A 57671-nucleotide genomic window follows, 5' to 3' on the forward strand; every position below is an offset into this window, starting at 1 on the left:
CTGAAAACTTGAAGCACGCAACACACGAAGTACTAGCAGGCTTAACTGCCCGTGAAGCCAAAGTATTGCGTATGCGCTTCGGTATCGACATGAATACTGACCACACGTTAGAAGAAGTTGGTAAGCAGTTTGATGTTACGCGTGAGCGTATTCGTCAAATCGAAGCAAAAGCGCTTCGCAAGCTTCGCCACCCTTCTCGTTCAGAGCAGCTTAAGAGCTTCTTAGACGGCGAGTAATTGGTCAGCAATGAGTTACACTCATTGAATTCCTAATATAAAAAATCCAGCCTAGTGCTGGATTTTTTATACCTTTTCACTTTCACTTTAACCTTTTACTTTTAACCTTTCAGTAAAACGCAATGGCAAGTAAAACAAGGCTTTCACTTAACCTGCTGCTAATTTATCTACTTCTGATGTCGTATCATCAGCATCTTTTTTAACTCTCGGTGCGGTTGAATATACAAAAACTAACATTGGCTTCTCACACTCTTCCTGCAGCAGCTTTAACGTTTCTAGATTCGCTTCTGTCAGCACTGAATGCTGTGTTAACAAACACTGCTCTAGACGGTCAAATACGTCTTGAGCAAGCACTTGCCCAGCTCTTAATTGGCTAATAGTACGTGGAAGTTCATACTGACAGTCAGGTAATGGCTGGCAAAGTAGCTTCTCGGCTTTGAGAATAAGTTTGCCGTTAAAGTATTTTTTCATCACGGGTTTAAGAGTTTTAAAAGCCGCAACGGGTTGATGTAACTCGCCATCAATTTGACCGCAAATATATAGGTCTAAAAACACCACTAACGAAAGTATTTTCGCGGCCAAAGCATACACCGAATTGTCTTGCTGAAATGGCTCCGCATCGTCAAGTTGGCAATGAGTACTACCCCAAACAAAATAAGCACTGCTTACGATTTTTGCACTTGCACTCAACATGGGCGTATCTAGCAAAATATCACTGCTTAACTGAGGTAGTTTTTGCCAGATATGTAATGCTTGGGGTTTTAGTTCTTCCAATGGCGTGCCTGCTAAATTGGCATCTTGTTCAGTCAACGCAATACGATAGAACAAGCCCGCCAAATAAATTGCATTCCCCAATTCCATCGGTAACCCAGCTTGTTCTGCCAATATTTTGGCCTGTTGTGCAATACGGTTGGCGTGACCAGAGGTGTCTTGAGTGTGACTGGCCACCAAATTAGCCGACAAATTAATCAGATCATTATGTGAATTAACAAGGCGCTCTGTTTGCTGTTGAGAATGCTCATTACTTGACAGCATCATAGTGCTGATTAGCTCACTCGCCTCACTTTTATCTTTAAGATATTGGTTTTTTTGCTTCAGCTTTTTAACCGCAAACGCTCGTTTATTTTCTTGCTTTAAGTCATTAATCAAGCGCTCTAGTGTTGTCAGCAACACATCGTTATCCCAAGGCTTGTCTAAGTATGCTTGAACATGCCCCTGATTAATTGCCGCTTGCGCCATTTCGGCATCGGCGTATCCCGTTAAAATCACACGACGCGTTTTAGGGCTCAATTTGTAGACGCTCGCCATCAAGTCAACGCCATTCACCTCTGGCATCTTCATATCACTAAGCATAATATGTGTTGGCGACGACTCAAAAAAAGCCAGCGCTTGCTGAGGATCGGTAAATCCATGCACTTGGTAACGCTTAACCAATAAACGTGTTAAGGCTTTTACGATTTCTTGCTCGTCGTCGACAATTAAAATTGACGGCTTCATGATACTTCTCCACAAATAACAACTCGATATTTAACTTTTGCAATATGCATCTCTTTGCAAACATCTATGACTTACAACACCTTTACTTTTACCTTTAACTCTATTTATTGCTTATTACGCTTGAGGCAAATACAGCGCTGCATCAGCAGCACGTTGCTGCCATGATGCTTGTCGAACACTCGACACTCGCGCTTCTTTCTCTTGCACGCTAGCGCGTCTGCTGGCAGCAACAATAGTTTTAGCGAAGCTGTGTTGCTCACTCGCTACCTCAACTAAATGCTGGTATTCAGCCAACGCATTAAAGTAGGTGCTGGCAATAGGTGTACCGCTAGCCAAATATTCACGCAGCTTTAACGGGTTGCACATACGTATTTGCTGACTGTTTTTAAACGGTAACATCGCCACTTGCCAATGCCGTAAATAGGCTGGCAAAGCGTCATGAGGTTTAGCGTCCAGAAAGTAAATATTCTGTTGATTTTCAAGCAAACTGACATCGCACTCAATATTACCAATTAGCACAAAATTCCAATTAGGCAATGCTAAGGCACTTTCCAGCAATAATGCTTGGTCAAGCCATTGCGATATACTGCCATAAAACCCAGCAATGGGTTTTCCTAGCGGTAAATCTTGCGGCCAAGGAGTGCTTTGACAACCATTATTGACACTGTCTGATTGAAACAACTGGCAATCAACGCCATGCGGAATAACCACGGTTTTATTTTCAGGCAGTTTACCGAGTAACGGCTGACTCGCAGCAAATACCATGCTTGCTCGTTCACACAACTCTTGCTCTTTGCTAACCACAAATTCATGATCAACACCGGCCAACGCACTAAAATCATCGCCACAATAATAAACGCAGTCACATTCTTGCTCAGTGCTTTCAAAAATCGATAGGTAATCGACCGCTGTTGGTAGTGACGTCCAGACGATCGGACGGCCTGACAGTGCATCTATGGCACTAGCTAACTGCCGTTTCAGTAAGAATTTATTAAGCCATAGCAATATCGGCTGATCGGTACAAGGAAGCACTAGCGGATTTATCACTGTAAATTGATACGGGCTCGACGGCATTTTTTGTGCTGTACATTCATCTTGTACATCTTGTTCACGTGGCCCGAACTGCTCATATTGCTCATTCATGCGCTTACCAGCTTTATCAGTTGTATCGAAAAACCGAGCCTTGAGCTTGCTAAAAATACGGCTAATATCACGCCAGCTAAATTTCGGTTTACGCAACCCAATCGAGTTAATCCAGATAATATCTCTTTGCGTGCTCAGTACTTTTACTAAGTGCTGGGTCGAGCTTGGATGTCTCCCCCAGTCTTCGCCAAAAACGACCATAGGGCGACTCGTTTCGCTGTTGCCCTTAGTCGCAGTCGCTTGCTGAGCTTGCGGGTCATGAGTAACTTGTTCTCTTTGCTTCGGAGCATATGACTTATTCATTACTTACTCCACTATCTATTTTAACGACTTTAGCGACTTAACAACTTTTGCTGGAGAACCCGCAGCCAAGACATACTCAGGTAAGTCTTTGGTCACCACACTACCAGCCGCAACTATGGTTCCTTTACCTATGGTGACTCCCGGCATCACTTTTACACCAGTGGCCAGCCAAACATCGTCATATAACACAATATCGCCCACTTGCTCTTCAGTATCCGGTAGCCCTTTCGCTCTTGCTTGGGCGTCAACAGGGTGACCAGGATAGCCAGCTAAATAACAGTCGCCCGCAATACGCACATTGTTGCCAATCACCACATTGTGCCCCACTGAAATTGAAGTACGCCAGCCAATGCCCACATTATCGCCAATCACTAACTTAGGTACTCGATTACCGACGGCTCGGCCACTAATCGTGGTCATTGCTGCCAATCGTATTCGGTCACCCATATAAATATCTAAACTGCCAATCACCACAGGCAAACCGCCGTACAAATAAAGCTTTTTAGGCTGGTTGCATACTCGCGCTTTAAATATAGGGGTGTAGTAAAGTATGCGTAACACATCACTAAAACATTGTTTAAGCAACACATGCAGGTGATACAGCACATTAAACACTAATGGCAGATTGGGCATTTCAGCCGATTTAACGACTAACCAAGCTTTCTTAATTAACTTGGCTAACCAATTATCACTTGTTTTCGCCCATTGCTTGGCATAATGAATACTAAAGCTTTGCATACTGCCTCCTGCTCATGTGAGCTCAATTACCACTTTTGTGTCTGCTAGCAACCTGTGACGCAGATCTCTCGCTAATTGCTAGTTCCTAGTTACAAGTTGCTATTTGCTGTTTTTGAGTTGCAGAAATCGAACCAAAAATTAAAAACATAAATAACAGTTACTTAATCAGAAAAAGAAAACCTAATTGCAGATTGCAAGCTGGAAACTTATCAAATTGAAAGTGCTTTTGTGATTTGCGAATAACAGTTTGCTGCTCGATACTGCTTACTTATCGCTTTGCCTTTTGCCGCGATACGACGACAGCGTTTCGGGTTGTGAATAAGCCTTGCCAAGCATTGCGCCAATTCAAGTGGTGATAATGCTTGATACTTGGCACAGTCTTTACCGTCTTCAAGCACTCTATCCCAATAAGCACCATCACTTGGCACGACTACTGCCAGTTTTGCTGCTAGCGCCTCTAAAATTGCTAAGCCAAAAGGCTCCTGCTCAGAAGTAGAAACAAAAATACTGGAACGGGCACGCAACTGAGCTAAATTTTCTGGTTGCTCAAACAGCCTGACATTCGGCGGTAACTCTCTGCTCAAGCTATCAATATCTACACAGCTCGATTCACCTACAGGTGGTTTGATATAACAAATATTGACAATAAAATGAGTTAACCCATAGGTGCTACGCAGTATCTTGAGTGCCTCTAGCAGCACATCTAATCGCTTCCATTTGATCAACGAGGCGCTCCATAAAATTTCGACACCTTGCTGTTTGCCATTGTTTTTAGCGTGGTTTTTGGCGCTGTCTTTTCCGTTGCTTCTAAACTCGCGATGAACTTTGATTTCACCTTGGTCAATCGCATTGGTAAATTGCTCGACCATTGTTGCGGGCTCGCGACTGCTCGCAAACGAAAAACTATTGAGAAATCGCCCAAGCGCTCGCTTTACGGACGGTACTGCCGTTGTAAGCGAGAAAATTCGAGCTGCTCTTGAAAGCCCAAAGCCCGCCGATCTTGAATCAGGAACAGGCCCTTGAACGAGCTGAATTAAGGTGGAGCGTTTACAAAACTGTAAAATAGCCAGCGCGAAATCAACCGTTGGACCAGAAAGCCCAACTATACGAGCAAAGCCACCCGCTTCTTTGTTTAATCGCAATAACTGCAAGGCGTAACAGAGATGTTTGAGATAAAACGCCACACCATATTTTTTGTCGCGTAAACAGGCCGGTGTCGATAGCGGATAACAATACACAGCTTCATCTTGCCACGTAGCGACATCATTAGTGGCAACCCAAACTTCAATATCGTGAGGTAATTGGGCTACGAGCCTTTTCGCCACTTGCTTCGAACCACCAAAATAGGCGACAGGATCAAATACTAAAATTCGCTTTGCCATAACAACCTCCAACACGCCCTGATGCGCCCTAACGCGTATCAATGACGACTATGCATATCTACTAAATTGCTTATTTACTGAGTTACTTATCGACCTAGGTGAATACTTTCTACCTATCCGCTTACGTTCTACCTGAGCGATTATTTGGCTGTCACTTGACGCACACCAAGCTGCTTGAGCCCTTCTGAGATTTTGCTATTCATTTTCGCCAACAATGTATTGCTTACTTGTAACAACTGATAACTCACAAACCATGTGAAACTTTTTTGGCTGCCACGAGCGACAGTTGCTTGATAACAAGCGTCTAATTGTTGGAACTGATGCTGACAACTAAATGATTGAGCAATATGGCGCTGCGCAGCATTAGCAAAACCTTTAAACCTTGATGGATGGCGGGTATATTCGCTAATTGCTTCAGCTAAGGCTTTGATATTGCCAGCAGGTACTAAGCGAGCATTAACATTGTCTTGGTAGATTTCGTTGACACCTGGCACATCTGTGGTGATAACAGGTAAATTAGCAAGACTCGCTTCTGCCAGTGTTAAACCAAATACTTCCTCACTAGGCACAGAAACAAAACAATCGACATTACTTGAATAAAGCGCTGCAACATCTTGTTGTTCTCCTAAAAAGAAGACTTGCTCACTGAGTCCTAGCGACTCAACTTGCATCATCAAGCGATGCTTTTCTTCGCCTTCACCGACGATGGCAAGTTTAACTTGTGGCTGGCTTGGCGCTCCCGACATCACTTGACGCGATGCTTGTGCCTTAACTTGAAAAGAGCCTTGAGAAGAAACTTGAGCAATAGCTGAAATTAGCGTTGCTAACCCTTTACGTTCGATTAACGAGCCAACATAGAGCATCACAGTATCTTTGTCCGTTGCGCCTACTATTGAGCGTAAGTCGGTAGGTTGTTCAGAAACTGCACGTTGTTGCTCAATACCGTTATAAATAACAGAACAGGATTTTTGATTGGGCTCAGCCTGACGAAAAACCTCTGTCACTGAATGGCTAACACCAACCGTAAAATCGGCGCCAGCAAAACCAAGTGCTAGGCGATCAAAATACTGATAACGGGCATGCAAATGCAGTAGCAAAGGCACCTTTAGGTATTTACAAGCTAATGAGAGCCATTGACAGGGTGCGCCGTTGTTACAATGCACCAGCTGAATACCATAGCGTTTAATCAATTTTCTAGCCGTTATTAGCTGGCGAATAAACGATCCAAACTGCCACCTTGGTTTGAACCAATAACCAATACAAACCATTGGCTGGCAAATCACTTCAATACCTAGCTGTTTAGCTTCATCAGCCAGTAATTGGCTATTACACCAAAGCACAGGTTGATAACCCTGTTGTTGAGCGCTGCTGATCATATCAAGTAATACAATTTCACTGCCTCGTAGCCAGTTGTCACCAAAATGCACGTAAAGTACTCTCGTCACCTGATGGTCACGTTCGACATTTGCTTTGTTACTGTATTCGCTAATCACTTGAATCATAACTACCTCAACAACTGATATACGTTATGCGCCCGTAAGGACGTTTGCTTATTAATATTGAGCAAATGGCAGACCAAGTGTTTAAATCATCGACTAAGCACCTGTAATAATTAAATAATTATTAATTTTGGAAAGATTATTTGAATACCAACACAACCGCTTATTTGCGATTTGCAACTTGCATGTAGGGGTGAGTGGGCTTGTCACTGCAGTTTGCAAAAAACTGCTCAGTAAATTTATTGAGGGCAATAACCAAAGCCACTTGCAAATATATCGGCCAGATAAAGCCTTGCGTTAGGAAGGTACCCGAGATAACAAACCCTGCGATACCGGCAGGTGCGGCACAAACAACCACACGGATCATAGGTGCCAACAGCGCTCTTCGTGGATCATTAACTAAACGCCAACTCACCCGAAAAGTAGACACAATTAAGCAGATGAACAAAATCAAGCCGCCAAAGCCGGTTTCTGCCAACACGCCGAACCAAGTAGAATGTACCGCATGGTTCAGACCATCCCAATGAGCACTATAGAAAAAGTAATTAAAATAAAAATTACTTATACCAACCCCGGCAATGGGATTGTCCAACGCCATATTCCACGCCGCTTGCCAAGCGTAAAGGCGCCCCATCGCAGACTCATCTATACCCTCTTCTGCCGCACCGCCAGACGAACGTTCGCTAATACCAGCGACAGCAAATAAAACAATTAGCGCCAGCCCTCCACCACTAAACAGTAAGACTTTTGACTTCACTCTTTGGTAGGCAAACAAGCCAACAACGGAGACCATGCCCAATAGGCCGCCACGACTTTGTGTGGCCAGTAATGCGAACACCAGTACGATAAAGATTACTGCCCCGAATAAGCGTTCAAATCGAGATAAACCTTTTTCAAGCGCTGCACCAATCGCAAACGCCATGGGGTATAGCAATACCAACGCAAGATCGTTAGGGTCACCCAATAAAGAGCCGATATCGCGCCCAATGGTAACGCGTGTTCCTTCAACCAAACCAACGCCATTAGCTTTGTTCATCAATGCAACGACCGCAACACAGGTTCCTGCTAACAAGTAGATTCGACAAGCATTAACAAAATGAGACTCAGCTCGCATCATCCAGGCGATAACAAAGGTCATGAGAATAATCTTGCTGTAAGTGCCTGACCATGAATTCATTGCGACCCCAACATTGGCCGAGAATGGCAACGCAACCGTGACCAAACCAAAAAACGCCATCAGGTAAGTAAATTGGCGGCACCAATACGGCGGTAAGTTTTGAATAATCGCCAAGCGCAGAAAAATCACCATCAAAGCACCTAGCGCGAATAACTGCGGTAATTTAAGTGGCGACAGCATCGGAAAAACTTCGTGAATTCGAAAAAATGAACACACCACAAAGCCAAGCACCACGTAGAAAGAAAAACGCACAACACCCCAGATAACAAATGGCACTAAGCCTATCGCTACCAACAAAACAGGGTGCGGAAAAAAGTACAGCGCAGCGCCAGCTAAGACAAAGAAGAAGCCGTAAAGCGAGGTACTTAAAACAGGCCAAACCATGGCGATACCTCAATAAATTGACCAATAAAGTTTGCTAAAAACGCACCAGCAACAGCCAGATTAAAATAGGCAAATTGATACGGTAACGCCAAGCGACGTTGACTCCAGCAATAAAACAGTAGTACGCGCACTGTGTAGGCAATGACTAAGGCCGCCAGCGCACCGTTAATGAAAAAGTCAGGAACAAGCAGTACCAATAACACTGCCCCGACAGCAGAAGCAATCAAGTTTATATACATTTGTCGCTGGCTGTCTGCGTCGATGTAACACCCAAGATTCAGTAGTTCAGCAACTAACTTAAGTGCCGTACAAAGCAATAACCAAGGTAATATCAACGCTGCTCCATGATAGTCGCTAGGAGTTAACCAGCGAATGAGACTTGGTCCTACTAGCCCTAGAAGGCCGCAAGTTAATACCGCCAGTACAGCTCCTAACATGGCAAAGCGCGCATTAACTGCCTTGCCATCGTCTGCTTTTAGCACGCTAAAACGTTTTGGGTACCACCACAAGGTAAATGGCTGAATCAGTAAAGTCGGCACCAGCGCAAACTTTATGGCGATAGCATAGGTTGCAATATCAGCAGCACTGAAATGCGCTGCTAACAACCAACGATCCATACCGGAAAGCGCAAAGGTAGCTACGCCACCAATGAAAATAGGCCAACCGTAGTTACAAATAGCGAGTAAGTGCTTAGTGCTTACCGACAAGCCAGTTTCTTTTATTTGAATCACACTGAGCCAAATGGCAACCACGACTGAAGATACCGCGCCAGATGCTAAAATACTCTTTACCCCCCAGCCCTCAGCCAACCAATAGAAAGACAGTCCAACTTGAATTACGACTTTCACCATAGTGACTGAAAAAAACAGGCGAGCACGATTAGTAATTCGCAGCCATGCCAGTGGCACATTAATAATGCCGCCAAGCGCTAGCGCAACACCAAGTAAATAAACTTCTTCACCCTGAATTTGATCAGGCAATAAGGTTGCCAATTGCGGGCTGAAAAAATGGAAAACTAAATAGGCTCCGCCACCGACAAACATCGCCAACAGCAAACATTCACCGGCGTGTAGTCGCTTTGTTGCTTCACTTTCAGCCAAGCCGACAAAACGATATAACGCCTCAACTAAACCAAAGCCCAGAAATATAGAAAAGACGTTGGCGAATACCACCAAAACTTCTAAGCGCCCATAGTCTGCCGTTGATAAATAATGGGTATAAACAGGCAGCATTAATAATGAAATCCCCTTCATAAAAAAAATCGCTAAGCCATAAAGGGCTGAATCGCTGAGTAAACTTTTCACTTGTCGAGATAACATGGCAACAACTCCTACCAACCAAATTAGTGATGCTGATTACTTCACTGGCTGAGCCAAAACTTCATGGCTCAGTGCTTGGCGATAAACCGTTTCAATTTGCGGCACCACTGCTGTCGTCGAAAACCTATCAAGAATCGTTTTGCGCGCATTTTGGCTAATCAACTTGAAACGACTTGAGCTTAGTGTCACGACTTGCTGTAGCGTCTCGATAAACTTTGCTGGCTGGTGTTCATCAACCAACCAGCCATTAACTCCGTGGTCAATCAAGCTGGGTAAGCCGCCTACGGCATAGCTGACGACAGGAATACCGTGTGCCATCGCTTCTAGCGCAACTAAAGGCAACCCTTCTGCTCGGCTAGTAATACAAAGCACTTTAATCTCTTGCCAATGCGGCAGCATCGACGGTACCTGCCCCAACAAGCACATATTCAGCGGTTTACTTTTATCAAGAGATGAAAACAGTGGCCCTGCACCGTACATTGAAAAAATATGCTCTGGCATAGCTTCGGCAACTTGTAAGAAATGATCTGGGCCTTTCTCATGGCTAAAACGCCCGACAAAGGCCAGTTGATTGCAGCGAAATGACACGGTTTTGAGTGGCGCAGGTTCAACGAAGTTTTGAATCACATCGCTACTCACTCCCAACTCATCAGCAATGGGTTGAGACACACTGATGCATTGAGTGCCTTTGGCACTAATGCGATCTAACCAACGATAGAAGCGGATTTTTAACGTGCCACGCTCGCCTGCATGAAACGTCGATACCACCGCCTTATCCAACATACGACAAATAAAGCGACCAATAATGCCAGCCTTGTAACCATGGGTATGAACAACGTCAATGGAGAGTCTACTTAATGTTTGGTAAAGCTCTACCGCACCGCCACTCAACTTAATGGTTTTAGTACGCAATTTAGGGTCAACATCAAATACGGGATGTTCACCATAGTTCGCCATCAAAATAATTAAGACTTTATGACTCGCTTGCTCTAACCCTAAGGCTAAGTTAGCGATATGACTTTCGATACCACCAAAACTGCGGCTATCGACTAACAGAACAATATTTAGCGAAGAACGACTCATTGATAATCACCTTATGTTGCATCCGAGCTGTTTAAGGTGAATATCAGCACAATATGCGCCAATCTATTTTTAGATTACTTTACAATAAGTTAAGCTTTCAATATAGGAAGGTATTCGCAAACTGCAATGCTATATTTGTTGAGAAATAAGAGGATATTTGCAGCTTGCTAATAAGCGTAAATATCCTCAGGTAGCGGTGAAACGAGCTAGTGGAGTGTTGATCACTTGATAGGAAGTAACTACTCATCCCAAGACTGTTTTTTTCGGTAAATCGTTGATGGGCTGACATCAAGCAAGGCGGCCGCTTTTGGTATATTCCCGTCACATGCAGCAATGGCTTGCTCTATTGCCTGCTTTTCCACTAACCATAGCGGCATAATGCTTGAGCTGCACTCTGCGCTATCTACTGGGCTATTCTCAGAGCCATCAAGTAAACTACCTCCGGAGTTATTTGCTGAACTAGCTGCTAGTGTATTAACTGAGGTTTGTTCTGAATTATCATACATAGCTGTTTCAACCACAGGTGTGACCGACTGAGTAAAGCTAGTTGCAGGCTGGTTAGTGCTTGATGAAAATTGATTGAGTGGGGCGGGCAGCATGTCAGCAGTCACCGCTTCAGCATTATTTAGTACCACTAAGTTGCGGATCACATTTTCCAATTCGCGGACATTGCCCGGCCAGCCATAAGATAAAAAGACATGCTCAGCATCTGCGGCAAAGCGGCTAAACGCTTTGCCTTCTTCATTGCTAATCGATTGCAGTAATTTTTTCGCGATTTGCAAAATATCATTGCCACGCTCACGAAGCGCAGGCAAAACGACAGGAATAACGTGTAAGCGGTAGTACAAGTCTTCACGAAAACGCCCTTCTTGCACTTCTTTTAACGGCTCTCGATTAGTTGCACAAACAAAGCGTACATCTACTTTTTCTTGCTTACTTGAACCAACTTTTTGAAAAGTACCAGACTGAATAAATCGCAAAATTTTGCTTTGCAAATCCAAGTCCATTTCACACAATTCATCAAGAAACAAAGTGCCACCGTCAGCTAGAGCAGCTGCGCCCTTGCGTTCACTAGAAGCGCCGGTAAACGCACCTTTAACGTGACCAAAAATTTCACTTTCCATTAAGTCTTTGGGAATAGCCGCGCAGTTTAAGGCAACAAAAGGTTTGTCTTTACGGGCACTGAGCTGGTGAACCGCTTCGGCACACAGCTCTTTACCTGTACCGCTTTCACCCGTAATAAAGACAGTTGCATTGCTAGGCGCTGCACTTTCAAGAATACGATACACCCCTTGCATAGCCATTGACGAGCCAATAAAACCGCAGAAGTCTTGTCGGTCTAATTCACGATATTCATCAATAATCTGACTCATTTGCTGATTTTTGATGGCGTTGCGCAAAGTAATCAATAAACGCTTAGGCTCAACCGGTTTGCTAATAAAGTCAAAAGCACCGTACTTCATCGCATCCACCGCAATATCTACCGAGCCATGAGCGGTTAAGATCACCACCACAATCGGTAATTTTTGCTTGTGAATGTACTTTAAAATGTCCATGCCAGACATGTCGGGCAAGTTTAAGTCCAACAGCAGGATGCGTGGACACTGGGTATTGATAATGTCTAGCGCAGCCTGACCATTGCCAGCCATTAGCAAGTCATAAGGCTCTTTTGAAAGAAAACCAGCGTAAATCGCAGATAATGTGGGACTGTCTTCAAGCAGTAGGATTTGTGTTTTTTCCGTCACAGACTTCATTCCTTGGCAAGTTGCTCTGTATAACTCTATGACAGCTAACGAATAAACACCATAAATATTTAAGTCTAAGGCTTATGTTAACAGCTCAACTAGGACTTAGTTAACAGTAATAAAGTTACGTCATCATTCGGTTTTGGACAAAGTGTTAAAAAATGCTCAAAGCTCAACTCAATAAAAGCCTGCGCACTACAGTGCTTACTCGCTATTTCAAACTCTGGTAAAAATGCCCCGTATGAATGACACTGGTAAGCACTCTTCAAACTCAACAACTGGTCAAAATAAGCGTTTGGTTTCATGTCTTTTGGTAGGCAATCGGTTAGCCCATCTGTAAACAACAAAAGCTGTTGGCCTGGCTGCATTGATAAGTAGGTTGATTGATATTCAATACCTATGCACACACCAGCAAGTGCCCCTTGCACATTAAGCACTTCGTAAATTGGCATATCAGCATTTGATGACGCTGTTAGCAAAAGTGGCTGTGGGTGACCAGCACTGGCAATTTCCACACCTTGCTCATCAATTAGCAGCGCCAGATAAGTAAACATACTGCAACTGAGCAGTTCGTCTTCAAACAACTTGTTGGACAATGCAGTCATCATCGCCGTTAAGTCAAAACACTTTGCCTGAGAAAATTGCTGCGTATTCAGTGATAACCCTGAAAGAAAGCCAGAGAAAAAACCACTAAAGCTATGGGCAAAAAGCTTTGCCTGCGCATCGTGCCCCATAACATCAGCCAGTATTAGCAGGGTTTTGTCACCTATCGCTTGCTGATAAATAAAATCTCCACCACCTGTCTTTGGCGAAAATGAACGAGCATGTATTTGATAGCCACAAATACTGTCACTAACCTCAGGCTTTAATGCTTGATTAAGCGTGTTATCAAGTGAGCGGTTAAGCCGCGCAGTTTTTTCTGCTTCTAATTGCTGATGACGTATCAACGCCCGCTCTACCGACAAGCGCAGTTTTTCCTTTTGCACAGGTTTTATCAGGTAATTATCAATACCTAAGTGGTTAGCTTGCATTTCAACATCGAAGTCATCTTGTGCTGTCAAAAAAATAAAGGGAATATGCGAAAGTTTAGGGTTGGCTGCTAGGCGTTTTTTTAAGTTTAAACCATCAAGATTTGGCATCGAAATATCAGAGATAACTAAGTCATAAACCCCACTCTGTGGCCTAGAATGAGGTCTAGAATGTAGTGCTGACTGCTCTGACGACTGCTGATTAACATCCGTAATACTATTTTGTTCAAGGTGCTCTAAAAACGCTAAGCCGTCGTTAAAAACAGTTACTTCATAATGGCTAGGTAAATAACCTTTGATCAATTCTCGCATCATCGGCTCATCTTCCACCACGGCAATACGCACATTTGCTTGCGAACGTGTTTGATACTGAAGTGAAAAACTAAAGCGGTTTACTTCTGGTGCGTTATCACCATAATCTTGAGTAGGCAGCTTCGAGAAAGTTTGTGCACCCGCCCTGAGCCTTCGCTGATATTTGCAATCAGCAAACAAGTTAAAAATGATACCAAGCCCCATACCGGATTCGCCAAAGCTAAGCGAAGCCTGTTGAGTGTTAGCATTAGGCTCGCCATCTTCCGATGGGGTGGTTGGATTACTTTTACTTAGACCATTGACCCGCATTTGACACTGATTAAACTCGTCAAAATAACTACTATTATCTTGAAGGCTAATAGTGATACGCTGGCTACTCGCTTCGTCATTGCCATCGCCATCTGCATTGACAAGGGGTAGTAATTTAGCTTGAGAAACCATTAACTGAATAAATGTTGCGGGCTCAATAGCGTGTTTTACAATGTTGGTTGCCCACTCGGAAATCACCAACTTTGCTTTATTGACGTCGGCACTGTCAACGCCACACTTTGTAAGTACATTCGTTGCCGCATCTCGAATGGTTTTAATTTCATTCAACGATGCTGGTCGAGTTAACGTCAGTAATAAGGTATCCATCATATTTTGCTACCAACTCCATGTATCACTGTTTAGCCTATGGTTATACCAAGCTGAATAACTGTTTGATCACTTTGCGAACAACCTCAGCTATGTGTATTTAAAGTCCTTTTAAACACTCTATAGGCTATTTGTATTCGCAGTTTATGACAAGCATATGTTTTGGCCGATTATTAACTGTCAGAGCTACCAGTCAGCGCTAGCGGTCAGAATTAGCCGCTAGAATCAGCAATCAAGTAATCTTGCTCTAGTACCGCTAAAACCTGCGCGACCAGCTCAGCAAGCTGCGTTATCAGCTCGATGGTTGCATCAGACAAGCTGCCGTCACTCGGTTGCCGTTGACAGACATGTTCTAATTGCTTCGCCAATTGCCCTAGGCCAATCGCACCAATACTCGCCGCGCTGCTTTTTATCGCATGGGCCTCTTTCTCAATCTGACTGGCATCCGCTTCTGTTTTTGCTTGCTGAATTACCTCAACACGACGACGAGTTTCATCAACAAAAAGATGTAGCACTTTATTGAAGATTTCCGCTCCTGTATCACATAGCAACTGGTCAATTACCGATTTTTCGATTAACGGCTGTGATGGTGTTTTTTCAAAGGCTTGTGGCTCGCGACTCAATGTTGAGCTGGCTTGGCTGGCTTGACTGGCTTGGCTTGCTTGGTTAACGGGTGCTGATACTATCGGCTGTTTTAGTACTTTGCTGGAAGAAACAGGGCTTGCTAGCGCTTCTTGTTGGCGTACTTGTTCAAAATAGCTGTAGATTTTTAGCAGCAAGTGCTCGCGATCTATCGGCTTTTCAATAAACTCATTCATCCCAGCAGCAAAACAATGCTGCATATCATCTTTGGTGACATTAGCGGTCATTGCCCAAATGGGTAAGTGTCTGAATTGCTGAGACTTACTGCGAATGATTCGACATGCTTGCGCGCCATCCATAACAGGCATCGACAAATCCATCAAAACTAGTTGGTAACTTTCACACTCCACTTGCTTAACCGCTTCAGCGCCATTGTTAGCAATATCAATGTGATAGCCAGCACGCTCAAGCATAGTCGTGATCACCAACTGGTTCGGTAGGCTATCTTCTACCACTAAAATTCGTTCGCCATTACCCGTTAGCTGATGCTGCTGAGCGCTAATTTCTGACGCTTCTTGCGCTGCAGTACCCAATACTTTTTCACCTAATACTAACGCCATTAATTCACTGGGTGGCGCTAGCCAGCGATTTTCCCCTTCGTTGACCAGCAAAACATCGTCAGAGCCGGTTTCATCGTGCAAATTTATGACTTGGCAGCTATCACTGGAGTCACGAATAAAGTCTACTTGGCATTGCCATAAGTGAAGTTGTTTTTTTATCGATACTTCATAGAAAGGGGCAAAATTAACAAACGCCATTTTTTTCGGGTTAATCGATTGGCTTTCAACATTGCTCGTAACATTGCTAGTAACAATGGGCGTAGTAAAGTGGCTATGCGGTATCGCCACTAAAAACGTAGTTCCCTCACCTTCTTTCGAGCCAACTCTAACTTCACCGCCCATTAATTCAGCAAGCTGTTTTGTAATAGCTAAACCTAGCCCCGTCCCTTCAAATTGACGTTTGTAGGAAGAGTCTGCCTGAACAAACTTGTTAAAGAGCTTAGCAATGTCTTCATTTTTGATCCCAACACCTGTGTCTTTCACTTCAAAATGCAGCACGGTGTCGTTGCCATAAACACTCACTTCAACACCGCCGTGCTGGGTAAATTTAATGGCATTGGCAATCAAATTGATCAGTATCTGTTTCACCCGCTGCTCATCTAGCAACAACTCGCTGGAAAGCTGCGGTGATAAACAAAACATTAAGCCAATATCTCTGGCTTTAGCGCGTTCAATAAACAAGCTGTGCAAGTCATCCATCAAATCCAGCGTGTTAAATGTGTGAGGCGATAGTTGCAGCTTACCGGCTTCAATTTTGGAAAAATCGAGGATATCGTTAACCAAGGTTGATAGTGATTCACCTGCCGTTAACGCATTATGAAGTAGTTGACGCTGCTGGTCGTCAAGTTGCGTACTGGTTAGTAGCTCCATCGACCCCAACATGGCATTCATTGGTGTACGAATTTCATGGCTCATTACTGCGAGGAAGTTACTTTTCTCTTGCGAGCCCGAGTCTGCCGCCAGTTTCGCCTGCTCTAATTCATGATATAAATGATTTACGCGACTGCGCATTAAATTACGGGTTTGAATAGCTTGTTGCAGCGTCAAAATCAGCTGTTCGCTGTCCCACGGTTTTTCAATAAAACTCCAAATACGCCCCTTATTAATCGCGGACATAACCAAGTCAGAGTCGGCATTACCGGTTAACATAATGCGAATAGTTTCAGGGTAATTGGTTGCCACTTCCGATAAAAAAGTGACGCCATCCATTTCCGGCATGCGCATATCAGAGACGATAATATCAATGTTCTTTTGAGCAATAATTGCTAAGGCTTGCAGCGGGCTGGTGACAAATTCAAAATGCGCAGGAATTTTTCGAGTTAAACGTTTTATTGCCGCCAAAATGGCTTGTTCATCATCAACAAATAAAATACTCACTGGCGCGGCGCTGTCATTTTCGCTCTGGCCCTGACTCTGGCTATCACTTGCTAGCGAGTCAGCAACACCTAGGATACTCTGCGCGCTGTTTCGATCTGCCATAGCGCTTTGGCTATCTGCTTTGTTTTGATTAGCCAAATAAGAATTGCGATCAATTAACGTCATATGATCTCCCTTTACTTACCGCTGTTGAATTGATGGTTTTTGCACCTTGCTTTTAGGCATATGGCGATCCCCAACTCAGTCATTATTTTTACCTTACACCGCGACATTGAGCATCACAACATTTGCCAGTTTTGCTCTTAACTTGCTCATCATTTTAGGCAGCCAAGCATCAAGTTTGTGACTTTCGCGGATCATTTCATCAAGCAATGATGGATTTGATTTATCATTGACCACAGTGCCAACAATATTCACTTGTTTTGCCACCAGTTTTTCGATCCCTTCTTCTATTAGATTAGCAGGAGTTTTACCAGCCTCTACTACCATAATGGCACCATCACATACTTGGCAAACGGTACAGGCGGGAATATTGTGTTGATTAAGCATCGCCAATGATGCCGTATCAAAAACAATGCAATCGAATTCACTTAACCATTGATTGATAGCCTCAATCAGCAAACTCGCTTCGCGATATTTTTTGATGGTCATCGCATCATTGCTGACAGGCAGAACGCTATACCCTTGCTCGTTTAAGTTGATAATGCCTGTATTAACTTGGCCTTGTGCAGCTTGTGATGTTGACTTTTGTGTTGGCATTGGCGCGTTCACCGCCTCTTGCAGTCGCGCTTTTAACACGGGGTTAAACGTATTAAGCTCGACCAAAAGCACCTTTTTATCTGAAGCCTGAGCTCGTTTCACCAAAGCTTCTGCGAGCGTCGATTTGCCTTCACCCGGCGCTGCCGAGGTGATAGCAATGGTGCGATAGTTAGCACCCAAGGTTTGGCTATAAACGGCCTCTACTTCGGCATAATGACTTGGTAAAGTAATCATCTAAAACCCTCCTGTGATGGCAACAAGTGAGACAACGCTGACCATATCTTTCACGTTTGACACAAATACATTCCAGTCACTGTTATTGATATCTGGTACGTAGACAGTGTCACCACTGCGTACCAATGGCAATTTGGTAAAATCAGGGCGTTTAACAAAGGTTTTTAAATCAAAACGTTGGCTTTGATTTTCACTAGCCTTAGCGGTTGAAATATTAACCACCATAATGTCTGTCAAATGCGCTTTGTCGGTTGGCCCGCCTGCTTCCGCCAACAAGTCTAAAATGGTCATTGCTTCGTTAAAGGTGTAACGACCAGGCTTAGCAACCGCGCCAATAATGCGCACCGTTTGTTCCTTTTTCTGATCTAACCAAGCTTTGTCGCGCTGCGGCACATAAATGGTATCGCCTGCACGAACCAGTGGCAGCAAGGTTTCGTCACCTGTTTCAAAATAAAGACCCAAATCTACCGTTGTCACTTTACTGGTGTAACCATTGCGGTGTGTCACTTTAATCGCATGAATATCCGCAAATTGATTAGGTCCATCGGCAGCCGACAATATATCGAGAAAGTGCAGCTTATTGTCGAAGGCATAACGGCCTGGTTGACCCACTTGACCAAATACGTAAATCGAACTTTCTTGTGACTGGCGTAACCAACGCGCTTTGTTGTCAATCACGTCTCTTGGTTTTTCCGGCACGATAATCGTGTCGCCTGCAGACACTTGTGGCAGTAATGAAAAGTCACCACCATCAGTAATAAAAGCTGCTAAATCAAAAGGTTTTTCTCGACTTGCTTGGCCGTTTCTTAGTACCTTGATTTGCGAAATGTCAGCATCTTGCGTTGGGCCACCGGCGTGCGCCAAAATATCAAGAAACGACATTTCATCACCCCATTCGTATCGACCCGGTTTAATTACCGCACCAATTACGCGAATAGCACGATCTGGCGAAATCTTTAACCATGACTTCTCATTCATATCGGTTTTTTCTGGAACAAATATCGCGTCACCCGGTGAAATTTCTGGAATTTGGCGTGCGGCTAAGCCCTCGGTATAAGCTTGCAAGTCAAAGGCATCTACTTGTCCAGATGAGCGAATAATGCGTACTTGGCGCGTTTCAGCAAAACGTGTTGGACCACCAGCATTGGCTAAAATATCAAAAAAGGCAGTACCATCAGGTGCTTCATATGCGCCGGGCTTAAACACTTCGCCCATCACATAAATAGTACGCAAGCCCGTTTTAATCTCTTCTTCTTGGATTGGTACAAATAAAGTAGAGCCTGCTGTAATTGTCGGCATGCTAGTGGCATCACCAGTATCAAGGTAATGTTTTAAATCAAATAGCTGAGGAATACCTTGGTTAATCACACGAATATGTTCAACACCAGCATAACGAGTAACACCGCCAGCTCGCATCAGCATATCAACAACCGTATTACCCGCTTTGTAAGAAAACACGCCGGGCTTTAACACTTCGCCAAATACTTTGATTGCTGTACCCGCTTCAGCACCGTCACCACTGGCTGATAAGGTTGCAGCATCAAAGTCCATTTGCACATTGCCAATTAGTGGAGAGGCTGGCACAAAGATCACATCTAGCGGTTGTAGCTCAGGCAAAATCGCGAAATCACCCGTGTCTAAATATTTTTTATAATCAAAAGCAGTGACTTCACCCGCGCGATTTAACTGAATTTTATCAAGCTGAGCACCGGCGCTTGGTCCACCAGCTTGTTGCAACGCAAGTTGCACATTACCGTCTGCAGGTAAATCTATCATCCCCGGCTCTTTCACAAACCCAAGCACTCGCACAGGCAAGCGGCGTTCAATCAGCACAAGGTCAAAATCATCAATCGCACGGTATTGCTCAGCGAGTAACGCCTTAACATGCAAGGTCGCTGCCGCTAGCGGCATGCCGCCCAAGGTGACTTGTCCAATCTCAGGCAGCATCAGCAAACCTTCTTGATTAATTTGAAAGTGCTTTTCAAAATCAGCCTCACCTGGCAGGTTTAACTGAACAATATCACCAGCGCGCAATACTACTTGTTCCCGTACTACTTGTTCCGGTAACACTTGCTCATGCGCTAGTTGCTCCTGTGCTGAGGCAGATGATGACGCAATGATCGAGGTTGCTAGCGCTAACCAAGTGAGTGTTAGCAAAGCAAATGCTATGCAGCGTCGAGCAAAGCTATTCACATTCAAAACTAAACAAGATAGAAAAAACTGCCTATTCATCATGACTCTCCTTGCCGTTAACTGCTATCAGCTGACTGCTCTTTAACTGTTGACTAGCTACCTGACTCGGCAGTGCCAAGCGTAATGATATTTTTGTATAGCGATTGAAGACTTGTTGCGTTTGGTTAACTTCGCTTACCCTAGGCGCCGTTTCACCAACCGCTTCAATGCTAACTTTTTCAGCCGCAATGCCGGCATCAATAAAGTAGCTAGCCACTTGCTCGGCTCGCGCTAAACTCAATGTCTGGTTATATTCAGTGCTGCCGTGGCTATCGGCATGGCCAGTAATCACAAGCCTAGACTCAGGAAAGCTTTTCATTAGTACCACGAGTTTTTCCAACGCTGGATAATAAATCGTTTTTAGCTTGGCCTGATCAAAGTCGTGTAAGGTTTCCGTGATCACCGTATAACCTTGAACGCTGATATTGTTGCCAGCTTCTTGAGCCTGCCGTTGTTTTTGGCCTTGGTTTTGGCTTTGCTCTTGGCTATATGCGTCTGCCGATAAATTTACTACTTGGCACTGCTCGAAAGAGCCCTCTTTATACCAGTCTCTAAGTACCGTTACTTTATTGGTCTCGCTACAGCCGAAACGCCCATCAATGTAGTGACTAATGCATTCCAGTTTGCGTACTTGTCTGTCTAACTGAGTAAGCGAAATAAAGGCATCAGCATACATTTGCCCAGTGAACTCTTGCTCAGTTTTGTCCAGCAAGCGGTAGCCAACTTCAAGCTGACCAGCAACGCATTGATGGCTTAGTCGTGTTGTAAGCGACATCATTTTTAAGCGCGATGCTTGCAAGTACTCTTTCAGCACTAACTGATCAGGGCTTAACGCAGCGCCATTGCCATCAGCTGTCTGCTCGTTTGATGAGCTACACCCAGTCAAGACAAGCGTAGAACTAGCAAGGATGATGGCCGACAATAAAGTGTGTTTCATATTACACCGCCTTCAACATACCAGCAGTCGTTACGTAGTGCTCCAAGCTGTCAAAGCAGTGAATAGTTTTATCTAGCATCAGCATTTTAAACAGCTCTTTAGGTTGCTCGTTCAAACCAACTACTGCCACTAACTTCCCTTTAGCAACCATACGCTTGTATAAAAACACGATGGCGCCAATACCTGACGAGTCAATAAAATCGACATCTTTCAAGTCAATAACAATATCGGAAGATAATTCGGCGTAACTGGCTAGATCAGCTTTCATAGCTTTAACTGCATCAGCGTCTAAATCTTCGAATAACTTAATGACGACATCATTATTTAAGTTGTAAATTTCGTTCAGCATAAACACCTCGACTTATCGCTTTATACGACTTTGTTTGATTTAAATTTATTGTTCATATTTCTTTGTTCGTATTTTCTTATTTAAAAAGAGCAAACTTCGAACCAAAAAAAATAAACCTTAATTTACAAAGACCTACAAGCAAAAACCATCTTTGAGTTATGTAGACTTTTGCAAATACCTGCAACTTGAATTGCAGAATGCAAATCGCGAAAGTTCATAGTTAGCAACTAGAAATTAGGAACTTGAGACTAGGGCGTGTTGATCTTTCAGGGTTGTTTTTGCAGCAGTCTGTTTGGGTTTTATACAAGGCGGCACTTGTGCAGTGTAGTCATTCTCCATAAATAAGTGCCAACACAGTAGAAAATTCAAACAGACGCTGCCCTGCGGGTTCATCTAAACGCTTCCTGCTCATTGTTGCTCGCTTCTTGCGTAGAACGACTATGTGACAAAGCGAGCGCCGCGATCAGAAAGCGTTTAGATTGAACAAAATTCAATCTCGAAAGATCAACACGCCCTAGACAAGAAGCTCAAGAACAATTGGTATTGAAAGCAGTATAAGAAAAAGGCCCAAGATTTTAGCGGCCTGTAGAATTCTATAATTGGAGAGTTAGGGGTGAAGTAAAATCAACTAAAGAGCTTGTATTAACGGCGCCAGCAATTGTTTTAATTCTCTGGCATTGTGTCTACCTAAGCTATCGCTTGAAACGGAAACGGGGTGAACCTTACCCCGCACTTCTTGAGTTGTTGGTGAGGCTTCTGCCATTCTTTGCTCAGGAATAAGAAAAATTACTTTGTGCCCAATACCTAGCGCTTCAAAAAACTGCATTTGTTTATTTAATTCGCCCTGCGCTATTTCAAATTCAGGCGCTACATTGGCAATAAAATAAAGGCGAATATTTGAGTTCGCATTGATGGCTTCAACGACACCTGCGACAAGCAAGCTTGGAACAACGCTTGTATAAAAGCTGCCAGGGCCAAGCAATAGCACATCAGTTTTAGCAATTGCAGCAAGTACTTCGTCACTGGCATTTACAGCAGGGCGCAGTGCCAAGCGTTCAATCCCTAGTTGAGCTTTGTTATCAACTGCCAGCTCGCCGACAAGTTCTTCGCCACAATTCAAATAGCCAACTAAATGGGTCGCCTGATCTGACATCGGCAGAATATCGGCTTGAATCCCCAAAAACTCACGCATTACTTTTACGCTATCGGTCGGCCTCAAGCAGAGTGAGTCCACCGCGCTGCACATTAGGTTTCCTAAGCTGTGACCTGATAAGTCACCCGCATTGTCAAACCGATACTCAAAAAGTATTGATTTTATTGAATTTGATTCACTGAGCTTAGATAAACAGTAACGAATATCGCCCCATGCAATGCCTTCGCTATGCTCACGTAAACGCCCCGTTGAGCCACCATTGTCTGTGGTACACACTATGCCAGTGAGGTGACAATGTTCAAATGTGTTGACAACGCTGAGCAGGTGACCAAGGCCATGGCCACCGCCGATACAGGTAAGGTTAACTAAATCCATGTCATTAAATATAGATAATGTCCCAAAAGCTAAAGCGCCCGCTAATGCTAACTAACATCAACTTAAAAAGGCATAGTGTTCAGAAACTGTCGTTAACTTTAATTTATGCGCTTGCAGGGACTGTTGTCAATTTAACTTACTGTTCTCCTTACTCCCCACATTACTGCCCTCGTCCTAGCACCATAATCATCAGGGTTTTCACCATAATTTTAATATCCATGTATAACCAGCGAGCGACTGAGGTTAACGACATTGCATAGGCAAAGTCATACGCTATTTTTGAGCGTACATCGGCAAGTGAAGCGTCATAGCCTTGATTCACTTGCGCTAACCCCGTGATGCCTGGAATCACACCATAAGTACGTTCTAGATAAAATGGAATGTTCTCTTCCAGCTCTTTAGCAATTTCTGGGCGCTCAGGACGCGGGCCAATAATTGACATATCACCGCGTAGTACGTTGATAAACTGCGGCAACTCATCCAAACGCACCTTGCGTAAAAATCGGCCAACAAGCGTCAAGCGGTTATCATTAGCGCTCGCCCAAACCGCACCTGTACCAGCTTCGGCATCAACGCGCATGGTGCGAAACTTGATCATCTCAAAATGATGGGTGCCCGATGTTGAAATCGCGCCAATACGTTCTTGGCGATAAAATACAGGCCCCTTGCTGGTTAACTTAATGGCTATGGCAATAACCACAAAAAATGGAGCACTTAACACTAAGCCAACGGCTGCGACGAATACATCAAATACGCGTTTTGCTTGACTAACTTCTGGGGTGATAAAAACTTGCTTGTTCATATACTACTCCTAAGTTTTTCGACTCTTACGAATTTTTACTAATCTATTGTTACTAACGAATGTGACGACTGTTTACTCAACTTTTGACCATACTTTGGCTTGTAAACCTAGCATGTACTTAGTTGAGCCGATTAAGGCGACCCAATAACCGTTCACTAAGTAACAAATCATTTTTATGATGCCGCTTGCTGGTACTTTCCGGCTGATATTAAGCAGGCCTACACCTAAATAAAGCACCAGTTGTCCCGCAAGTGTTAACTGAAATAGCCATTGCCAATTTGTGTTTAGCTCGGTGCCAGCGTCTGCAAACAAGCCTAAAACCCCCACCAGTAGCAAATTGCTTAGCATTATAAAAAGCAAGATAAAAGGCATCAGCGCTCTTAGCACTTTACCGGAAATAAAGTTCACGGCATTCCACCCGTATTTCGGGTTCATTAGCGACGCTAGCATCAACATTTGTTGAAAGTTACCCGCCGCAATACGTAAACGTCTTTGCATATCTTGCGCCAACTCAACTTGCTCAAGCTCAATCGCCGAGACGCGTGAATCATAAAGTACACGGTAACCTTGTTTAATTACCTGCATAGGGATTAAAAAGTCATCGTTAATGGTATCGGCCGGAATGTCTTCAAAAAAGTCAGAGCGAATTGCATAAAATGCACCGTGCGCGCCAATAACACTGGCTACCGAGCTTTCACGCTCGCGCACTTGGCGTTGATATTGCCAATACTTTTGCTCACCAACAGAGCCTTTATTGGCAAAACAATAACCGCCTGAAACCGCACCTACGCTAGCATCTTTAAAATTAGTATCGAGCATTAACAAAGCATTTACTGGCAGTAATGCTGAAACATCAGAAAACACGATATATTCATATTTAGCGCGTTTAACACCGTCTTTAAGCACTGCCACTTTACCGCGGTTCACATCAAAGTTAATCACTTGATAGTCCAACTCTTCTAAGCCTAATTCAGCTAACGCTTCCGTGGCTAAGCGATAGGTTTCATCGCGGCAACCATCACACAATAAAATCAGCTCAAAGCGATCACTCGGGTAATCCAAACAGCCTAAATTCCTGACTTTATCTGCAATAAAGGCTGCTTCGTTATACGCTGGGATCACGATAGAAAAACGGCGCATACTTTTATCATCGCCACTTTGCACATAATGGCGAGTAGCAATTTCACGCAAAGGAGAGCGTTTATGCTTTGCCAATAGGCTAAGCAATACTGGGTAAAACACATGATGATAAATCACCAGAAATATCGCCAACACGAACAATGCTGCTAGCATCATGGTAAAAGTGAAATAGCTCATACTTTCCCCCTTAAGCTTGGTTGCGTTAACGCAACATATTGTTTGATCATCGATTTAATCGAGCGTTTTTGCTCTACAAACAAACGAGGTGATTTTTGTAACGGTTGGGTCAGTCGCTGTTTTAATGCGTTTGCTAGCTTTTGCACATTGTTTGGCTCAACAACTTTCCCTGTGCGTTCGCAAATCGCCTCTTTACAGCCGCCAACATTGGTGAGCACCACCGGCACATTACACGCCTGGGCTTCAAGTGGTGCTAATGGCAAGCCTTCATTACTCGACGATAGGCAAAACACATCTAACAATTGGTAAAAGCTGCGCATGTCATCTAAGTGACCGAGGAAAAACACGCGATTGTCTAGTTTTAAACGCTTAACCTGCTGCTTTAGGGTTTGTTCTAAACTGCCAGAACCCGCAATTAACAAACCAACATCTTGTTGCAGTTGCGTCAGCGCATCGATTAACAAGTGATGCGACTTCACTGGTTCTAAACGCGCCGCACAGCCAATAAACCTTAACTCACTAGGTAAACCTGCTTGCTCTTTCAGCAAAGATTTCGCCTTTGGACTTGGCTTAAAGTAATCGGTATCAACGCCGTTAGTGATCACATAAGGTTTAGCCGCTGGCAATAAGGCTTTAACCTGCTGAGCGACAAACTCGGCATCCGCGACTAATACTGGGCGCACTAGCTTCAAACATAACTCTTGCAGCAACCTGCGCTTTTGTTGATTTAAATGCCAGGCGTCATGCTCGGTGTGAATCACGCAATCAATACCTAGCATGCGAGCGGCTAACCCGCCGTAAATTAATGGCCCGATATGATGCGTGTGCACATACATGGGTTTGATCTGGGCAAACAGCTCTTTGATTTTGCCAACTAAGCTAGGACGCCAGCCCGGTTGTTTATTTAAAACATGAATAAACTTTCTTGAACCGTGATATTTGCCTTTAATGCTTTGGCTATTACTGCGCTCTAACGCGATGATATGAACATCGTAAAATGGCGCAGCTGCACGTTGGAACTCCAAGGCAAAATTTTCAATGCCGCCAGGTTTAAGATGTTGCACCACATGCACAATCGTAGGCTTCATAGTGATTCTCCTGCTTGTTGTTGCGAAACTTGTTTTCGAATATCTAAATTGGGAATTCGTGTGAGCACTGGCACGCGAGTTAATGCCTCTAGCTGTCTTTTAGCGCGAATAGAGGTATCTGCGAGTTCAGCAAAAAGTGCCATACCTGTACCAAGCGCCAAACCGCCAACTACGCCAGCCAGCAAAAATATAACGAGCGGGAAATTATTTGGAATCGACGGTTGATAAGGTTCATCAATGATTTTGATACGCTCAGGTTGCTCAAAACGCCCTAGCGCGCCAGTAATTTTTGCTTTTTCAAAGCGCGACAATAAATCATCGTACAATGAGCGTTTAACCGCTAAATCTCGCTCTAGCTCTTGCAGTTGACGCTCCATATCACCCGTGCCAGCAATCGCTGATTGCAATTGCTGCGCTTGCTGCTCGATAGAAACCAGCTCTTCGCGAATTTGCTCAACTTTGCCGTCGGCTGACTGCAATTCTTTTAATTGAGACACTAATAATGGATGCTGCTGATTGTCTAAATCACCTGCCTGCATCTGGCTAGCCACTTCCCACAAACGACTTAGCGCTTGTTCGTCTAGCTGGTATGACGCTTTACTTTGAATGGTACGCTCATCTTGCAACTGTGCTAGTTTGCGCAGTGCACGTTGCACCTTGCTGTGCTTATCGGTGTAACGCGACCGTAGAATGGCCAATTCACCTTTGGTATCAACTATGCTCTGCTCTATTTCACTCATCACAGGGTCAACTTGCGCCAACCGTGTGCGAATGGTTTTCTTAGCGGCAATCGCCCCTGACAGGTCGATTTTGCGCTTTGCGATTAGCTCAATTAATTCCGCTAGGCGATTGCTATTACTGCCATATAAACGCGGCAAACTGTCAGCATGTTGTTGTTTAAACTCAGCTAACCTCAACTCTGCGCTTTGCAGATCTACTTTGGTAATTGCCAATTGTTCGTTTAAAAACGTTTCTGAAGCGGCGATTGCCGAGATTTCTGGCGCCAATAACTTATCAAGAAAACGATGACGAATAGCCAGCAAGGTTGTATCGATATTTTCTGGCTGCTGACTACGGTAAATTAACTTCACCAAGTCTTTACCTACTAGCTGAACACTCAACGAACTCGACACTCGCTTGACGAATTCCTCTTGTGCTAGCGGTGATGATTCATTTGTTAATTCGCCCAAGTCTTCACCAACTTTCAGCAACATATGACGACTGTGCAGCAAGGTGTCGAGGGCCGCAATGCGATTTTCTAAATCGGTAGAAACCGATAAATCTTCCAAGAATGGATTCATCTTGGCACTTTCCTGAACCAGAATCGTCGTATGTGTTTGCCAATTGCGTGGCGTAATTAAACTGACGACAACGGCAAGGATCGGCATAACAATTAACGGCACGACAATTAGATAACGTCTGCGCCATAATGCCGCCAAGATTAAGTGGATATTAACGATGACAGATGTGTTCATGTTACACCTCCACCTTTATCTGTAAGGTGTCATCAGCTAGCGATGGCTGAAAAGCGATGACAAGCTTTGTATTGCGCTGTGCTGCGATGGCTTGTAATGCTGCAACGCGTTTGTGGGTAAGCGATAGCTGCTGCCATAAAGAATTGGCTTTAGCTGGCGCAATACTCACGGTTAGCTGTTGCTTTCCATTTAAAAGCTGCATCAGTTTTAAGCGGTCAACCACATTCAACTCTGCGTCACGTAAGCCATAATCAAAGGTGATAAGCTCACTCTTGCGCGCCGCTTGATCTGATGATTGCTCTGATGGTTGATTCGATTGCAATGCGCGCAGTGATTGAATGGCATGCAACATTTGATGATTCACTGCAGGCGCTTGGTTAGCTGTCGTTTTTTCTTCCTTTAGCGCACTGATTAATAAAGTAGATGCACAGCCCGATAGCCCCAATTGGGCACACATTGCGATAGCGATTAAAGTCATTCTTTTTACTGCTTGCATCTTGCTAACCTTTAACTCCAATTTAACGAGGAAAAGCTATTTCCCCAGTGGTTAGCATTAGTATTTCAAGTTGCGTACCAAGCAGTTAAAAAAACACCAAACAGTTGTTTTTATTAGCTTTAATAAATTTTCAATAAGAATTCACGATTATTGTAAGAATTAAAAACCAAGTGCATTTTGCATTTTGCAATGCGTCTTCACTAACAGCAGAGTACGACGCACATTCTGAAAATAACGTTCCTTTAAAAATGGTAAACGTCAGTTAATTTGAATTGAGCCTAGGCTGTTTACTTTTAGCCGAGTGAAATTTATTCAGCGTCAGCTTAACGCTGTTGAAATGGTTGTAGCTAAGAAGATTAGGTCTAAGCGTCAACTGTAGACCTAATCTTATGGTTAACAAAATAGCCGCGACGAGGCTGTGATTTAGCGTATCTGTTAAAGAGTAATTAACCACTCACTACTTTGTGATTGTTTTTGCCAGAACAAATCCGTCGGTATCGCGCCATTTTCCATCGGCCATACTTGGGCGATTAATTCACTTTGCGCCTCACTTAACGATAAGGTGAACACTTGCGCTTGTCCGGTAATAAAGGTACGCAATAAGCAGCTGTCATAGTTGACTTGCCAACTCGCTGGAGCACCTTCTTTTGCCTCTATCTGCTCAAAGTCGCTGCAAATGTTAACGTAATACTGCGTACTGCCAGCAGGGGCAGCAGCAATGGTAACATCAAGCTCAAAACTACCTGCAAAATCAAAATCAGGCGTACTCACTAGCTCCGCTGTTGTGTCTGCCGCTTCATTAGCAGCTTCTGCCTCAGTTTGCTCGTTACTAGCATCGCTACTGGTATTATTGTCGCTCGGTGTCGCTGGCGCAGGCGGCGTAGTTGCCGGAACTGGCGAGTTAGTACTCTCGCCGCCTTCACCACCACCGCATGCCGTTAGCGCTGCTGAAAACAGAGCAGCTAACACCAGCTTGCCCAATTGATTTGGGAAGAAGGCTTGGTTTGTCATAAAAGCTTGGTTAGGTTTAATCGTTTGATTTGGCTTAGCTAAATTATTTTGTATATTCATAATCTACCCCAATTTTTCTTTAATACGATTCACCTGTATTGGTATTGATAAGTACAGGTATTGATAAGTGCAGGTATTGGTAAGTGCAGGTATTTGTATGCACTGCTATTGATAGGCACCATTATTTGTAGATATTTGCAGACTTGGCTTTGCTTTCTAGGTACCAGTCACTCGATGATGCGCCACTGCTCGTTACGTAGTCTCTAAACATTGGATATGCCTCTAACAAGTCGACTTTTTCCAACGGATGGCGCCAATTTTGTGAAGAACCTGGGTTAATCGCCAATGCCCAAGGCAGACCTGTTTCTGTTTGAAAAGTGTGGCCTGTGGCAAGGTTACTGCGATCTGAGGCTAAGCCAAAGTAACCAGTATCCATTTTTGAGGTTGGCATTTTGTTTTTCAGGTGAATTTCCATGCTGCGACCTGGGTGATAAAACGAATCACCGTGGTAAGTAGCAGGTTTAGCAAACACAAAGGGATTAAATGGCGCTTGCGGAAAGGTCACATAGGCAATTGGCGTAATAAAAGGAACTTGCAAGCTGAACTTCATTTGCTCGCTATTGTTACAACCTGACTGCGTTTTGTAGAAACTACAGCCCGAGCGAGCGCTGAAATAATCACTTAGATTGTCAGATATCATCAGCACTAACGAATCCGTACCTGTTTCAACCAGTGATGTGGTTTGCGCTACACCGTTGATTTCAAAGCGCACTAGTGCTTGGTTTACGGTACTTGGCGCGACATTATCAATTTGAATTGCAAAGCCATTCGCGTACGCCGCACCGTACGCCATCATTTCACCAGTTATCTCAAGTTGGTGCACTTCATTGGTACCACTGACTAGCAACGACGAGTCTTGTTTAACCACAACATCGTTCATGTCGTAGTCACCCATTTCCGGCCAGTTGTCTTCAAAAGCAATGAAGTAAGTGTTGTGCTTAATTTGACTTAAGTTAGGATTCGTCACGTATACGCGGTAGTCTTCTACCTCACCGTCGGTAACACCGCCGTAGGCGACAATTCCCGGCTCAACACTTAAGCGAGCACGCGCCCATGTGTATCCTGGCACAGCCTCAAAAGGAGCTTCGACTAAAAAGATTTCGCTGCTGTCGTAAAGGTAGTGATCGGTAACTAGCTTTTCGTTTTCGGCAAAGGTACCGTCTTGATCAAAATCGACCCATATATTAACGTAGCCACCACCAAAGGCCGTTACTTGCAACAAGCCACTCATGCCGCCAATTAGCGGTGTAATAAACACCACGCCGTCGTCGTCATTACTACCTGTGGCATCATCACTTGCTGGATACAAGTGGGCATTGTGTTCGCCATCAACACGAGTGCCTAAAAAGTTGTCGCCAATGCTGTGACGAGCACCATTGCTGGCAAGCAAGGTGCGATAGCTATCTGGCGCATCACCGTAATCGACAGTTGGAGCGACTGAATCATCAACAATTGGCGCTGTTGCACAGCGCGCACCATCATTGTTTGATGAGCTTGGACCATAAGCAAACAACTCTGCTTGAGGGGCAGCAGCATCAACATCAATAATAAAGATGTGGCCATCACTGTTGCGGCTAATATAAAAGTTTCCATCAACATCAAAGTAAACAGCGCCAAACGTGCCTGACTGCCCAACATTACCCAATTGTTCACTGGTGCCAGAAGCAACATCAATTTTGTGTAGTCTACCTTTGTTATCGACCGAATAAGCAAAAGAGTTGTTTGGATGAAAGGCTAAATCGAAAATGGTTAGCGGCAATGCATTGGCACTCGCTACTTTCTCTGCAGCTAGGTAATTAGCATCTTGTTCATCTAGTGGAACCTTGTACAAGCCGCTACCTTTTTTATAGAAAAAGTAACTGTTTTCACTTAGCGCGACATCGCCAACGTAAAAATTCCCACCGGGGTTATTTGTTATATTGATTGGCGTTGCTTGGTAGTCATCACCGATGCGCACTAAAGTGCCCCACTCATAGCCCCAACCATAGATATAATTATCGTGAAAGCTAAAACCGACACCGTTGATTTTATTATTGGTGCCTAAATCATCAGACAACAACGAGTACTGGCCAGTCACTAAGTTAACCCCATAAAGCTTGGCAACACTTTGCTGCACAAGAAATGCCTTTGAAGGACAAGTTGCAAAGGCATCTGCCTTTGCAGGAGCGCTCAATAAACTGGTACTCATGATTAATGTTCCCAGTATCAAACCATACTTTGACAAACTTGTTCTGAACATAGTTAACCCCTTCTACAATGTGTTATCGCTACAGGAGCAAATTACATTCCATGTGACTTTATCTTTATTATTCAATGCATTAAAAGTTTAACGAGGAGCTTTGCAAAGCGCATGTCGCAAAATGCAACGCAAGACGAATAGCATCTACAGTGCGATAAATACTTAAGGAATGGTTAGGCACACAAGGCTTTGCGATAGGAATGACATTTAGTAATTAAGCTTGGTTTAGCATTTGTCTTACTTGAGAGGAAAGTCAAAGGTAACTTGACAAAGAACATCGCAAAAAACTTAGCAAAAAAAGTTAACAGATTGAAAAACAAAGACTAAACTCAGAGCTAATGTGAAAGCGAAATGGAGTCGTTTGATGAAAGGAGCTATTTTCTGTGGTTACAGCGAGTATATTGAACAAGCGCACGGTCTGCTTACTTGGTTAGATATCGTTGATAAAAGTGAGTTAGCTGAGTCCAGCAGCTTTATCGCAACAGATATTTATGAAGATAAAATATTTGTTGAGCTGCTCACCATCAGTGCTGAGTTACTCAATGTTTCGCTTAGCGACATTCTTACCGAGTTTGGCGAGTTTTTGTTTCCTACCTTGCTAGGCAGCGCTAAACATCATATTGGTGAATGCACTAACGTATTTGAGTTTCTTGATCACGTTGAAAATGTTATTCATATCGAAGTGAAAAAAGCCGACCCGCTCGCTTATACCCCCTCACTAATTCTCGATACGGTTTCCAACAGTGAACTGTTGATTAAGTACACCTCTCATCGCCAGGTTTGCTTTCTAGCTGAAGGGCTAATTTATGGCGCCGCCAAACATTTCAATCAGAAAGTAACCATCGAGCACTTAAGCTGCACGCATCAAGGAGACAAGCATTGCCTAATGAAAGTGACCACAGTGCAGCCAAGCTAGCCCAACTAAACAAACAAGTTTCACTGTTAGAAAAAGCCTTAAAAGACGAAAGAAGCGCCAAAAAAGCACTGGAGGCGAAACTTGATAACGTGGACCAGCACAGGTATGACTCATACCGTGAACTGATCAGTGCGCTTGAGCAAGCTAATAACCGTCAAGTACAGCTAAAGGTACTATCGAACCTTGCCAACCATCATGCCAGTTCAGGCTCAACCGCAGAAATGTTGGTGAATTTCTTAAAGGAAATATCATTGCTACTCGAAGGGGCAACGGTACTCTTGTTCGACTATAAAAATCCAAAGCGTGCCATTGCCTATTTATTAGAGAAAGACAGCAATAAACTCGTCAAACCGTATAGCAATAGAATAGATATCACAGCTTTACTTAATCAAGCTGCAAATTCTTTACAAACTACTGAAGAGCTAGAATCTACAGAAGCGGGTAGTAGCCATTGGCAAAGAATTGCTGAAAATTCCTCCTTAGAGCCAAGCTTGCACGACTTATTTCACCATGAAAACCAATTGGTTTTCAGTTACCAACGACTTAAACAACGTAAAAACTTGGTAGTTATCGACCTACCGCACTATTGCTACAGCAAAGAGGTAAAGCAAACGTTAGATACTGCCGGTCAGCAATTTGTTTCCGCAATACAAAAACGTGCAACAGAAGAGAAGCTCGCCAAGAACTATCAACGCTTACAACGTGCCGTTCATAAACTGAGTTCAGTGCAGCACCAACTGATCCACAGTGAAAAAATGGCTTCTATTGGCCAACTTGCAGCAGGTATCGCGCATGAGATAAATAACCCAATAGGTTACGTGAAAAGCAACCTATCGGTGCTAAGCGACTACATTACATTATTTAAAAAAGCGATTAACGAAGCGAGGCCACATATTGCAGTAGACGATGAATTAGACTTCGCAGAGCAAGACGTAGCAGAGCTCATTAGCTCATGTTTGGATGGTGTTGACCGCGTTGCCGAAATTGTCAGTAGCCTAAACTCATTTGCTCGCAAAGAAGACAGCACTAAAATCGCTAAGGTCTCTCTCAATCAAGTGCTACAGGAAAGCATTAAAATCACTTGGAACAATATTAAACACACGTGTGAAATGGTGGTTGAACTCGACGAAAATTTACCAGAGATAATGGGACACAAAGGCGAGCTTCAACAGGTGTTTATTAACTTAATCGTCAATGCACTGCACGCAATAGAAGATAGCGGCAAAATTACCGTTCGCTCTTGGTTTCAAGATACGGTGAACGTCAGCGTCACTGACAATGGTTGCGGCATGGATAAAACAACCCAAAAGAAACTGTTTGAACCCTTTTACACAACAAAACCAGAAGGAAAAGGGACTGGGCTTGGCTTATCAGTATCCTATGCCATTATCGAACATCACAGAGGGAAAATAACAGTGCAATCGGAAATAGGTAAAGGAACGCGCTTTGAACTGAAATTCCCAATCGCTGAGCACCAATCAGCACAAATGACTGTACATGAGAACAAAGATCTAATGGCAAATAGTTAACACTTTATTCAAAAGCGATTGCCAAAGTTAAACCCTTTCAGAAAGGGTGACCGCCAACAAAACGAACAAGAATTAAGCTATTGAATGCTATCCACTAATTTTTTGTTATCGCGCGGGTGACAATAAAAGTAAAAATGCTTATACTGCCCCCGCTTATTTCGGAGACTTTACTCTAAGTCACCAAGCAAGTTAAAAAATGGCCCTTTAGCTCAGTTGGTTAGAGCACCCGACTCATAATCGGTAGGTCCCCAGTTCAAGTCTGGGAGGGGCCACCATTTTACCTCATAACTATTAAGTTGCATTAACACCAACATTTCTTCTGTTTACTTGTTTCAGTAACAAGTTTAAAAACGTTGAATCCACTTATTATATCCAGAACTAAGAACCTTAAATCGCACATAAAAGGGACACTAATATATACGGATAATTTCAAGTGCCTAATGCCCTACCTTCGACTCAATTGCCCCCTCCCTTAATCAAGCTTTTGAAGATGAAAAACTAAATTGATGCTAAATTTGTGAAGATTCTAATAGGATATAAGCAGTATTCAGCTCCCCTAAATCTATGCCAACCAATTAGTTACTTTATGTCATTAACACCACCATTTATTTACTGAACTCAAATAAGTAGAAAGTTAAAACTAGAAAGCGGTATTTTTGAAGTAAATAGTATTAAAGTTCATTACACCAAAAGAGTTATTATGCTAATTTTAAAAGGCCTTGAGCGTTAGTTACGTTTAAAAGCTTCTACAACATATTTGTCTTTATTAACTTCCCAGAAACCATAAACATTAGTTGCATTTGAAGAGCTAGGAAGCACTAATGCCACAAGATCATGGATGCTAGAGATTAAGACAACGTTAGGAGCTGTTGTAGAAGGATCAGGTAGTAATGAAAGGTTAATATCACTAAGCAATGCTGCAGTAAAATTTTTAAAGGCCATAGATGCAAAAAACCCGTAGCGTTAGCTACGGGTTTTTCTTAATTAAGTGCCTAGCGATGACCTACTCTCACATGGGACCTCCCACACTACCATCGGCGCAGTTGCATTTCACTTCTGAGTTCGGCATGGGGTCAGGTGGTTCTACAACGCTATTGTCGCTAGGCGAAAAAAGTTACAATTTGGAAATTAATATATATCGTTATTCAGCACACGTTAGTACGTGATTTTCTTTATTCTGTCAGTCTTACAAAACCATTTGGGTGTTGTATGGTTAAGCCTCACGGGCAATTAGTATCAGTTAGCTCAAGGCCTCGCAACCCTTACACACCTGACCTATCAACGTCGTAGTCTCCAACGACCCTTCAGGGGACTTAAAGTCCCAGTGAGAACTCATCTCAAAGCCTGCTTCCCGCTTAGATGCTTTCAGCGGTTATCAGTTCCGAACGTAGCTACCCGGCAATGCTTCTGGCGAAACAACCGGAACACCAGAGGTTCGTCCACTCCGGTCCTCTCGTACTAGGAGCAGCCCTCTTCAATTCTCAAACGCCCACGGCAGATAGGGACCGAACTGTCTCACGACGTTCTAAACCCAGCTCGCGTACCACTTTAAATGGCGAACAGCCATACCCTTGGGACCGACTTCAGCCCCAGGATGTGATGAGCCGACATCGAGGTGCCAAACACCGCCGTCGATATGAACTCTTGGGCGGTATCAGCCTGTTATCCCCGGAGTACCTTTTATCCGTTGAGCGATGGCCCTTCCATACAGAACCACCGGATCACTATGACCTGCTTTCGCACCTGCTCGACGTGTCTGTCTCGCAGTTAAGCTGGCTTATGCCATTGCACTAACCGTACGATGTCCGACCGTACTTAGCCAACCTTCGTGCTCCTCCGTTACGCTTTGGGAGGAGACCGCCCCAGTCAAACTACCCACCAGACAGTGTCCCCAACCGAGATAATCGGCCTAGGTTAGAACATCACGCATACAAGGGTGGTATTTCAAGGTTGGCTCCACTCACACTGGCGTGCAAGTTTCAAAGCCTCCCACCTATCCTACACATGTAGGAGCAATGTTCACTGTCAAGCTATAGTAAAGGTTCACGGGGTCTTTCCGTCTAGCCGCGGGTATACGGCATCTTAACCGCAATTTCAATTTCACTGAGTCTCGGGTGGAGACAGTGTGGCCATGATTACGCCATTCGTGCAGGTCGGAACTTACCCGACAAGGAATTTCGCTACCTTAGGACCGTTATAGTTACGGCCGCCGTTTACCGGGGCTTCGATCATGAGCTTCGCAGAGCTAACCCAATCAATTAACCTTCCGGCACCGGGCAGGCGTCACACCGTATACGTCATCTTTCGATTTTGCACAGTGCTGTGTTTTTAATAAACAGTTCCAGCCACCTGGTTACTTCGACCGACCTCAGCTTAGGGAGCAAGTCCCATCACCAGAGCCGGCGTACCTTCTCCCGAAGTTACGGTACTATTTTGCCTAGTTCCTTCACCCGAGTTCTCTCAAGCGCCTTAGTATTCTCTACCTAACCACCTGTGTCGGTTTGGGGTACGGTTCCTTTATATCTATGCTTAGAAGCTTTTCCTGGAAGCAGGGCATCAACAACTTCAACTCCGTAGAGTCTCGTCTCGTATCTCAGCCTTAAGAACCCGGATTTGCCTAAGTTCTCAGCCTACATACTTTCACATGGACAACCAACGCCATGCTTGCTTAGCCTTCTCCGTCCCTCCATCGCAATATAAAGAAGTACAGAAATATTAATCTGTTTCCCATCGACTACACCTCTCGGTCTCGCCTTAGGGGCCGACTTACCCTGCCCTGATTAACATGGGACAGGAAACCTTGGTCTTTCGGCGAGGGGGTTTTTCACCCCCTTTATCGTTACTCATGTCAGCATTCGCACTTCTGATACCTCCAGCATGCTTCTCAACACACCTTCAACGGCTTACAGAACGCTCCCCTACCACTCAAAATAAATTTTGAATCCGCAGCTTCGGTGCATAGTTTAGCCCCGTTACATCTTCCGCGCAGACCGACTCGACTAGTGAGCTATTACGCTTTCTTTAAAGGATGGCTGCTTCTAAGCCAACCTCCTAGCTGTCTATGCCTTTCCACATCGTTTCCCACTTAACTATGACTTTGGGACCTTAGCTGGCGGTCTGGGTTGTTTCCCTCTTCACTACGGACGTTAGCACCCATAGTGTGTCTCCCGGATAGTACTCATTGGTATTCGGAGTTTGCAAAGGGTTGGTAAGTCGGGATGACCCCCTAGCCTTAACAGTGCTCTACCCCCAATGGTATTCGTCCGAGGCTCTACCTAAATAGATTTCGGGGAGAACCAGCTATCTCCCGGCTTGATTAGCCTTTCACTCCGACCCACAGGTCATCACCGCATTTTTCAACATACGTGTGTTCGGTCCTCCAGTTGGTGTTACCCAACCTTCAACCTGCCCATGGGTAGATCGCCGGGTTTCGGGTCTATACCCTGCAACTAAACGCGCAGTTAACACTCGCTTTCGCTACGGCTCCCCTAATCGGTTAACCTTGCTACAGAATATAAGTCGCTGACCCATTATACAAAAGGTACGCAGTCACCCGAAGGCTTCCACTGCTTGTACGTATACGGTTTCAGGTTCTATTTCACTCCCCTCACAGGGGTTCTTTTCGCCTTTCCCTCACGGTACTGGTTCACTATCGGTCAGTTAGGAGTATTTAGCCTTGGAGGATGGTCCCCCCATGTTCAGTCAACATTTCACGTGTGCCGACCTACTCGATTTCACTTATGTTTGTCTTCGTGTACGGGGCTATCACCCTGTATCGCCAAGCTTTCCAGCTTGTTCCACTAACGCCCATAAGCTTAAGGGCTAATTCCCGTTCGCTCGCCGCTACTAAGGAAATCTCGGTTGATTTCTTTTCCTCGGGGTACTTAGATGTTTCAGTTCTCCCGGTTCGCCTCATTAAGCTATGTATTCACTTAATGATACTTGCTTATGCAAGTGGGTTTCCCCATTCAGAAATCCTAGGTTATAACGGTTTTTATCACCTTACCTAGGCTTATCGCAGATTAACACGTCTTTCATCGCCTCTAACTGCCAAGGCATCCACCATATACGCTTAGTCACTTAACCATACAACCCCAAATAGTTTTCGTATTTAAGTCATCAAGAGACAAATCTTGATGCTAATGTATGACTGACATTTTCACGTACTCATTATCCATTCTTAAAAAGAACAGTAATGGAGTATGCTTGAATTAGATTGATAAATGATAAGGAAAAATCATTTATCAGGTTTGATGTTTACAGCGCGACACTGTAATCATCATTCGAGATAATCATTAGTAAATAATAACTATCTCGGGATATATATCAGCTTTCCAAATTGTTAAAGAACTTCAAATCAGCGCACATTCGGCTCATTTGTGGTTAAAAAAACCAAATTGAAAATATCATCTAGATACCTTTAATTTGGTTTCTCATTCTTATGCGAAGAAGTGGTGGAGCTAAGCAGGATCGAACTGCTGACCTCCTGCGTGCAAGGCAGGCGCTCTCCCAGCTGAGCTATAGCCCCTTTATTTTCTCAATAAAGAGTGGGTACATGTTGGTCAAGCTTCAATTCAAGCTAATCAAGGCGGTTGATGCCGACGTTTAGTTCGCTAAACGAGGTAACAATCAACGCTGAGTAGCAAAGAATTTGGTAGGTCTGGGCAGACTTGAACTGCCGACCTCACCCTTATCAGGGGTGCGCTCTAACCAGCTGAGCTACAGACCTATTATCTCAATTAAGAGGCGTCCGAAGCTTACATGTTAGGACTTCTTCTTACGTTTGTTATCAATGCAATGTGTGTGAACACTCAACATGAAGCGTTTTACTTCAAGATAAGGAGGTGATCCAACCCCAGGTTCCCCTAGGGTTACCTTGTTACGACTTCACCCCAGTCATGAATCACAAAGTGGTGACCGTCCTCCCGAAGGTTAAACTAGCCACTTCTTTTGCAACCCACTCCCATGGTGTGACGGGCGGTGTGTACAAGGCCCGGGAACGTATTCACCGCGACATTCTGATTCGCGATTACTAGCGATTCCGACTTCATGGAGTCGAGTTGCAGACTCCAATCCGGACTACGACGTACTTTCTGGGATTCGCTCCACCTCGCGGTCTTGCTGCCCTCTGTATACGCCATTGTAGCACGTGTGTAGCCCATCCCGTAAGGGCCATGATGACTTGACGTCGTCCCCACCTTCCTCCGGTTTATCACCGGCAGTCTCCTTAGAGTTCCCGACATTACTCGCTGGCAAATAAGGATAGGGGTTGCGCTCGTTGCGGGACTTAACCCAACATTTCACAACACGAGCTGACGACAGCCATGCAGCACCTGTCTCAGAGTTCCCGAAGGCACTAATCTATCTCTAGAAAATTCTCTGGATGTCAAGGGATGGTAAGGTTCTTCGCGTTGCATCGAATTAAACCACATGCTCCACCGCTTGTGCGGGCCCCCGTCAATTCATTTGAGTTTTAACCTTGCGGCCGTACTCCCCAGGCGGTCAACTTAGCGCGTTAGCTACGCTACTCACGTTTCAAGAACACAAACAGCTAGTTGACATCGTTTACGGCGTGGACTACCAGGGTATCTAATCCTGTTCGCTCCCCACGCTTTCGTGCCTCAGCGTCAGTATCTGTCCAGGTGGCCGCCTTCGCCACTGATGTTCCTTCCAATCTCTACGCATTTCACCGCTACACTGGAAATTCCACCACCCTCTACAGTACTCTAGTCAAACAGTTCCAAATGCAGTTCCGAGGTTAAGCCCCGGGATTTCACATCTGGCTTATCAAACCGCCTACGCACGCTTTACGCCCAGTAATTCCGATTAACGCTCGCACCCTCCGTATTACCGCGGCTGCTGGCACGGAGTTAGCCGGTGCTTCTTCTGTCGCTAACGTCACAGCTAGCAGATATTACCTACTAACCTTTCCTCACGACTGAAAGTGCTTTACAACCCGAAGGCCTTCTTCACACACGCGGCATGGCTGCATCAGGGTTTCCCCCATTGTGCAATATTCCCCACTGCTGCCTCCCGTAGGAGTCTGGGCCGTGTCTCAGTCCCAGTGTGGCTGATCATCCTCTCAAACCAGCTAGAGATCGTCGCCTTGGTAGGCCTTTACCCCACCAACTAGCTAATCTCACTTGGGCTAATCTTTTGGCACGAGGCCCGAAGGTCCCCCGCTTTGGTCCGTAAACATTATGCGGTATTAGCAGTCGTTTCCAACTGTTGTCCCCCACCAAAAGGCATATTCCCAAGCATTACTCACCCGTCCGCCGCTCGACGCCAAAGGAGCAAGCTCCTCTTCGTTTCCGCTCGACTTGCATGTGTTAAGCCTGCCGCCAGCGTTCAATCTGAGCCATGATCAAACTCTTCAATTAAAATCGTTTGTGAGACATCAGTCTCGGCTCAATGAATTCTGTACAAATAAAACTTATATAAAAGTAGTTCTTGCATGAGTTCACTGAGTTAATTTTTGCTAAGACAAGCTTAGCTATATTTGTAAATATCAACATCATGTGAATGCTCACACAAATTGCATGATAACTAATTGTTAAAGAACTGAATCTTGCGATTCAAACAAAACATCGCACTCGTGTTTTGTGGTTGCTCTCTCGTTGAGAGCGGATGCGCATTTTACGCCTCCTAGTTTTGATGTCAACAACTTTTTGAAAAAATCTTCAATTCATTTTTCTATGTTATCTGACCCGTTTATTTAGCAAACTTGCTAACTAAACTTATCAAAACACTTCGTTGGGCTGTCCCGTGGAAGTGGATGCGCATTTTAGAGATTTTTAGCTGGGCGTCAACACCTTTTTGAAAGTTTTTTGATATTTTCATTTATTAGTTCAATTTACACACAAACAATGTGTTTATTGGACAAAATTAGAACGGGAGGTATCTAAATCAGCTATTTTCAGGTATCTAAATATAAAAGAAGTAAACAACAATAGTTTTGAGAGCCTAACACTTAACCAATAAAAATGAGCTGTATTTCTCACTACATTGATAGCAATTTACCTATTTAAGCGTAGGTTACACTCAAGTTTTGTAAAATGGGCTATAAACTGTTACCTAAAGAATTAGTTGGAGATATGCTTAGCTGCAAAAGTAGGTATTAAATTGCTCTGCTAAATTCAAATCATATTGAATCCAACTACAAGCCAATCGCTGCGCTTGGTGCCTTTCTATGATATTCACCGCTGAGCGATGATACTCTTTATCATGGCTACCTAACATAGCTCTTAAGTGTTTCCGAATAGGCTTAATCAATTTAGCGGTATACTGGTGTTTTTGTTGATAAAGATGCAAGCCAATTTCCAACCAAGCTTCATGTACTTCTTTGCGATTAGGGCCAAAACGTTCTGCTTGATATAAGAAATACAACATTTCTTCGTCGAATTCATTAAGCCGCCACTTTAAAATCGCTAATGTTGCCCACGTAACTGGCCATGTCGGGCGATATTGAGTTGCTTCAAGATACAATAACTTCGCTTTTGAAAGGTCTTCTATTTGATTCAAAGTGATACCTTGCCACTCCCAAATTAATGCTTCAGTTAACAAGTAATGAGGATTGTTTGGGTGTATCGAATTAGCTTTCTGAGCACTCATTAGCGCAGATTGAAGCGACTCTTGGCTTGGTATTAACTTCTCTTTTCGCCAATATTCAGCGGCATTGTGGGCAGCTAAGTAGCTTAAGTTCGCTCTACCTATTTGTATTGCTTGCCAAGCCATCAATAACAATAGTGAAGATAGTACTACTAAACCGGCTTTACGAAACCATGCTGGTATCACGTAAACATACTCTCAGCGATTAGTTGAGGATTTGTAACAAACAATAGATTCGCGACCTCTTCCCCAAAAAGACTAGAAACAGATTGATAGGCTTGCGACATTTTTGGCGGCCTGCGTTTCATACTATGCATATCGGAGGCTACTATTGCAGCTTTGTTGTCCTTTATGATTTGTTCAGCAATTGATTGGGCGTGTTCACCAAAGTCGCCAGTGATGGAAGAAGCGGTAAGTTGAAACAAACAACCTGTTTTTGCCAGCCGTTTAAACTTTTGATAATCAGCTTGAATATCTCGATTGCGTTCAGGGTGGGCTATTAACGGTATGATACTTTGGTTTATCAGCCATTTTATTAGCTGCTCGGTTCCTGCTGGTATATGGCTATGTGGTAACTCAAGCAGCATAACGCTATGCCCATGCCACTGTCCAAGTAGAGGTAATGCTTGTTGCTTTGCAAGCAACATAATTTCGGGACAAATACGAATTTCTGCAGCAAAAGCGAGTTTAATAGGAAGTGACACTACTTGTTCATGATCGATAACTTGTTGGTGTATAGCGGCAATATTACTTAAGGTGTTGTCAAACCGACCAAGTTGAATATGAGGCGTAGCGATAAGATGCGAGATACCGTCATCAACCGCCGCTTTCAATAAAGCAACAGTATCATCTATTGATTGTGCACCATCGTCAATTCCAGGTAAGACATGGCTGTGTAGGTCATACATACAAAACTCTACTAGTTAAAAAACCACAACTTCTAAGATGCTTTCTGAGCTTGTTCAGTGTTGTAACCATATTGGTCATAGTAGCCGTGGTATTCGCCATATTTAGCCGCTTTATCCAGATCAACTTGATTAAGCACAATACCGTCAATTCTACCTGCCATTGCACCCAATCTCGATAAACCTTGCTTGATAACACGTTGACGTGTGCTATCAGCCTTAACAACATAGATTAACGAGTCGGCTTGCTGAGTAATAATTATCGCATCGCTTACTGCTTGCGTCGGCGCTGTATCAATGACAATACGATCGTATTGCTCTTGTGCTTTCTCAATAAAGTCGGCTAAAGCTTGCGATGCCAGAAGCTCTTGTGGAGTAGTTGTCAATGTGCCAGCTGTTAGTACGTCAATACCTGATTCTTCGTCTCTGACTACACATTCTTCCACTCGATGAGTGCCACTTAGAACATTAGATAAACCTTCTTGATAAGCTGGCAAGTCGAATCGCTTAGCAACCGATGGACGGCGCATATCGGCATCAATTAGTAGTACCTTTTCTAATTGACCAAGTGCAAAAGCCAAATTTATCGATACGGTTGTTTTTCCTTCCCCAGGCACTGATGACGTTACCGAAACAACTTTCACATTTTTATCAATATTCGTTAACAATAAGCTGGTTCGCAAAGTACGTATAGATTCTGAAAAAGCATGCTGCTCTTTGTCGAAATAATGGCGTAAAGGTAGCGCATTACTTTTCAATTTTTTCTGTTTCGGTAATAAGCCTAACATACGCTGCTTAAGCTGTTGCTCGATATCTTCAACCGATCGAATACCATCATTGAGATATTCATACACAAATACCATGCCCATACCGAGTAAAATACTCATGATAAAGGTAACGCCCACTATGACCCTTTTCCTCGGGCTGAAAGGAATAATTGGAGCGATAGCTGGATCGATAATACGTGCATTGGCGGACTCAAACTCTCCGACTTCTTTGGTTTCTTTAAAGCGAGTGAAAAAAGCGTCATACAATTGCTGATTACTGGCTACTTCGCGTTTTAGTTCTTGTTGGCGGCTGTCCAGTCTAGAAAGCTCTCGATAATGAGTTCCTTTATCTTTGATAGCAATTTCTAGATTTTGAACGTCTACTGATAGCTTCTTGTACTCGTTACTGATGCCCGATATCAACAAGCTAACTTGGCTCGCTAAATTATCTTCTGCAGAAGAAAGTTCAAGTTGTGCGGCAATCATTATTGGGTGTTTGGGGCCATACACCCCTTTTAATTCTGAGATTTTGGTTTTGCTGTTTTGAACAGCTTCGCTAACTTTGATGATCAGCGCGTGGTTTAATACGTCAGGTAGGGCAATTAGCGAACCTAAGCTCCCCTGATTTCGTTGAATTAAATTAAAAATATTTTCACTTTGTTGCAACTTTTGGCGCGCGACAGATAGCTGCTGATTGAGTTCTTGAAGTTCTCTTGCTTCAATACTTTTTACACCGTCAATATCAACCAGCTCTTCTTGGTTTTGATAGGCCAGCAAGTTATCTTCTGAGTCATCAAGCTTTTGCTTTAACACGGCTAAGCGTTCATTAAGCCAACTCGACGCGCGCTCGGTCATCATTAATTGAGATTCCAAGTGGCTTTCTATATACACTTCGGCATGTGTATTAACGATTAACGCAGACAATTTGGGCGAAGCGGCTTCGAACGAAATTTTTACCAGTTGAGTATTTCGTACTGGTGCAATTGACAATCGGCGTAAGTATTCGTCGACAACTGCTCGCATTGTTTTATGATGTAACTCATCTACGGTATATGCCTGCTTCTTACCCACATTGATGGCAAGAAACTGTTTAACGAAGCTAACGGGTGAAAACCCCTCTTTTTCATCAACTATAAACTCTTGATGAGTCGCTAATTTGAGTTTTTCGACAACACGCTGAGCAATAAGACGCGACTTTAGAATTTCAAATTGTGTAAACAAGTATTCTCGACGGCCTGAGTCAATACCATAAACTTCTTCAATAGAGACTACATTCGCTTTTTCAGATTCGATCAATAATGTAGCCGTTGCTTTGTATAAAGGGGTTATAGTGAATGTTATTAATGTAGCCAACAACGTAAGTAAAAATGCTAGACTAAAAATCCCCCACTTGTAGCGCTTCAATATGCGAAAGTAATGTTGAATTTCTGAATCTGAGCTAACGGGCTCATATGGTTTCACTTGTAACATAGCTGAACTAAAAATAACTTTGACGAACTGTGATTATGTCACCCGGCTGCACTAAAGCATTCGCTGTAACACTAACCGACGCTTGCTCAGGATCATTGCTTCGCACAATAAAAATTTTGGACAACGACGCGCGCTCAGTAAAGCCACCAGCCAAAGCTGCAGCTTTACTAACTGTTAAACCTGGCTGAAAAGGGTAACCACCGGGCTGCTTTACTTCACCATCAATAAAAAATGGTCGGTATTCAACGATAGTGACTGAGACATTTGGGTTAACTAAATAGTCACCTTTCAACCCAGCCAAAATATCTTGTTGTAGCTGGGTTAACGTTTTACCTGTCGCCTGAATTTGCCCTAAAAACGGGTATTCAATTTTTCCACTATCATCTAACAAGGTTTCAATCGAAAGGTCTGCTTGGCCAAAAACACTGATTTTAATGGTGTCACCTGAGCCAAGTTGGTAATCTCCGGCCGACTGAGCCTGGACACATAGCCAGCTTGTTAGTACCACAAAGCAGAAAGTCTTTAACAGCTTATTTATCATTTAAGAGCAACTCTTACACCCAGAGTGATTAGATCGCGATCATACTCCAAATTAGCACGAGTGCTGTCACGATCGTTGTTTACGTATTCAAGCGTGAAGCTCAACCAATATGACATGTCATAGTATGCTTTTAACACAAGTCCATTGTTATCATCATCACGAATTTCACCGACATCGCCTTCGTAAATGTCTTCACTGTAACGATACAATGCTTCGGTGCTGAATCGGTTATTCCAGTCATGCTGCCATGCCAGCTCGTGCGTGGTATTTATCACAAAGTAACCTTGACCATTTCGTCCGGGCACGAAGAACCCCTCACCATTGGTTTCCTGGGTTGAACGGCCTGTACTTAACTTAAAACGAGAATAAGTTTTCGGTTCCCATTGCACTTGCGCATCCCATTCAAAGCCTGAATGATCTTCTCGAGAGTTTAAATCGAAGTTTTTGTCTTTATAGCCTACTTTCGCATAACCAGTTGTTAGTGCAGTTGCTTCCCACTTAACACCCAGTAAATATTGCATTTCAACACTAGACAATTCGTTTTCTGGTGTGCGAGTAAAGTCGTAATCAACATCTAAACGCACCGCTTCAAATGTTAAATCAGTAGCTGAGCCTACACGGTAGTATAGCTTCGCCAGCATTTGATCTGTTTGGCGATCACGCTCACGGGTTCTGTCTATCGGGTTACCACTTGCATCGACTACAAAACGCGCGTCATAGTTGTTATCTAAAAGTCCATATTCAAATTGCAGCCTTAAATCCGCTTCAACTATGCCATAGTTGTATTCTAAATTAGTATAAAACTGCTGATATGTGTCAGGCTCTGTTAACCCTTCGCCCGTACCAATAGAAAAGCGGCTACCTCTCTCGTCATGGCTGTCAATATAACCACCTTGTAAGACAAAACGATGGCGACTGTTAATTTCATAATTAACTTTGCCTGAAATGTCATGATCCGTGTAAGAGTCTTCATCACTGGCATGAAAAGCACCATGTGCTAACACATAATCCAATTGATAGCTGTTTTTACCAAATTCACCAAATTGTTTGCTGTAACTTACACTTGGCTCGTAAATAGTTGCCCAAGAACTAATATCGTCAATATCCGAGCTGGCTACATTATCATCATAACGCTGATACACTTTGATTAGCGGAGTAAACTGCCCACCAGAGACTTCAATACTTTGATCTTGTCGATCGTCTTCATTAATGATTGCTGAGTGAGCATGGCCTGCGAATAGGCTCCCCATTATTGCAGCCAACGGAAATACGCGCATTGCTTTCCCTTTAAATTTTATTCTTATTATTCCAATATATTAACGCTGTTGATTATACAGACAAATGCTAACAATTGAAGTAGTAAGGGTTAGCGAGAAGTGTTAAATTATTTGACACTATCTTTATGATTTATTTTATATTTTGACTTACGAATGTGCACCAAGCAAAATAACTAGCCCTGTACTTGATAACAATATTTTTACAAAAACATGTACAATGGCTTACTTACTACGATTCAAAGCAGCTTCTCAGCACTATACCGACTGGTCGACCTAGTCGTTATCTCAGGTTTATTCTTAATTATCCTGTTAACCAAACAAATTACTTTAGATATCAACTACCTAGTAGTGCTATTGCTTGCACTTTCAAGCTTTCTATTTCTTAGCCAAACCTTTGAGCTATATCGTTCATGGCGAACATCTACTACGTTCACCATGATGGCATATACTAGCCTAGTTTGGGGGCTAACTTGTACGATACTTATCACCCTTGCCTACTTCACCAAAACAGGGGCAATTTATTCACGATTGGCAATTGGCCTTTGGTTCATTTCTACCCTAATCGCGCTAAATATTTGGCGGGTAATTTTTCGCGCTATTTTATTTAAGTTTCGCCGCACAGGTCTGAATTTAAAAAAAGTCGTTATTGTAGGTTTAACCAATGCAGGCGATAAACTAGCAAAACAAATTAAGGAAAACCCAGAACTTGGCCTTGAACTCCTTGGTTTTTACGATGATAGGGATCCTAGCCGATTTAACGGTAACGGAGACCATACGCTATTAGGGGCTATCGACGACGCGATTGCCCTCGCCAAACAAAACAACGATATTGACCATATTTACATCGCCTTGCCCATGAAGGCAGAAGAGCGTATTCAAACGATATTAACCGGCTTTAGCGACTCGACAGCAACCGTTCATATTATTCCAGACTTTTTCATTTACAACTTACTCCATGCTCGTTGGCAACATATTGGCACCATGCAAACACTTAGCGTATTCGATACTCCATTTGAAGGGTTTAGTAAGTCACTTAAACGACTTGAAGACATAGTTTTAACCTTGCTGATTTTCCCCTTTACAGCAATTCCAATGTTAGTGATTGCCTGCGCGGTAAAATTGACATCTAAAGGGCCTATTTTATTTAAGCAAAATCGCTACGGGTTAGACGGTCAAGAAATCAACGTATATAAATTTCGCAGTATGCAGTTAGTGCCCAAAACTGAAGGAAAAGTTGTACAAGCAACTCGATTTGACGCCAGAGTGACCAAAGTTGGCGCTTTTATTCGCCGTACCTCATTAGATGAACTCCCACAACTCTTTAATGTGCTAAAAGGTGAAATGTCGCTAGTTGGCCCGCGTCCCCATGCCGTTGAACACAACGAAGAATATCGCTCATTAATCGGTGGTTATATGTTGCGACATAAAGTTAAGCCTGGCATAACCGGTTGGGCGCAAGTTAATGGCTGGCGAGGAGAAACAGACACGTTGGATAAAATGACTAAACGAGTAGAATATGATTTATTTTATATTCAAAACTGGTCACTGATGTTTGACCTAAGAATTCTAGTGCACACCTTGTTTACAGGCTTTGTGAATAAAAACGCTTATTAGTTTTCAGCTAATAAGTGTAGTGGTATAACAAATTTGGCCACCTAGTTAGAGGTGGTATCATCACCTCATAAAATTGATTAGGTGACAAAATGACAAGAACAGGCAAACGTAATTTCACACCAGAATTTCGATTAGAAGCTGCTCAATTAGTTGTTGATCAAGGTTATTCCGTTCGAGAAGCAGCAGAAGCGATGAGCGTTGGTAAGTCGACAATGGATAAGTGGGTGCGTCAGCTTCGTAATGAACGCAAAGGCATCACCAGCAAAGCCAGCCCAATGACACCAGAGCAGTGTAAGATTAAAGAGCTTGAGAAAAAGATAAAACGCATTGAATTAGAAAAGGAAATTCTAAAAAAGGCTACCGCTCTCTTGATGTCGGACTCGATGAACAATTTAAACTAATTAAACGACTCAAAGAGAGCTATGCGGAATTCACCATTTGCCAAACATTTAATGTTCATCGCAGTAGCTTTAAGTATTGGAATAAGCGCTCTAAGAAGCCGAATAGCAAGCAATTAAAAGAAATCGCTGTCGTTAAGCAAATCCACCGTGAAAGTAATGGCTCAGCGGGTTCTCGTACAATATCCACGATAGCGATAGACCGTGGCTATGATATTTCACGTTTCAGGGCGACAGGCTATATGAAACGTTTAGGCTTGGTGAGTTGCCAGTTACCGAAGCACCGTTATAGAAAAGCAAATCAAGAGCATGTGGCGACACCTAACCATCTCAATCAGCAGTTTGATGTGGTTAAGCCGAATCAGGTTTGGTGCGGTGATGTTACGTATATCTGGGTTGGCAATCGCTGGGCTTATTTAGCAGTTGTTATTGATTTATTTGCGAGAAAACCGATTGGTTGGGCAATGTCACTATCGCCTGATACAGCATTGACGAGCAAAGCACTGATGATGGCTTATGAGATGCGTGGTAAGCCTAAAGGTGTGATGTTCCATAGCGACCAAGGGACGCATTACACCAGCCGAAGCTACCGTCAATTGCTATGGCGTTGTCAGATAAAGCAAAGCATGAGTCGCCGTGGTAATTGTTGGGATAATAGCCCGATGGAGCGATTCTTTAGAAGTTTAAAAACAGAATGGATACCCACAACGGGTTACCGTTCCTTTACTGAAGCTAGAGCTGAAATAACACATTATATTGTTGGTTATTACAGCTCAGTTAGGCCGCATCACTACAATGCTGGTTTAACCCCAAATGAGTCAGAGAAAAGATACTGGCTTGAATACAAAACCGTGGCCAATTTAAGTTGACCACTACAAAGCTAAGCCATTGTCAAAATTCACAAATTTAGCCTGTATCCTAGGTTTAAAATATATCAGTGGCTTCTGGCCTGCTCAACGTTATCAACATACCATTGATAAGCATGAGCTAGGCCTTCTTGCAAGCTAATCTGGTAACGCCAGCCCAAAGAGCTGAGTCGTGAAACGTCCATTAGCTTTCTCGGTACACCATCGGGTTTAGAAGTATCAAACGCAATTTCTCCATCAAAACCTACAACCTTAGCAACTGTTTCCACTAAGGTTTTAATTGTGCAATCTTCACCTGTTCCTACATTAATATGGCTAAGCATCTCTTGGGTACTTGCCTGATATTGTTTGTTGTCTAAGTTCATAACAAAGACACTGGCATCAGCCATATCGTCGACATGCAAAAATTCTCGCATCGGCTTGCCACTGCCCCATGCAACCACTTCACTATCACCTTGTATTTTTGCTTGATGAAATCGCTGAATAAGTGCAGGAATAACGTGCGAGTTCTCTGGATGATAATTATCATTGGAGCCATACAAGTTTGTCGGCATAACACTGCGATATTGCCGTCCATATTGTCGATTGTATGATTCGCACATCTTGATACCAGCAATCTTGGCAATTGCATAGGGCTCATTAGTTGGCTCTAACGTATTGGTTAACAACGCGGATTCGGCCATTGGCTGCAATGCTAGTTGGGGATAAATACATGACGAGCCAAGGAACAACAACTTATCTACGTCGGCTAGGTGGGCGCCGTGAATAATATTATTTTGAATAGCGAGGTTTTCATAAATAAATTCAGCAGGGTAAGTGTTATTGGCATGAATACCACCAACTTTCGCAGCTGCTAAATAAATTTGATCTATTTTTTGAGCAGCTAAAAATTCAAATACGGCTTGCTGATCAGTAAGGTCTAGCTGTTTTCTAGCACAAGTTACTAGTTCTATGCTGGGATCTAGCGCTAGCTTTCTAACCAATGCACTACCTACCATGCCTTTGTGACCTGCAACAAATACTCGTTGCTTTGGCTTAATATTGAGCATAGACACTAACGTTCCTCCGCCATGCTCACATCGAATCCATTAGACTTAAGTAAAGCGTGCTGTTTAGCAATAGCCAAATCATGCTGTACCATCTCCTGAACCATTGCCTCGAAACTAGTTTCAGGTTGCCAACCTAGCTTTTGCTTAGCCTTTGATGGATCGCCTAGCAGTGTTTCTACCTCAGCAGGTCGGAAGTATTTTTTATCAACTCGAACTATCACCTCGCCAGCTTTAACACTCGGCGCATGCTCAGACTTTACTGCTTTAACAACACCGATTTCATCTACTCCAGTACCTCGCCACTCAATACTAATCCCTAGTTCATCAGCCGCATGCTCAACAAACTGTCGAACAGAGTATTGTTTACCCGTTGCGATCACGAAGTCTTCTGGCTGTTCTTGTTGAAGCATCATCCATTGCATTTTTACATAATCGCGTGCATGTCCCCAATCGCGCAGCGCATCCATATTGCCCAAATACAAACAAGAATCTAATCCTTGAGCAATATTGGCTAACGCCCGCGTAATTTTGCGCGTAACAAAGGTTTCACCACGGCGAGGTGATTCATGATTAAACAAAATACCATTGCTGGCATGCAAGCCATACGCTTCGCGATAATTAACGACCATCCAGTATGCATACATTTTGGCAACGCCATAAGGTGATCTAGGATGAAAAGGTGTAGTTTCAGTTTGTGGAATTTCTTTCACTTGTCCGTATAACTCAGAAGTAGACGCTTGATAAAATCGTGTTTTCTTCTCTAACCCCAGAAAGCGAATGGCCTCTAGAAGCCTTAGAGTACCAATTGCGTCAACATCAGCAGTATACTCTGGGCTGTCAAACGAGACCGCTACATGGCTTTGCGCCCCTAAATTGTATACTTCATCTGGACGAATATCTGACAATAAGCGGGTTAAATTGGAAGTGTCAGTAAGATCTCCATAGTGTAAGTAGAAACTTTTGTTATCCAGATGAGGGTCTTGATAGATGTGGTCAATTCGCTCAGTGTTAAAGCTCGATGCCCGACGCTTGATACCATGCACATCATAACCTTTTTCCAACAGGAATTCAGCTAAATAAGAGCCATCTTGCCCAGTTACCCCTGTGATCAACGCGACTTTCTTACTCATACTAATTAGCTCTACCACTTCATTTTTTATTTTTGTTTAACAATTGTCTAACGAAATAATATAAGAATCGAGGGTTTTGTCTAAAATATCTCTTAAAAAGCCTTCTAGGTTCGCAAGCAAGTCTAAACAACCACTCTAAACCAGCTTTTTGAAGCCACACTGGCGCATGCTTTTTTTCACCAGCAATAAAATCGAAAGCGGCCCCTACACCTATCATCACGCAATCTAATGAATGTTTATGGGCGGCCATCCAGCTCTCTTGTTTGGGACATCCTATCCCAACAAAAAGTACATCTACTTCTAGAGCGTTAATAGCTTTAATTTGGGCTTTATCTTCTTCTTCACTTAAGGGTCTAAAGGGTGGAGAATAGCTGTAGACTATCTGAATATTTGAATACTTCTTTGATAAGTTATTTTTAACAAGCTCAAGTACATCTATAGAGTTACCACCATATAAACCAAGCCTAATGCCTTTAGTTGAACTAACTTTGCATAGTTCAATCATTAAATCTTGGCCTCGGATTTGTTGAGCTTCAGATTGACCTAAGAGTTTTTGAGCCCAAAAAATGGGGCGACCATCCGCAACAACAAGATCCGCGCTGTTAACGACTTTTGAAAAGGTTTTATTGTCGTAAACTTCCATACACATGTGTACGTTTGATACACATATATACGCACCTTTTCGTCTGATAATCATACTTTCTATTGAATTTACTATTTTCTTAAATGAGGCTGCATGAGTATGCATACCTAAGACTTTAACCTGCTGCAATGGCTTTTCTATAGTTCGTTGAGTCACTTCGTTGTATATTTTCAATAACTGTAAATAATTACTTTCTGGTCGAAATTTACTGTTGAATAGCCTTAATGCCTCGCTACCAAACAATTTCCTCTCTTTTTCATTCGAGCATATACGCGATATCTGTACCTGCAATTCAGAAATATTACCAGCATTAAACAACAATCCATTTTTACCATGATGTACAAGTTCTGTATGTGCTCCAACATTACTTGCGACAACGGGTATACCGCATGAATATGCTTCAATAATTGAAAGTCCGAAAGATTCAAAGCACTCCGACGGTACGATAAGGAATTTTGATTGTGAAATTTCTTTTAGCGCAACTTCCTGTTCTACATACCCCATAAATTTTATATTTGGCAGAGCGTTTTTTCTTAGCTCAGCTTCTAGCGGGCCAGTGCCCAAGATCCTCAATTCAATATCTGTCGATCGCCATGCTTTAATTAAGGTATTAACACCTTTCTCGATTGATAAGCGGCCGCAATAAATTGCATAGTTTCCACATAACTCTGACTCTAAGTCTCCTTTTGATTGAACAAAGTTTGGCTTTACGTAAATACGATTACTTGGTACTCCTGCCTGTTGGTACAATTTCTTTACAGTACTTGATACTGCTATCAAACCATCTACCTTGGTTTCCAGAACACGCTTTTTACGTATGCGAGCAATCACCCTAGCCAATAGAAAAGTGGCCAAATAGGAGTCCCTGTATACTCTATGTTTTACTTGAAGGTAGGGAGTAAAAATTATGCTTTGAAAATTAAATTTACCGTCAATGAACAATGTTGCACTAGGACACAAATACCTATAATTGTGTAAAGTGGCGACAACAGGGACACCTGCTTCCTGACATGCATCAAATATAGATACAGTTAACAATGGAAAAACGTTGTGTACATGAACCATGTCTGGACTAAATGTTTTGAGTTTGTTTTTAAGCTTGTCTTTGTACTCTTTTGAGTATGATAAATTCAAAGCTAAACTAATCTTATCGATCAATGAGCGAATGTTTTTACTATCGGCGCTAAATAATTCAACTTGATGTCCATATTGTTGAAGCAACTTAATTTCACTTTTTACTACTGTTTCTTCACCACCTAATTGTTGGTAAAAATTATGACAAAAGAGAATTTTCAATTTATCGTTCCAAACAGTAATAGCGAGAAAAACATGATATATAAAAAGAACTTAATAAAAAAATAAACGTGTTTACTGTAAAATCTTCCATAAATGCATTAGATGTAACACCAAATACTAACACGCTAATAAAAATCAAAATCGCGATGATTAAATTTCGATAATCATAATGAGTCACAAAACTCGACATATTCAATATTTTTATGATGTTGTATAAATTTACGCCAACCATCAACATAAATACTGTAAAACCAATAAGTCCTAAGTCAACTAATACTTCTAAGTACATGTTGTGCATATTGCCAAAGGCCCCCTGGTAATAGGTTAAAGCTATTTTTTTCCCTCCAACTAAGAAACCACCTCCAAAAACTACATTTATACCGCTGAAAAAATCAGAAATGAATAAATTCCAAGCCTCAAATCTTCCTGATCCTGTTGCTAAAGACTTTGCACTGCGTCCCATCGTTTCATTTATTTCAGGAAGGAAGATAGCTATAATTAAAAATAAAAAAAGTACTACAACTTTAGCTATTATCTTTACATTTAAGTTACGACGAGTTGCTATCCATACAAAAGCTATTGATATTATTGCAGCTATCATTAAAGCCCGTGTTCCACCGAGGTAAAGCCCAATAAGTGCGAATAAACAAATTAATATGTTAGATAATGAATAACCATTTGAAAAAAACTTTGCTGCACCATAAAACAAAACTAATAAGGCACACAGGCCATAATCACGGCGAAAAAACCAACCTCCAACTAAACGCTCAAAACCAATGTAACTGGTTAGCACTACAGCGTCAGGTATAACCACAAACATAATTATGTTATATAGAAAGTTAATGGCTATATAACTGCCAACTAAATACAAAGTACTGTTTATGAAGGCTCTGCCAGAGGCTAGCATATACAGAGCAAACATCAGCAATACGAAAAATTGAAATAATCTAAAGCCAGACAGTAAAAAACCAACAGAAAACAACTGAGAAATAACACAACAAAAAAGCAATGAAAACCATAGTTTTACTGTCATGCTTTGCTTAATAACATCTCTTAAATAGCCAGCTTTTTTTGTCAATATTGAAAAAAATAAAACTATCGCAAAAATAAACCATGCCGCGATTTGAAAATAAGCCTTAGTATTAAGGCTTCCAGCAAGAGAAGCGCCGGCACTCCTTGCAAATTCGTTAACCTCAACAGCTTTTTGAAGCGGAAATGGAGGCCCCCAAATTACAACTAAAAGGAGAATAATCAATAATTTATCAAGAAACCTCAAATTCCAGTAGGTTGTTTTTACTTCTTCATATTTATTCATTTAGTTCACACACAATATTCTCGATAAGCTTTCCATAGCCATTTTCAATAATATTATTTGGCCCTAGGCTCCCATCTTGAGACATTAAATAGAACGTACATATATCCAATAGGTAAGCTAGCAGTTGATATTTAGGTAAAAACATCCAGTGCCTGTATCTTTTATATTGGGCACACTCTAGGCGTGAAAGTTGGCTTTCGACAAAGCTCGTTGATAGTTTGTTTTTTAATACACTAGGCATGAATAAAAAATGAAATATATCGTACATAGGTACGAAGCAAGGCTGGGAAAACTCCCAATCAAAAGCGTATATCGATCCCTTTGTTATGCGCAAGTTCCATGGTGCCATGTCTCTATGAACTCGTGAAAACTCAAGTTGTCCTTTTAAACCGTTTTCAAGTAAAGCCAATGCTGACTTATAGTGTTTAAGCTCTCTCTGATCTAGCTTATGTTCTATTTGATTTAAATTCGACTTGATACAAAAATACATTGTGGAAGTGCAGAAGGATGATTTTTGAGTTGTTTTTTCAAATAGGACATCAACAAAACTAATTACTTCATTCAAATGTTTAGCGGATACAAAACCAGAAGCAGCAACTACAGATTGATTAAGCATCGTGTAACCATCCATTCTAACTACACTATTCACTTCAGGAATATTATCAAGCTTGCCTTCCAACTCATGTAAAGCGATAGCCTCCTTTTCTATCAGCAACTTACTACTTTCTGTTGAGGCAATTTTTATAATGCAACAATCATTTTCGTCAATAGGAAAAAACGCAACATTTTTACTATACGGGCCTGGTGTCCCTATATACAAAGATAAGTTTTGTCCTGAGTTTCCAAATGTTCTATTAAAATAACCTGAGAAGTTCGCTGACAACCTAAGGTACTTTCTAGCTTTCCCAAAATAAAAAAGTCTATCTAGCCAAAACTTAACTTTTTGATTAAAACTCGGTAAAAAAATTGCCTGCCATTTTGAGCATTTGCTATTCAATGGGATGATAAATTTAGGTTTCGTCGAACTAGGCATAAGAACGTGAGTTGCATCACCTTTGCTCACATTTTCAAATATCGAATACTTAGTCATAAAAACCGGACTTAGAAGATGAATACTTCCTTGAAAGAAGCAAGTTTAATTTAAATCGATGGACCAGTGATTGATAACTTATCCCTAAAATATCAATAATTTCTCTCCATATTTTTTCTTTTCTACTTCCATTTTTTGCCAATGTACATAACTTCGCTTTGTCGATACCGTAAAAGCTCAGAGTATCTTGCCCCAATCCAGATAAATACCGGTTTAAATAAATCCGCCTAGCTCTTGTATTAAACGTCGAAAGCCACTTTTCTACTGGCAAACTTGAAACCGTATCATAATGCTCTTGACCCGCGGAGTCCCCTAACTCTTCTTTATCAAACTTTTGCTGATTTAGCCTATTAAGTAATTTCGGTGTCCATGGTAGCTGCAAATAATCAAACAACTCTTGGCAGGTGTGATCGCAATCAGTCACTAACTTCTCATAATCAACAACAAAGGACCTGTCTTTATATTTTTTATATCCAGCAAAAAGCATTTTAGGACCTTCATCTACGTCCACACGGCTTCGATATAATTTAAAAAATCGACCCTCGCACCATGTCTCAATAATAGAAGACAACACCTGTTGAGGTTGGCGAAATAAAAAAATAAACTTTGCGTTAGGAAAGAGCTCAACAATCTCGTCAATTATTAGAAAGTACCTTGGTGTTTTATCGACGAAATATTTAGTGTCCTCATTTGCTGCGGAAGTGTATAAACCCTGAACAAAAGTAGCTAGCTGTGAATTGAAATTTCCCGCAACCTTAATATTTACCTTATTTGCAAATCGGTTAATCGCATTTGCGCTTGTTGCGTGAGAATATTTGGCAACCCCAGCATCAGGTTTAAGCATATTAACTAGAGGCAATAAAATCCAGGGTTCGGGGGTTGAGCTAATTTCATCATGACACGATAAAATTCTTTGTACTAATGTAGAGCCAGATCTAGGTAATGAAAAAATAAATACAGGGGTCATGCGTACAACACTATGTTTACAAGCCTAATCTCTGATATACATCACGCCTTAAGCTTTCGCTGGTAAATGCAGAAACACGAAGTAACGCACCATAACTCAGCTTGTGGTATAAAGCGTTGTCTCTGCTGATTTTTTTAATAGCATCAACCCAGGCATCGACCGCTTGATCTGAAGACAAGTTTCTAGACGAAATTTTTATTCCTGATGTATTATCAATAATTGTGTTTGGCCCACCTAAGTCAAAACACAATACAGGAAGTGCATTCTTCATTGCTTCAAGTAAGACTAACCCTCCAGAGTCCCGTAAACTTGGAAAAGCAAATGCATCGTAATGTTGATACTCTTCAATTAGCTTTTCATGTGGAAGCCAGTTTATCCATATAATTTGTTTTTCTATATTCAAAGACTTGGCTAACTCACACAACACCTTTTGGTCTTCACCTTTACCAATTAGGGTTAGCTCAACTCTCTCCCCCATGACATTCAATTTTTGTAGCGCTCTAAATAAAATTGGTAAGCCTTTTAAATAAACAAAACGTCCAACAAACAGTAACTTAAATTTTGTACGTCTTAATACTTTTGCCTTTACTGGTTTATCGAGTTGTTCAGTAGTTATCGCTAATCTAACGTCAGTTTTATAATGATATCTCTTTGGTATTAAATTTTTCGTTTGACTTGAAGTAGTAAAAATTCTATCTGCAT

The 57671-nt window shown here is 42.7% G+C and carries 41 protein-coding genes, 3 tRNA genes and 3 rRNA genes (2 of these 47 running past the window's edge); 6 read left to right on the forward strand and 41 right to left on the reverse strand.

Annotated elements, in window-relative coordinates; translation table 11 throughout:
* On the forward strand, positions 1-236 hold the 3' portion of the coding sequence (rpoD, locus tag DXX92_RS15025; protein ID WP_116001189.1) for an RNA polymerase sigma factor RpoD. The gene continues 1621 nt to the left of window position 1, outside the view; 236 of the gene's 1857 nt are visible here — the last part of the coding sequence; its start codon lies off the left edge, out of view; its stop codon occupies positions 234-236.
* Positions 237-383: 147 nt separating this feature from the next.
* Here rpoD and DXX92_RS15030 read toward each other — a convergent pair whose 3' ends face one another.
* The 23 genes from DXX92_RS15030 to DXX92_RS15140 all read right to left on the reverse strand — a co-directional run bounded on the left by DXX92_RS15030 (position 384) and on the right by DXX92_RS15140 (position 31537).
* Complete coding sequence (locus DXX92_RS15030) at positions 384-1733, reverse strand: response regulator (protein WP_116001190.1); 1350 nt, start codon at positions 1731-1733, stop codon at positions 384-386.
* Positions 1734-1847: 114 nt separating this feature from the next.
* Positions 1848-3179 carry a glycosyltransferase family 1 protein gene (locus tag DXX92_RS15035; protein WP_116001191.1) on the reverse strand — a complete coding sequence of 444 codons (1332 nt, stop codon included), beginning with the start codon at positions 3177-3179 and terminating at the stop codon, positions 1848-1850.
* A gap of 15 nt (positions 3180-3194) precedes the next feature.
* Positions 3195-3917, reverse strand: coding sequence for an acyltransferase (locus DXX92_RS15040; RefSeq protein WP_116001192.1), 723 nt, complete (start codon positions 3915-3917; stop codon positions 3195-3197).
* A gap of 209 nt (positions 3918-4126) precedes the next feature.
* Complete coding sequence (locus tag DXX92_RS15045) at positions 4127-5299, reverse strand: glycosyltransferase family 4 protein (RefSeq protein ID WP_116001193.1); 1173 nt, start codon at positions 5297-5299, stop codon at positions 4127-4129.
* Between the two features lie 140 nt (positions 5300-5439).
* Positions 5440-6801, reverse strand: coding sequence for a glycosyltransferase (locus tag DXX92_RS15050; RefSeq protein WP_116001194.1), 1362 nt, complete (start codon positions 6799-6801; stop codon positions 5440-5442).
* 160 nt (positions 6802-6961) lie between these two features.
* On the reverse strand, positions 6962-8359 hold the full coding sequence (locus DXX92_RS15055; RefSeq protein ID WP_116001195.1) for an O-antigen ligase family protein: 1398 nt from the start codon (positions 8357-8359) through the stop codon (positions 6962-6964).
* Positions 8341-9678 (reverse strand): lipopolysaccharide biosynthesis protein, encoded by a 1338-nt coding sequence (locus DXX92_RS15060; RefSeq protein WP_116001196.1) that lies wholly within the window; start codon positions 9676-9678, stop codon positions 8341-8343. Before DXX92_RS15060 ends, DXX92_RS15055 begins: the two co-directional genes overlap by 19 nt.
* A 36-nt stretch (positions 9679-9714) precedes the next feature.
* Positions 9715-10761 carry a glycosyltransferase family 4 protein gene (locus DXX92_RS15065; RefSeq protein WP_116001197.1) on the reverse strand — a complete coding sequence of 349 codons (1047 nt, stop codon included), beginning with the start codon at positions 10759-10761 and terminating at the stop codon, positions 9715-9717.
* A 239-nt stretch (positions 10762-11000) separates the two neighbouring features.
* The gene (locus tag DXX92_RS15070; protein WP_116001198.1) at positions 11001-12515 is read right to left on the reverse strand and encodes a sigma-54-dependent transcriptional regulator; all 1515 of its coding nucleotides are present in this window, start codon (positions 12513-12515) and stop codon (positions 11001-11003) included.
* An 89-nt stretch (positions 12516-12604) separates the two neighbouring features.
* Positions 12605-14485, reverse strand: a complete 1881-nt coding sequence (locus DXX92_RS15075) for a SpoIIE family protein phosphatase (RefSeq protein WP_116001199.1) — start codon at positions 14483-14485, stop codon at positions 12605-12607.
* 209 nt (positions 14486-14694) lie between these two features.
* Entirely contained in the window at positions 14695-17226 is a 2532-nt protein-coding gene (locus tag DXX92_RS15080; RefSeq protein WP_116001200.1) for a response regulator, read from the reverse strand.
* A gap of 93 nt (positions 17227-17319) precedes the next feature.
* Positions 17320-18054: a tyrosine-protein kinase family protein gene (locus tag DXX92_RS15085; RefSeq protein WP_116001201.1), complete on the reverse strand. Its 735-nt coding sequence runs from the start codon at positions 18052-18054 to the stop codon at positions 17320-17322.
* Positions 18055-20289, reverse strand: coding sequence for an SLBB domain-containing protein (locus DXX92_RS15090; protein WP_245961493.1), 2235 nt, complete (start codon positions 20287-20289; stop codon positions 18055-18057). It abuts the gene before it with no gap.
* Positions 20279-21223, reverse strand: coding sequence for an OmpA family protein (locus tag DXX92_RS15095; protein WP_116001203.1), 945 nt, complete (start codon positions 21221-21223; stop codon positions 20279-20281). The genes DXX92_RS15090 and DXX92_RS15095 overlap by 11 nt, the downstream gene beginning before the upstream one ends.
* A 1-nt stretch (position 21224) precedes the next feature.
* Positions 21225-21572 (reverse strand): STAS domain-containing protein, encoded by a 348-nt coding sequence (locus DXX92_RS15100; protein ID WP_116001204.1) that lies wholly within the window; start codon positions 21570-21572, stop codon positions 21225-21227.
* 628 nt (positions 21573-22200) lie between these two features.
* Positions 22201-23100 carry a gluconeogenesis factor YvcK family protein gene (locus DXX92_RS15105; RefSeq protein ID WP_116001205.1) on the reverse strand — a complete coding sequence of 300 codons (900 nt, stop codon included), beginning with the start codon at positions 23098-23100 and terminating at the stop codon, positions 22201-22203.
* A 160-nt stretch (positions 23101-23260) separates the two neighbouring features.
* Positions 23261-23902 carry a sugar transferase gene (locus DXX92_RS15110; RefSeq protein ID WP_116001206.1) on the reverse strand — a complete coding sequence of 214 codons (642 nt, stop codon included), beginning with the start codon at positions 23900-23902 and terminating at the stop codon, positions 23261-23263.
* Between the two features lie 72 nt (positions 23903-23974).
* Positions 23975-25219, reverse strand: a complete 1245-nt coding sequence (locus DXX92_RS15115; RefSeq protein WP_116001207.1) for a glycosyltransferase family 2 protein — start codon at positions 25217-25219, stop codon at positions 23975-23977.
* Entirely contained in the window at positions 25216-26307 is a 1092-nt protein-coding gene (locus tag DXX92_RS15120; protein ID WP_116001208.1) for a glycosyltransferase, read from the reverse strand. Before DXX92_RS15120 ends, DXX92_RS15115 begins: the two co-directional genes overlap by 4 nt.
* Positions 26304-27782 (reverse strand): GumC family protein, encoded by a 1479-nt coding sequence (locus DXX92_RS15125; protein ID WP_116001209.1) that lies wholly within the window; start codon positions 27780-27782, stop codon positions 26304-26306. The genes DXX92_RS15120 and DXX92_RS15125 overlap by 4 nt, the downstream gene beginning before the upstream one ends.
* A 1-nt stretch (position 27783) precedes the next feature.
* A complete protein-coding gene (locus DXX92_RS15130) occupies positions 27784-28260 on the reverse strand; it encodes a hypothetical protein (RefSeq protein WP_181901763.1) in 477 nt (158 codons plus the stop codon).
* A gap of 453 nt (positions 28261-28713) precedes the next feature.
* Positions 28714-29349, reverse strand: a complete 636-nt coding sequence (locus DXX92_RS15135; protein ID WP_116001211.1) for a hypothetical protein — start codon at positions 29347-29349, stop codon at positions 28714-28716.
* Positions 29350-29470: 121 nt separating this feature from the next.
* Positions 29471-31537 carry an LruC domain-containing protein gene (locus DXX92_RS15140; protein ID WP_181901764.1) on the reverse strand — a complete coding sequence of 689 codons (2067 nt, stop codon included), beginning with the start codon at positions 31535-31537 and terminating at the stop codon, positions 29471-29473.
* A 415-nt stretch (positions 31538-31952) separates the two neighbouring features.
* On the opposite strand from DXX92_RS15140, the gene DXX92_RS15145 reads away from it, so the two are divergent.
* From DXX92_RS15145 to DXX92_RS15155, 3 genes are all read left to right on the forward strand, one after another.
* On the forward strand, positions 31953-32504 hold the full coding sequence (locus DXX92_RS15145) for a heme NO-binding domain-containing protein (protein WP_116001213.1): 552 nt from the start codon (positions 31953-31955) through the stop codon (positions 32502-32504).
* The gene (locus DXX92_RS15150) at positions 32468-34033 is read left to right on the forward strand and encodes a sensor histidine kinase (RefSeq protein ID WP_116001214.1); all 1566 of its coding nucleotides are present in this window, start codon (positions 32468-32470) and stop codon (positions 34031-34033) included. The genes DXX92_RS15145 and DXX92_RS15150 overlap by 37 nt, the downstream gene beginning before the upstream one ends.
* A 198-nt stretch (positions 34034-34231) precedes the next feature.
* A tRNA-Ile gene (locus tag DXX92_RS15155) sits at positions 34232-34308 on the forward strand.
* A 451-nt stretch (positions 34309-34759) separates the two neighbouring features.
* Here DXX92_RS15155 and DXX92_RS15160 read toward each other — a convergent pair.
* The 11 genes from DXX92_RS15160 to DXX92_RS15210 form a co-directional block, all read right to left on the reverse strand.
* Positions 34760-34975 (reverse strand): hypothetical protein, encoded by a 216-nt coding sequence (locus DXX92_RS15160; protein ID WP_116001215.1) that lies wholly within the window; start codon positions 34973-34975, stop codon positions 34760-34762.
* Between the two features lie 48 nt (positions 34976-35023).
* Positions 35024-35138, reverse strand: a 5S ribosomal RNA gene (gene rrf / locus DXX92_RS15165).
* 104 nt (positions 35139-35242) lie between these two features.
* Positions 35243-38119 (reverse strand): 23S ribosomal RNA (locus DXX92_RS15170).
* 366 nt (positions 38120-38485) lie between these two features.
* Positions 38486-38561 (reverse strand) — tRNA-Ala (locus tag DXX92_RS15175).
* 124 nt (positions 38562-38685) lie between these two features.
* Positions 38686-38762 (reverse strand) — tRNA-Ile (locus tag DXX92_RS15180).
* 108 nt (positions 38763-38870) lie between these two features.
* Positions 38871-40413, reverse strand: a 16S ribosomal RNA gene (locus tag DXX92_RS15185).
* Together the 16S, 23S and 5S rRNA genes with 2 tRNA genes alongside form the textbook arrangement of a ribosomal RNA operon.
* Positions 40414-41131: 718 nt before the next feature.
* Positions 41132-41827, reverse strand: coding sequence for a VpsP family polysaccharide biosynthesis protein (locus tag DXX92_RS15190; protein ID WP_116001216.1), 696 nt, complete (start codon positions 41825-41827; stop codon positions 41132-41134).
* Positions 41824-42549, reverse strand: a complete 726-nt coding sequence (locus DXX92_RS15195) for a tyrosine-protein phosphatase (RefSeq protein WP_116001217.1) — start codon at positions 42547-42549, stop codon at positions 41824-41826. The genes DXX92_RS15190 and DXX92_RS15195 overlap by 4 nt, the downstream gene beginning before the upstream one ends.
* A gap of 32 nt (positions 42550-42581) precedes the next feature.
* Positions 42582-44783, reverse strand: coding sequence for a GumC family protein (locus DXX92_RS15200; RefSeq protein WP_116001218.1), 2202 nt, complete (start codon positions 44781-44783; stop codon positions 42582-42584).
* A 7-nt stretch (positions 44784-44790) separates the two neighbouring features.
* Positions 44791-45324, reverse strand: coding sequence for a polysaccharide biosynthesis/export family protein (locus DXX92_RS15205; RefSeq protein ID WP_116001219.1), 534 nt, complete (start codon positions 45322-45324; stop codon positions 44791-44793).
* Positions 45321-46601 carry an outer membrane beta-barrel protein gene (locus DXX92_RS15210; protein WP_116001220.1) on the reverse strand — a complete coding sequence of 427 codons (1281 nt, stop codon included), beginning with the start codon at positions 46599-46601 and terminating at the stop codon, positions 45321-45323. Before DXX92_RS15210 ends, DXX92_RS15205 begins: the two co-directional genes overlap by 4 nt.
* A gap of 210 nt (positions 46602-46811) precedes the next feature.
* Between DXX92_RS15210 and DXX92_RS15215 the strand changes: the two genes are divergently transcribed.
* Together DXX92_RS15215 and DXX92_RS15220 are read left to right on the forward strand one after the other, a co-directional pair.
* Positions 46812-48215 (forward strand): undecaprenyl-phosphate glucose phosphotransferase, encoded by a 1404-nt coding sequence (locus tag DXX92_RS15215; RefSeq protein WP_116001221.1) that lies wholly within the window; start codon positions 46812-46814, stop codon positions 48213-48215.
* 89 nt (positions 48216-48304) lie between these two features.
* Positions 48305-49482, forward strand: a protein-coding gene (locus DXX92_RS15220; protein ID WP_115999378.1) for an IS3 family transposase whose coding sequence is annotated in 2 segments (ribosomal slippage) — positions 48305-48572 and positions 48572-49482 — 1179 coding nt in all. Because the reading frame shifts where the segments join, the coding sequence is not laid out codon by codon here.
* A gap of 65 nt (positions 49483-49547) precedes the next feature.
* Here the strand turns inward: DXX92_RS15220 and fcl are convergent.
* The 7 genes in view from fcl to DXX92_RS15255 are tightly spaced (at most 19 nt apart) and all read right to left on the reverse strand, a layout consistent with a single transcriptional unit that may run on beyond the window.
* Complete coding sequence (fcl, locus tag DXX92_RS15225) at positions 49548-50528, reverse strand: GDP-L-fucose synthase (RefSeq protein WP_116001222.1); 981 nt, start codon at positions 50526-50528, stop codon at positions 49548-49550.
* Between the two features lie 5 nt (positions 50529-50533).
* Positions 50534-51658 (reverse strand): GDP-mannose 4,6-dehydratase, encoded by a 1125-nt coding sequence (gmd, locus tag DXX92_RS15230; protein WP_116001223.1) that lies wholly within the window; start codon positions 51656-51658, stop codon positions 50534-50536.
* Positions 51659-51677: 19 nt separating this feature from the next.
* Positions 51678-53597, reverse strand: a complete 1920-nt coding sequence (locus DXX92_RS15235) for a WecB/TagA/CpsF family glycosyltransferase (protein WP_116001224.1) — start codon at positions 53595-53597, stop codon at positions 51678-51680.
* Position 53598: 1 nt separating this feature from the next.
* Complete coding sequence (locus tag DXX92_RS15240; RefSeq protein WP_116001225.1) at positions 53599-54912, reverse strand: O-antigen ligase family protein; 1314 nt, start codon at positions 54910-54912, stop codon at positions 53599-53601.
* Positions 54905-56002 (reverse strand): phosphotransferase, encoded by a 1098-nt coding sequence (locus tag DXX92_RS15245; protein WP_116001226.1) that lies wholly within the window; start codon positions 56000-56002, stop codon positions 54905-54907. Before DXX92_RS15245 ends, DXX92_RS15240 begins: the two co-directional genes overlap by 8 nt.
* Complete coding sequence (locus DXX92_RS15250; protein ID WP_116001227.1) at positions 55995-56969, reverse strand: sulfotransferase family protein; 975 nt, start codon at positions 56967-56969, stop codon at positions 55995-55997. Before DXX92_RS15250 ends, DXX92_RS15245 begins: the two co-directional genes overlap by 8 nt.
* Before the next feature lie 16 nt (positions 56970-56985).
* On the reverse strand, positions 56986-57671 hold the 3' portion of the coding sequence (locus DXX92_RS15255) for a glycosyltransferase (RefSeq protein WP_116001228.1). It continues 532 nt past the right edge of the window; only the last 686 of its 1218 coding nucleotides appear in the window; the start codon falls outside the window, past its right edge — the gene reads right to left on this strand; it ends in the stop codon at positions 56986-56988.

It is taken from the genome of Thalassotalea euphylliae, assembly GCF_003390395.1.
Taxonomy (GTDB): Bacteria; Pseudomonadota; Gammaproteobacteria; order Enterobacterales; family Alteromonadaceae; genus Thalassotalea_F; species Thalassotalea_F euphylliae_C.

Coding starts and splice junctions, on each gene's coding strand:
- DXX92_RS15200 (WP_116001218.1), bottom strand. CDS start 44,783: ATGTTACAAGTGAAACCATATGAGCCCGTTAGCTCAGATTCAGAAATT.
- DXX92_RS15035 (WP_116001191.1), bottom strand. CDS start 3,179: ATGAATAAGTCATATGCTCCGAAGCAAAGAGAACAAGTTACTCATGAC.
- DXX92_RS15145 (WP_116001213.1), top strand. CDS start 31,953: ATGAAAGGAGCTATTTTCTGTGGTTACAGCGAGTATATTGAACAAGCG.
- DXX92_RS15115 (WP_116001207.1), bottom strand. CDS start 25,219: ATGAGCTATTTCACTTTTACCATGATGCTAGCAGCATTGTTCGTGTTG.
- DXX92_RS15250 (WP_116001227.1), bottom strand. CDS start 56,969: ATGACCCCTGTATTTATTTTTTCATTACCTAGATCTGGCTCTACATTA.
- gmd (WP_116001223.1), bottom strand. CDS start 51,658: ATGAGTAAGAAAGTCGCGTTGATCACAGGGGTAACTGGGCAAGATGGC.
- DXX92_RS15100 (WP_116001204.1), bottom strand. CDS start 21,572: ATGCTGAACGAAATTTACAACTTAAATAATGATGTCGTCATTAAGTTA.
- DXX92_RS15160 (WP_116001215.1), bottom strand. CDS start 34,975: ATGGCCTTTAAAAATTTTACTGCAGCATTGCTTAGTGATATTAACCTT.
- DXX92_RS15095 (WP_116001203.1), bottom strand. CDS start 21,223: ATGAAACACACTTTATTGTCGGCCATCATCCTTGCTAGTTCTACGCTT.
- DXX92_RS15075 (WP_116001199.1), bottom strand. CDS start 14,485: ATGATGGATACCTTATTACTGACGTTAACTCGACCAGCATCGTTGAAT.
- DXX92_RS15060 (WP_116001196.1), bottom strand. CDS start 9,678: ATGTTATCTCGACAAGTGAAAAGTTTACTCAGCGATTCAGCCCTTTAT.
- DXX92_RS15240 (WP_116001225.1), bottom strand. CDS start 54,912: ATGAATAAATATGAAGAAGTAAAAACAACCTACTGGAATTTGAGGTTT.
- DXX92_RS15120 (WP_116001208.1), bottom strand. CDS start 26,307: ATGAAGCCTACGATTGTGCATGTGGTGCAACATCTTAAACCTGGCGGC.
- DXX92_RS15125 (WP_116001209.1), bottom strand. CDS start 27,782: ATGAACACATCTGTCATCGTTAATATCCACTTAATCTTGGCGGCATTA.
- DXX92_RS15070 (WP_116001198.1), bottom strand. CDS start 12,515: ATGAAGTCTGTGACGGAAAAAACACAAATCCTACTGCTTGAAGACAGT.
- DXX92_RS15080 (WP_116001200.1), bottom strand. CDS start 17,226: ATGACGTTAATTGATCGCAATTCTTATTTGGCTAATCAAAACAAAGCA.
- DXX92_RS15245 (WP_116001226.1), bottom strand. CDS start 56,002: ATGACTAAGTATTCGATATTTGAAAATGTGAGCAAAGGTGATGCAACT.
- DXX92_RS15050 (WP_116001194.1), bottom strand. CDS start 6,801: ATGATTCAAGTGATTAGCGAATACAGTAACAAAGCAAATGTCGAACGT.
- DXX92_RS15140 (WP_181901764.1), bottom strand. CDS start 31,537: ATGAGTACCAGTTTATTGAGCGCTCCTGCAAAGGCAGATGCCTTTGCA.
- DXX92_RS15130 (WP_181901763.1), bottom strand. CDS start 28,260: ATGACTTTAATCGCTATCGCAATGTGTGCCCAATTGGGGCTATCGGGC.
- DXX92_RS15045 (WP_116001193.1), bottom strand. CDS start 5,299: ATGGCAAAGCGAATTTTAGTATTTGATCCTGTCGCCTATTTTGGTGGT.
- DXX92_RS15065 (WP_116001197.1), bottom strand. CDS start 10,761: ATGAGTCGTTCTTCGCTAAATATTGTTCTGTTAGTCGATAGCCGCAGT.
- DXX92_RS15205 (WP_116001219.1), bottom strand. CDS start 45,324: ATGATAAATAAGCTGTTAAAGACTTTCTGCTTTGTGGTACTAACAAGC.
- DXX92_RS15105 (WP_116001205.1), bottom strand. CDS start 23,100: ATGGATTTAGTTAACCTTACCTGTATCGGCGGTGGCCATGGCCTTGGT.
- DXX92_RS15210 (WP_116001220.1), bottom strand. CDS start 46,601: ATGCGCGTATTTCCGTTGGCTGCAATAATGGGGAGCCTATTCGCAGGC.
- fcl (WP_116001222.1), bottom strand. CDS start 50,528: ATGCTCAATATTAAGCCAAAGCAACGAGTATTTGTTGCAGGTCACAAA.
- DXX92_RS15040 (WP_116001192.1), bottom strand. CDS start 3,917: ATGCAAAGCTTTAGTATTCATTATGCCAAGCAATGGGCGAAAACAAGT.
- DXX92_RS15090 (WP_245961493.1), bottom strand. CDS start 20,289: ATGATGAATAGGCAGTTTTTTCTATCTTGTTTAGTTTTGAATGTGAAT.
- DXX92_RS15085 (WP_116001201.1), bottom strand. CDS start 18,054: ATGATTACTTTACCAAGTCATTATGCCGAAGTAGAGGCCGTTTATAGC.
- DXX92_RS15055 (WP_116001195.1), bottom strand. CDS start 8,359: ATGGTTTGGCCTGTTTTAAGTACCTCGCTTTACGGCTTCTTCTTTGTC.
- DXX92_RS15135 (WP_116001211.1), bottom strand. CDS start 29,349: ATGAATATACAAAATAATTTAGCTAAGCCAAATCAAACGATTAAACCT.
- DXX92_RS15030 (WP_116001190.1), bottom strand. CDS start 1,733: ATGAAGCCGTCAATTTTAATTGTCGACGACGAGCAAGAAATCGTAAAA.
- DXX92_RS15195 (WP_116001217.1), bottom strand. CDS start 42,549: ATGTATGACCTACACAGCCATGTCTTACCTGGAATTGACGATGGTGCA.
- DXX92_RS15110 (WP_116001206.1), bottom strand. CDS start 23,902: ATGAACAAGCAAGTTTTTATCACCCCAGAAGTTAGTCAAGCAAAACGC.
- DXX92_RS15215 (WP_116001221.1), top strand. CDS start 46,812: ATGTACAATGGCTTACTTACTACGATTCAAAGCAGCTTCTCAGCACTA.